Source organism: Klebsiella sp. 2019SCSN059 (assembly GCF_021739525.1).
Taxonomy (GTDB): domain Bacteria; phylum Pseudomonadota; class Gammaproteobacteria; order Enterobacterales; family Enterobacteriaceae; genus Klebsiella; species Klebsiella quasipneumoniae.
In genome coordinates, this window is sequence record NZ_JAKKOM010000009.1 from 110926 (window position 1) to 159454 (window position 48529).

Below are 48529 nucleotides of genomic sequence, written 5' to 3' on the forward strand. Positions count from 1 at the left end.
GAAGGCGGCTATGAACCCTGGAATCTGACGCTTCCCGGCGGGAAGCTCAGCGGTTTCGAGCCCGAGCTTATGGCGAATTTATGCCAGCGGATGCAGATCGAATGCAAACTGGTGGTGCAGAACTGGGATGGCATGATTGCCGGACTTAACGCCGGAAAATATGACGTGATCATGGATGCTATCGTCGTCACCCCAGAGCGCTCGAAGGTCGTGGCGTTTACCCAGGCATACGCAGCCACGCCGGCCTCTTTCATTGCGGTAAAAGGGTCGCTGCTACCGCCTTCGCCGGCGGTCAAGCTTCATGATAATGAGAAAGAGATTCAGGCGGCGATTGCGCCGCTGCGCGCGGCGTTGAAAGGGAAAACCATCGGCATCGCGTCCGGCACCGTGTACACCCCGTTTATTGATAAGTATTTCAAGGATATCGCTGACGTCCGGGAATATAACAACTCAGCGGATGCGATCCTCGACCTGCAGGCTGAGCGCATCGACGCGGTGTTTGATGATATTACCTTTGCCAACACCACCCTGTCGCGCCCGGAGAATAGCAATCTGGCATTGAGCGGTCCGCTGATGAGCGGCCCAATCTGGGGAGGCGGTGAGGCGATGGGCGTGCGCCTCGCCGATACCGAACTCAAAGCGAAACTGGATAGCGCCATTCAGGCGGCGCTGGCCGATGGGACGGTAAAAAAACTGAGTGAGAAATGGTTTAAAAGCGACGTGACTCCCTGAGCGAGGCAACCATGTTAAATCTTCTGAGTTTGGGTGAAAACGGGTGGGGGACGCTGATCCTCAGCGCAACGCTGACTACGTTGCTGCTGTCGCTCGCGGCGCTGGCCGTCGGTGCGGGGGTGGGCGGCGTTATCGCCGCCGCGAAGCTGTCCCGCCACGCGCCAGCGCGCTGGTTCGGCGCCGCCTGGTCGGTGGTATTCCGCGGTATCCCTGAATTACTGGTGATCTATCTGTTTTATTTTGGCGGCTCAGGGATGATTTCATGGCTGGGGCGCCTGTTTGGCGCAGACGGCTTTATTGAGGTTCCGCCATTTCTGATTGGCGCTCTGGCGATTGGCTTGATCTCCTCCTCGTATCAGGCGGAAGTCTACCGTGCTGCTCGTCTGGCGCTGATGCCCGGTGAAGTGGAGGCGGCTTCCGCCATTGGCATGCCGCGCTGGCGGATCCTGCAGCGCATCCTGTTGCCGCAGATTGTCCGTTATTCGCTGCCGGGTTTGTCCAACGTCTGGCAAATGAGCCTCAAAGACTCGGCGCTGGTATCGGTGACCGGGATGGTTGAACTGATGCGCGCCAGCCAGATTGCCGCTGGCTCTACCCGCGATTATTTCCTGTTCTATCTCATCGGCGGCGGCTGCTATTTGATCCTGACGCTGCTCTCTAACCGCGCGTTTACCCGGGCGGAGAGCCGTCTGAACCGCGCCTGGCTGCGTCGCAGCGCCGCGCAGGCGTAAGGAGCCCATATGATTATCGATTTTGCCTTTCTCGGTGAGACGTTGTTGAAGCTCGGCGCGGCGCTGCCGGTGACGCTGGGACTCTTTATCTGCTCTTTTTTGCTCGGCGGCGTGTTGGCTCTTGGCGTTCTGGCGCTGCGAATGAGCCGCTGGCCGCTGGCAAGCGGTTTCGCCAAAGGCTATATCCTGATCTTTCGCGGTTCGCCATTGCTGATCCAGTTGTTTCTCATTTATTACGGGCTGGGTCAGTTTGGGGTGATCCGCCACAGTTTCCTGTGGCCGCTGCTGCGCGAACCCTTTATCTGCGCCGTTCTGGCGCTGGCGCTCTGTACGGCGGCCTATACCGCGGAAATTCTGCGCGGCGGGTTGCTGGCGATACCGCCGGGCCAGATTGAAGCCGGCCAGGCTTGCGGTATGTCGCGCTGGCTGCTGCTGCGGCGGATCATTGCCCCGGTGATGCTGCGCTATGCGCTGCCAGCCTACTCCACGGAGGCCATTTTATTGGTCAAGTCGACGGCGCTGGCAAGCCTGGTGACCGTCTGGGACGTCACGGGGGTGGCCCAACAGATTATTCAGCGTACCTACCGGACGATGGAGGTATTCCTCTGCGCGGCGGCCATCTACCTGCTGCTCAATTTCATCATTGTGCAGCTGTACGCCCTGCTTGAACGGCGTTTAACCCCGCATACCCGGCAAAATCCGGCGACCGTGTCGCTCAAGCCGATAACCAAAGGAGAGTAAGATGCTCGATTCACGTCCGGTGACCTTATCGGTCAGCGATATTCATAAGTCCTTTGGCTCCCTGGATGTCCTGAAGGGGATCACCATCCAGGCGCAGCAGGGCGATGTCATTTCGATCCTCGGCGCCAGCGGCTCCGGTAAAAGTACGCTGCTGCGCTGCATTAACCTGCTGGAAACGCCCGATGCCGGAGTGGTCAGCGTCGGCGGCGAGACGATTGAAATGAAGCATCATGCCCGTGGGCATCGGCTGGCGGCGAACCCCCGGCAGATAGAGCGCCTGCGCTCGCGGCTGGGGATGGTCTTCCAAAGTTTTAACCTCTGGTCGCATATGACGGTTCTGCAGAATGTCATTGAGGGGCCGCATTATGTGCTCAAGCGGGACAAACGGACCTGCATTGAACAGGCTGAGCAGTTGCTGGAGCGAGTGGGGATGTTGAACCGAAAGGATTTCTATCCTGCGCAGCTCTCCGGCGGCCAGCAGCAGCGCGTGGCGATAGCCCGCGCGCTGGCCATGGAGCCGGACGTCATGCTCTTTGATGAACCTACCTCAGCGCTGGATCCCGAACTGGTCGGCGAGGTGCTAAAGGTGATGCGCAGCCTGGCGGAGGAGGGACGGACGATGCTGGTGGTCACCCACGAGCTGGGATTCGCCCGCCATGTTTCCAACCGGGTGGTCTTTATGCACCAGGGGACGATTGACTGCGACGGTGCGCCAGAGGCGCTGTTTGGCAGCCAGGGGTCCGCGCGCTTCAAGCAATTTATCTCCAGCCACCAACAGCCAGGACAGGTCGTATGAAAATGATCCAGTGGGGCGATGCGCCGATACGCTGGCAGGAGGTGGCTTGCGTTGCGCGGGGCGAGGCGACCTTGAGCCTCAGCGACAGCGCCTGGTCGCGTATCGCGCAAGGGCGGGCGATTGTCCAGCATATCGTTAAAGCCGGCCAGGTAGCCTATGGGATCAACACCGGGCTGGGGGCGCTGTGCAATATTACGCTGCCGGAAGCGCAGCTTCACCAGCTGTCGCGCAATACGTTGCTCAGCCACGCCTGCGGGGTGGGACCGTTGCTGGAGGTCGCCCCAACCCGGGCAATTATGTGCGCCGCGGTGGCCAATTTCAGCCACGGTAAATCCGGGATCTCCGCCGGGATAGTGCAGCAGCTGTTGGCGTTTTTGCAGCATGGCGTCACCCCTCAGGTGCCCTCCCAGGGGTCAGTTGGCTATTTAACGCATATGGCGCACATTGGCCTGGCCCTGATGGGGGTTGGCGATGTGCTCTGGCAGGGGCGAACGTGGTCAGCGGCAGAGGTCCTGTCGCAGCTAGATCTGCAGCCCATCGCGCCGGGAGCGAAAGAGGGGCTGAGCCTGGTCAACGGTACGCCGTGCATGACCGGTCTGGCCTGTCTGGCGTTAGACGACGCCGAGCGCTTAATGAACTGGGCCGATGTAACCGGCGCGATGAGCTTTGAAGCGCTTCGCGGCCAGCTTGTTGCATTCGATGTCGAGATCCTGGCGCTGAAAGCCAGCCCCGGGATCCAGACCAGCGGCCAGCGGCTGCGTGAGCTACTGGCGGACAGCCGTCTGCTGGCCGAAAGTGAAGGACTTCGCACCCAGGATGCGCTAAGCCTTCGCTCGATGCCTCAGGTGCATGGCGCCTGCCGCGATCAGTTTAGCCACGCGCAGACGCAGATAAATATCGAACTCAACGCCTGTACTGATAATCCGCTGATCCTGGGAACCGTTGAGCAGTGGCGGGTGGTCTCCCAGGCGCATCCGCACGGCGAATCGGTGGCGATGGCCTGCGATTTGCTGGCCATTGCTATGGCTGAGCTGGGCGCCATCGCTGAACGACGCCTTGACCGGCTGGTGAATCCTCTGGTGAGCGGGTTGCCGGCGTTCCTGGTCGCCCGACCGGGCGTGAATTCAGGCATGATGATTGCCCAGTACGTCGCCGCGTCGTTGTGCGCGGAAAACAAGCAGCTGGCGCAGCCGGCGGTGCTGGATAATTTTGTTACCTCGGGTCTGCAGGAGGATCATTTAAGCCTGGGCACCGGCGCAGCGCTGAAACTGCAGCGCCTGCTGGGCAACCTCTATCAGATCCTGGGCATCGAATATTTACTCGCCGCCCAGGGGCTCGATTTTCACGATCCGCAGAAGCTGGCGGCGGGCACGCGCCGGGCGCGAGACCTGCTGCGCGAAAGCGTGCCTGGCTGGGAGGACGATCGCTGGCTGGCGCCGGACATCGCCAGCGCGGTGGCCATCCTTAAGCGAACCGCTGGCCACGCGCCGGCGTGAGGTCAGCGGGCGAGGTGAATGAGACGGCGCTATTTGCCGTCTTTGCGCCAGGCGTCGGCGGTGAGAGCCTCACCGAAGTGGCCGGCGATCAGGCGTCGGGTCAGGTCATGCAGCGGTGAGGCCAGCACATCGGCGGTGCTGCCGCGCTCAACCACTTCCCCGTTATGCATCACCAGCACCTGATCGCTGATGTGCTTCATCATTCCCAGGTGCTGGGTGACATAGATGTAAGAGATGCCCTGTTTCTCCTGCAGCTCCAGCATCAGGTTGATGAGCTGGGAACGCATCGACATATCCAGCGAGGCCAGCGCCTCATCGCAGACGATGACCTTCGGGCGCAGGATCAGCGCCCGGGCGAGGCCAAGACGCTGCTTCTGACCCGGGGCCAGCATATGGGGATAGTAGCTGACGTGGTCCGGCAGCAGGCCGACCATGCGCAGGGTGTCGATGATCTGTTTCTGCCGCGCTTCGGCGTCGAGGTCGGTATTCAGCCGCAGCGGAAAATCGAGGATCTGCGAGATGCGCTGGCGCGGGTTTAGCGACGTCGACGGATCCTGAAAGATCATGCGAATCTTCTGGCTGCGGTAGGAGTAATCCCCGAAGGTCAGCGGATGGTCATCGATCAGCACCTCGCCGCTGGTGGGCTCCACCATGCCGGCCAGCATCTTCGCGAGGGTGGATTTTCCGGAGCCATTCTCGCCGATAATCGCCAGCGTCTGCCGTTCGCGCAGGGTAAAACTCAGCGGCTTAACCGCCTCCACCGTCTGGCGGTGAAACCAGCCGGTGCGATAGCGAAAGGTCTTACTGAGTTGGCGCACTTCCAGCAATGTTTCGACCATTTCACTCTTTCTCCATGTTCAGCGGGAAATGACAGGCGTACAGGTGATTGCGCGCCCCGGTAAGACGCGGGGTTTCAATACACTCGCGCTGGGCGTACGGGCAGCGCGGCCCCAGCCGACAGCCGATGGGCAGCTGCTCCAGCAGCGGTATCGCCCCCGGCAGGGTGTTGAGACGGCTTTTATGCGGCATGGCGCTGCCAAAATCCGGGATCGCGCGGATTAACGCCTGGGTGTAGGGGTGATGCGGCAGGGTGATCAGCTCTTCGCTGGGCCCGCTCTCCACCGTCTGCCCGCAGTACATGACGTTGATTTTATCCGCCCATTTGCTGAGCATCTGCAGATCGTGGCTGATCAGCAAAATGGTGGTGTTGTTGTTCTGGTTGAGCCGCGTCAGCAGGCGGATAATCTGCGCCTGCGTCGTGGGCTCCATAGCGTTAGTCGGTTCATCGGCGATCAGCAGGCGCGGCTGGTTGGCCAGGGCGATGGCAATCATCACCTTCTGGCATTCGCCTTCGGTCAGCTGATAGGGGAAGCTGCGCATGGCGTCTTTGTGATCTTTAATCCCGACGCGGTGCAACAGCTCGATGGCCCGACGTTTACGCCAGCCCAGCCGCTGCCACCAGCGGCCCTTGTAGGTCCAGCCAGGGATACTCTGGATCAGCTGCTGGCCGATGCGCTCAGAGGGGTCGAGGCACGACTGGGGCTCCTGGAATATCATCGACACGTTGTGGCCGATCAGTTTCCGGCGCTCGCGGTTCGACAGCCGCAGCAGATCGATGTCGTCGAAACGCATGCGGTCGGCCGTGACCCGCCAGTTGTCTTTTGTCACGCCGCAGATAGCTTTGGCGATCAGGCTCTTCCCGGAGCCGGATTCCCCCACCAGGCCACGGATTTCGCCTTCGGTCAGGGTCAGGCTGACGCGGTCGACGGCTTTTACCCAGCCTTCGTTGGTTTTAAATTCGATGGTTAAGTGACGAATATCGAGTAACGGCATTATTCTACCCCGGCAATGATCGCCCGGCGAATACCGTCGCCCAGCAGGTTGACCAGCAGTACGCTGAGCATAATCGCGGCCCCGGGCAGCATCACGGTCCACGGCGCAACATAGATAAGCTCCAGCGCATCGCCCAGCATCGCTCCCCATTCCGGCGAAGGCAACTGAGCGCCGAGGTCAAGAAAGCCCAGCGCGGCGATATCCAGAATAGCCATCGACAGGGCGCGGGTGATCTCGGTCACCAGGCCGGAGGCGATATTGGGCAGGATGGCGAACAGCAGAATATTCAGCGTCGACGCGCCGTCGAGGCGGGCGGCGATGATGTACTCTTTCTCCAGCTCATCGTGGACCATGCTGTAGACGGAGCGCACCATGCGCGGCAGCAGCGCCAGCCAGACGGCAAACATCGCATGGCTGAGGTGTGGCCCGGCAAAGGCGACGACGATGATCGCCAGCAGCAGCGAGGGGATGGAGAGCAGGGTATCGAGGATATGGTTCATCACCGCCGAGCGCAGGCCGTGGGTCGATCCGGCAATGACGCCCAGCACCAGGCCAAACAGCGTGGCGCCGAGGGTGACGACAAAAGCGCCGCCGACGGTCGGCGCCGCGCCGCTCAGCAGTCGGCTGAGCACATCGCGCCCCAGGTCATCGGTTCCGAGGAAGAAAGAGACTTCCCCATAGCGCGACCACGATGGCGGCAGCAGCTGGTAGCCGAGGAACTGCTGGTCGATGCCGTAGGGGGCGAACCAGCCGCCGAAGACGCAAAGCAGCAGCAGCCCCGCGCAGCCGTACAGGCCGATCATCGCCGTGGTGTCGCCATAGAATTTACGCCATACGGTGCGCAGCGCGCCGGGCGGACGCTTTTCCAGATAAACGCTATCGTAGGGCATACCATTCCTTATGTTTCAGTGGGTTAGCCATGGCACCGAGAATATCGGAAATCACGTTGACAATAATCACCAGCGCGCCAATCACCATCACTCCCGCGGAGATCGCCGCGTAGTCCTGCTGACGAATGGCGTTGATAAGCCACCGGCCCAGCCCTGGCCAGCTGAACACCATCTCCGTGATCATCGCCAGGGTGAGCATGGTGGAAAACTGCAGGCCGAGGCGCGGGATTACCGGCGGCAGGGCGTTGTGCAGCACGTGGCGCAGTAAAATTTTGCGTCGCGAGACGCCGCGGGTGGCGGCCGCCTTGACGTAGTTGGTGTCATAGACCTCGCTGGTGCTAATGCGCATCAGGCGGATCGCTTCGGTAGTGGGGGCTACCGCCAGGGTCAGCACCGGCAGCACCATATGCCGGGCGGCGCTGACGATCATCTCATGGCGCCACGGCGAGTCCGAAAGCCAGGCGTCAATCAGCGCGAAACCGGTGACGTTTTTCACCTCATACAGCAGGTCGAAGCGGCCGGAGACCGGAAGCCAGCCGAGGGTCAGGGAGAAGAAGAGGGTCAGGAGCAGCGCCAGCCAGAAGACCGGGATCGAGAAACCGACCAGCGCGACGGCGCTGATCAGGGTATCGGGCCATTTGTTGCGCATCACGCCGGCGATCATCCCCACCGGAATGCCAATCAGCAGGGCAAAGCCGAAGGCGAGGATGCACAGCTCCATGGTCGCCGGGAACACCTCGCGCAGCTGCTCGGAAATCAGCTGGCCGTTAATGCTGGAGACGCCAAAATCCCAGTGCAGCACCCCTTCAAACCAGAACAGCCACGCATTCCACAGGGTCGCGCCCTGCAGCGGGGCATGGGGAGTGAAGTAGCTCAGGCTGAAGCCGACAAAGGTCAGAAAAAAGAGGGTGACCAGCAACAGCAGCAGACGGCGCAGGGTAAAAATAATCATGGTTTTTTCACCTCTTCGGTTTTCTCCCGCGATACGCCAGCGAACGAAGCGTTACCGAAGGGGCTAAGCACCAGGCCTTTCATATCATAGCGATAGGCCTGCAACCGCAGCGATGAGGCCAGCGGCAGGACCGGCAGTTCACGAGCGAGGATGCGCTGGGCCTCTTTGTAAGCGTCCATCCGCGAGGAGAGCTGCTGCGAGAGCAGCGCTTTTTGCAGCACGTCATCAAATTCCCGGTTACACCAGTGGGCAAAGTTGGTTTGCGAGGCGATCGCCGCGCAGCTCAGCAGCGGCCGGAAGAAGCTGTCCGGATCGTTACTGTCCGTCGCCCAGCCGGAGAGCGTCAGGTCATGGTTCATGTCCATCAGCCGCGCCTCCTGGAAGCGCCCCTCCACCGGCATGATGATCACCTTGACGCCAATCTGCGCCATATCCGCCTGGATGAGCTCTGCTGTTTTCAACGGGCTGGGGTTCCACGCCTGCGAGCTGGTGGGAACCCACAGTTTGAGGGTCAGATTTTCCAGCCCCAGGGCCTTCAGGCGGGTGCGGGCCTCCTGGGGATTATATTCGGTAATCTTAGCGTCGTTATCGTAGGCCCACGAGGCGCGCGGCAGCATCGACGCCGCCGTCTCCGCGGTGCCATAGTAGATAGACTGCATCAGGCGCTGGTTGTTAATGGCCAGCGCCAGCGCGTGGCGCACCTCCGGGTTGTCCAGCGGCGGCTTGGCGGTGTTGAAGGCCAGCCAGGCAATGTTCATCCCCGGACGCAGCGTCAGGCGCAGGCGCGGGTCGTCACGCAGGATCGTCAACTGGCTGGCGGCCGGCCAGGCCAGCACGTCGCATTCGCCGGTCAGCAGTTTCGACAGGCGGCCGGTTCCACCGGAGCCGAGGTCAACCACCACCTGCGGCATCAACGGCTTGCCGCGCCAGTAGCCGGGGTGGCGCTGCAGGCGAACATACTGCCCGGAGCGGTACTCAGACAGCTGGAACGGGCCGGTGCCCACCGGCTGGCGATCGAGCTGTTCCTGACGATCGTCCTGCGTTAAGCGGGCGGCATATTCGGCGGAGGTAATCGACGCATAGTGGGTGGCCAGATGCCAGAGGAATGATGCATCCGGCCGCTTGAGGCGAAACTCCACGGTCTGATTATCGAGCTTGCGGACGCTCTCCACGCTGTCAGCAAACTGCAGGCTGTCGAAGTAGGGGAAGCTGCTGCCGTTGACGTTGTGCCAGGGGTGATCGCGGTTAAAAATGCGGCCAAAGGTGAAAATCACGTCATCGGCGTTGAAATCCCGCGTCGGGGAGAACCATGCCGTGCGTTGAAACGGGACGTGGCGGCGCAGGTGAAAGCGGTAGGTGGCGCCGTTATCGAGGACTTCCCAGCTCTCCGCCAGCTCGGGGACCAGCCGATAGGTATAAGGGTCGACGTCAAGCAGGCGATCGTAGATCTGCGCGGCCAGCGTATCGACGATCAGTCCGCTGCTCACTTTCTGCGGATTAAAGGTATTAACCTGGCCGCTGACGCAATAGACGAAACCGCTGTCGCGAATATCGGCGCGGTCGGGGAGCGCAGGGGCGGCAAAAGCCTGCCCACACAGCAGGGAAACCGCTGCCAGGAGAGATGACAATTTCAGGCGCATATTTTCTGTTTGATTATAGAGTTGAACTCTATCTTATTAAGATTCATAGACATTCACCACCGCCTTCAACAAGCCTGAGGGATAATGCGGTTACCGGGTGCGTATAGTATTCAGTCAATTGATTAAAATAGTCGCGGAACCGAGTCTGTATAATGAAACATGGTAACTTTTTATCGCCGATATCGCCAGTCAGCTCTGTTTGGCCGCGGTTGACCGGACGGTGGAAGCGACGCTAACGCCGGGGATAAATTCAGTATAGCGGGGAGAAAGCAGAGGGTCTGACGGGCGGGTAACCCTACCCGTCGGATGTCATACAGGGGGGGACGTTTTTGTTTATCGTGACAACGTCACTTTTTGATAATCCATATCCCGCAAGTCCTCCAGCAGCCCGGGGCCGACCGGCTGCCACTGCAATCGCTCGCGAGTCCATGCCGAGCTGGCGCGCAGGTCAAGGGCGGTAAAGGGGGCAAACCAGCCGAACCAGGCGTCAGCCTGCTCCTCATCCAGCTGGGTCAGCGGCAGATTTAAGCCCCGGGCGATGACTGCGGCAATCTCCCGTAATGCGATCCCCTCTTCAGCCACCGCATGGTAGCGCTCGCCCGCAGCGCCCTGCAGCAGTGCGCTGACGTACAGGCGCGCGACGTCATCGACATGGGCGGCGGACCAGCGGTGGTTCCCCTCGCCGCGCAAGGCCACCGCGCCGCTGGCGACCGCGCGTTCGATATAGCTGGTCAGCAGCCCCTGGCGCACGGTGTCATGCACCTGCGGCAGGCGAACGACCCGGACGTCCACTCCCGCCTCCAGCAGCTGCTGGCCGGCAAGTTCTGAGGCGGTCCGCGGGCTGGGGTGCGCGGCGTTAAAGCACGACTCGCGGGCCGGGGCGCCGCTCCCGTCGTCGCCCATCAGCGTGCCGGAGGTGATGACCAGCGGCCGCGCGCTGCCCCGCAGCGCCTGGCCGATGGTGAGGATCGCCTGGCGGTCTTTCTCGCAGTTGGCGGCAAAGCGGCTGAAGTCGTGGTCGAAAGCGGTATGGATCACCGCGTCGGCGCTCTCGACGCCCGCCAGCAGCGAATCGGGGGCGTCCAGCGTGCCGCGGCGCACCTCGATCCCTGCCGCTTCCAGGGCCTGCGCCGTGGCGTCGCTGCGCGCGAGGCCGATAACCTGATGGCCCGACGCCTGCAGCGCCGGAAGAATACGCGAGCCGATAAATCCGCTCGCGCCGGTAAGAAATATACGCATTATGAACCTCCTGAACGGGTTATCAGGCGTATCCTACCCGCGATGTCATACTATAAAAGTAGAGACATTATCGGGGTATAAATTCTAACAGGCAGACTTACAGGCAGATGATGAACACTTCTGACAATCATGCTTTAGGTGATTTTCTCCGCGCCAGGCGCCAGCGTCTCGACCCGGCAACGTTTGGCTTCCCGGCGGGACGCCGGCGCACGCCGGGCCTGCGCCGTGAAGAGGTCGCCCAGCTCGCCAGCATCAGCCCGACCTGGTATACCTGGCTTGAACAGGGGCGCGGCGGGGCGCCTTCCCGCGAGGTGCTGGAGCGGATCGCCCGCGGTCTTCGGCTGACCACCCCGGAGCGCGAACATCTGTTTATACTCGCCTTCGGCCATCCGCCGCAGACCCGTTTGACGATCACGGATGATATGACGCCGCGGCTACAGCGGGTGCTTGATGCCTTCGCCATTCCGGCGATTATCCGTACCGCCAGCTGGGACGTGATCGCCTGGAACGCGGCGGCGGCCAGGGTGCTGACCGACTACGGCCAGCTGCCGCTGGCGGAGCGCAACGTGCTGCGGCGCCTGTTTACCCGGCCTGAGGCCCGCTGCACCCTGGAGGACTGGCAGACGGTGGGGCAGCTTATCGTTAATGCCTTTCGCGCCGACGTCACGCGGATGGGCGCCACGAGGGAAACTGACCAGCTGATCGCGGAGCTCAGCCAGCAGAGCGTCGAGTTCGCCCGTTTCTGGCAAAGCCACGACGTCGCCGGCCACGGCGAGGGCTATAAGCGCATTCACCACCCGCAGATGGGCCCGCTCGATCTGGAGTTCACCTCTTTTGCCGTGGAGGGCCGCCCCGATCTGTCGCTACTGGTTTTCAACCCGGCGACGACGGAGAGCCAGCGCAAAATTCACGGTTTGCTTCAGGCGTCGGGATCCTCATCGGGGGAGTACTGAGGGGTAAATTCGTACAGGGCCAGGGCGTTGCTCTCCAGCGAGTCGACCCGCAGCCAGTGGCCGTCAAGTCGGGCTTCCTCCACGCTGAGCGCCGGACGGGCCTGATGCATCAGCCACTGATAATCTTCGGCGTCGGGGCCGCTGCGGCTGCGAAAGGCGTCCACCAGCGGGAACAGCGCGCCGTGGTGCTGATCGAAGAGGTGCTGTTTGATGCGCCAGCGGCCCTTGAGCCCCTGCAGCCGCACACTGTACGGCTGGCTGAAGCGTTGAATAAAAGCCGCTTCGCTGGAGAGCCAGGGGTTGTAGACCACCGTATTGCGCAGCAGCAGCTGGTAGTGCCCCTGGTGATGGAACAGCAGCAGGTTTTTGTCGTGAAACAGGATCTCGCCGCGCAGCCGTCGCCAGAGCCACAGCACCCAGTAAACCGGGCGTGGCAGCCCGTGCAGATAGTGCAGCGCCAGGCTGGAGGTATCCAGCTTGCCGTTGGCGCGGGCTTCGCCCTGGAGGCCGGAGTTTAACCAGAAGCCCGCCAGCCAGACCTGGTCCGCGACCCCCAGCAGATTATCCATCAACAGCGCGCCGCGAAAAAAGCGCCCGTTGGTGTCCCGCGTATCGCCGGTCAGCGTATTCCACGAGAGCAGCCATAGCGGCAGGTTAAGCTGCCGTTGACGCAGGGCGCTGTGGATCTGTCGCAGCTTATGCGCCGGATAGTGCTCGCTGGAGGCCAGACTGCTGCTGTCCGCCTGAGCCAGATCCAGCCGTTCGTTGGCATCCGCCTGGCAGGCGAGAAAATCGGCTTCCGCCAGCAGCGGCGAGTGGAACAGCGGATCGTCCCCGGGCGCGCTGGCGGCAAAGCGGTGCCAGATCCCCAGCTGCGGCTGCGGCAGCAGACGGTGAAGAACCTCGCGCTGCTGCCGCCAGGCCGCCTGGCGGGCCGCTTCGCTGGCCTGCGGCGACCAGTGCCAGACAAAGCGCCAGCTGCTGAGCGTCGTCGGTGGAAAATGGTTGGCGGCGAGTTGCAGGAAGCGCTGCAGCAGATCGCTGCGGGTGGTGACCCCGGTATGCAGGATCACCTGCCAGCCCATCGCCGCCAGCCAGCTGAAGATCTGCTGCAGGTTGTACCAGCAGGCGTAGCCAGCCATCTGCGGATCGTCCCAGCCGGTGCCGAACAGGCGGCTGCTGAGAAAGGCATCGTTGATATCAATGGCATACACCGGCAGGGCGCGGTGCAACTGCTCCAGTTCGCGGCGCACGTCCTCCCGCAGCAGATCGTCCAGCTCGCGCACGGTCACCACCATCCGGGTATGGCGCAGCACCGCGGCGCGCGCCGGTCGCTGGTGCAGGTTGATCTCCCGGGTTTGCGGCGGATTGATCAACAGCGGCTGACTCTCCCGGTCGCGTTGTTCCGGCTCATTAAGGCGGGCGTAGAGCCGGTCCACGGCCACCGGCTGCCAGCGATCGCCCTGCGGCGGGCGCGGTCGGCCCGGCTCCCGGGGGGACCGCTCGCGATACTGGCGCGGCGTCACCCGATGGTGGCGCTTAAACAGGTCGCTCATCATCCGCGTGCTGGCGAACCCCTGCTCGCGGGCAATTTGCTGAACGGGTTTGCGGGTGGTTAACAGCTGATCGGCGGCGTGGCGCAGGCGCAGCGCGGTGAGGTACTGAACAAAACTGACGCCAACCTCCTTGTGAAACAGGCGTGACAGCCAGGCCTCGGAGACAAACTCGGCGGCCGCCACCTCCTGTAAAGAGAGACGGCGCTGATAGTTGGCGTCGATCCGCGCCACTACGCTGGCTATCCTCCGGCTCCATTTTTCAGCATCGCGCCGTGGCGTGAAGGCAATGGGCTGGCTGAAGCGCGTGGCCAGCAGCAGCGCTATCTCACTCAGCCAACGGTTGGCCTCCAGCCGGTAATGGCCGGGATGATTGACCAGGCCGCTCACCAGCAGCTGGCGCATCAGGCGGCGCAGGCCGTCATCGGCATCGCGGGTGCGCGGCGATATCTGGTAGTCGACGGCAAAAAAGGCGTTGTCGAGGCGGGCCAGCCAGCTGGCGGAGAGGGTGAGGATCATCACCGCGTTGCCCCCGGCGCTGCGCAGGCTCCAGCGACGGTTGCGGTTAACGATCGCCAGCCCGTCGACGGCAAGCTGCTGCGGCGCACCTTCCGCCTCCGCCAGATTTACGCTCCCCTCCAGCACCCACAGCAGCGTCAGCAGATCGCTCTCCGGCTGGCTTAGCTGACGCACATCGCGCACGGTGACGCTAAAGTCGCCTGAATGCTGCTCCACATGGTTCTCCTCTGTAGACAAAAAGCAACCGGTTGTTTTTTGTCATAACCGATATGTATGAAAAACACTCATTCATTTCTCGTCAATATAAAACAAAAAAGCGCGCCTGAAAGCTGTTTCACCCGCATAAACTCGAAAGTGTCGTGCAAACACAACACAGGAATAACAAAAATGACACATCCGTTGCTTGAAGCCTTGCAGGTCAACGAGGCGCAATTTATTGCCTTACGTCGCCAGTTCCACCAGCAGCCGGAGATCGGCTTTGAAGAGCATCAGACCAGCAGCGAGGTCGCCCGACTGCTTGGCGAATGGGGATACGAGGTTCATCGCGGCCTGGCGGGCACCGGGGTGGTGGGTACGCTGCGCGTCGGCCACGGGGAAAAACGCCTCGGTCTGCGGGCGGATATGGATGCCCTGCCGATGCAGGAGCGGAGCGGGAAGCCGTGGGCAAGCCAGGTTGACGGGCGCTTTCACGGCTGCGGCCATGACGGGCACACCACCACGCTGCTCTACGCGGCTGAATATCTGGCGCGCACCCGCCAGTTTAACGGGACGCTGCAGCTGATTTTCCAGCCCGCGGAAGAGTTGCTGTACGGCGGGCGGGTGATGGTCGAGGACGGTCTGTTTGACCAGTTCCCCTGCGACGCCATCTTCGGCCTGCACAATATGCCGGGTCAGCCGCTGGGTAAAATCGGTCTGCGCGACGGGGCGATGATGGCCTCCTCCGATACGCTGCATATTGAAGTGAAGGGCGTTGGCGGCCACGGCGCGGTACCGGAGCATACGGTGGATGCCACGCTGGTGGCCTGCCATATTACCCTCGCGCTGCAGTCCATCGTCTCGCGCAATATCACCCCGTTTGAGCCAGCGGTCGTGACCGTCGGCAGCATCCAGGCCGGACATGCGCCCAATATCATTAACGATCATGTGTTGATGAAGCTCACGGTGCGCACCCTCAATGAGCAGGTACGCGAGACCGTGCTGCAGCGGATCCATGATATTGCCGTGGCTCAGGCGGAGAGCTTTAACGCCACGGCTACGCTGACCCACGTCAACGGCAGCCCGGTATTACGTAACGATCCGGCGGCCAACGCCATGGTGCGGGAGGTGGCCACAGCACTGTTTGGCGCAGAGCAGGTGGGCGAGGTGAAGCCGTTTATGGGCAGTGAAGATTTCGCCTTCATGCTGGAGCAGCACCCCCACGGCAGTTATTTCACTATCGGCGCTGGCGACGAGCCGGATCGCTGCATGGTGCATAACCCGGGCTATGACTTCAACGACGCGCTGTTGCTTAGCGGCGCGGCGCTGTGGTGCGGCCTGACGGAACACTATCTGCGTTAATCACCGGAAACGGGAGGGCCATGCAATGAGCACTGTCACCGTAAGCGACACCCCCTATGTCGGCAGCGATCGTCTGCTGGTGGGGATTGTGCTGAGCGTTTTAACCTTCTGGCTGTTTGCCCAGTCGGTGATCAACGTCGTGCCGGCGATGAAAAGCAGTCTTGATATTTCTCTTGAGACCTTAACCCTGGCCGTCAGCCTCAGCGCGCTGTTCAGCGGCTGTTTCGTGGTGGCCAGCGGCGGCCTGGCGGACAAGTTTGGCCGCATGCGAATGACCACCCTCGGGCTGGGGCTGAGCATCGCCGGCAGCGCCATGCTGGTACTGGCCCAGGGGCCGGGGCTGTTCCTCGCCGGCCGGGTGCTGCAGGGGCTGTCAGCGGCGTGCATTATGCCGGCGACGCTGGCGCTGATTAAGACCTGGTACCAGGGGCGCGCGCGTCAGCGGGCGGTCAGCTTCTGGGTCATCGGCTCGTGGGGCGGCAGCGGCCTGTGCTCCTTCGTCGGCGGAGCTATCGCCACCGGCCTGGGCTGGCGCTGGATCTTTGTCTTTTCCATCGCCGTTGCCCTGGCGGCGCTGGCGTTACTGCGCGGCACGCCGGAGAGCCGCAGCGCCAGCGCCAGCCAGCAGAAGCTGGACGTTGGCGGCCTGCTGAGCCTTATCGCCGGGCTGGTGCTGGTGAATCTGTTTATCAGCAAAGGCCACGGCTGGGGCTGGAGCAGTCCGCTGTCGTTGAGCATGCTGGCGGGGGCGCTGATCGCTGGCGCGGTGTTTATTCGCAGCGGGCTGCGCAAAGGCGAGGCGGCGCTGATCGATTTTGCGCTGTTTCGCAACCGGGCGTACGGCGCGGCGGTGCTGTCTAACTTTCTGCTCAACGGGGCGATTGGCACCATGATGATCGCCAGCATCTGGCTGCAGCAGGGGCACCACCTGACGCCGCTGGAGAGTGGAATGATGACCCTCGGCTATCTGGTCACCGTCCTGGCGATGATCCGGGTCGGCGAGAAGCTGCTGCAGCGCTACGGCGCCCGGCTGCCGATGATGGCCGGCCCGGTGCTGACCGCCATCGCCATCGGCCTGATATCCTGCACCTTTCTCGATAAGGCGCTTTATATCGGCGTGGTGTTCGGCAGCAATGTGCTGTTCGGCCTTGGGCTGGGCTGCTACGCCACGCCGTCAACGGATACGGCGGTGGCCAACGCGCCGGAGAACAAAATTGGCGTCGCCTCGGGTATCTACAAGATGGGCAGCTCGCTGGGCGGGGCGATGGGGATTGCCGTGACGGCGTCACTTTTCGCGCTGTTTTTGCCGCTCGGTATGGCCCATGCCGCCCAATATGCCCTGTGGTTCAACGCCGCCTTATGCCTGGGGGCGATGGCGGTAAGCGCACTGCTGCTGCCGCGCGCCTCTCACAGCTGATGCTTTTTCAGCAGCGCGCGGAGCTGATGATAGGTTAAGCCTAACAGCTCCGCCGCCTGCTTCTGATGATACTTCGCCTGCTGCAGACTCCGCTGCAGCAGGCGTTTTTCCTGCTGTAGCTGAAAATCGCGGAGATCCAGCGGCAGGGCGGGCAGTTCGTCCCCGGACGCGGCCTCCGGCACGGAGGCCGCGGACTGACGGAAAGGGTTGAGGATAATGGCGTCCAGCTCGTGCTCGCTGTCGCCGTGGCGATAGACCGAGCGCTCGACGACGTTCTTCAGTTCACGAATATTTCCCGGCCAGCGGTAGCCGAGCAGCGTGGCGGTGGCTCGTTCGCTGAAGCCGGGAAACAGCGGCAGACCGAGCTCGCGGCACATCTGAATGGCAAACTGGTTGGCTAGCAGCATGATGTCGCTCTGCCGTTCGCGCAGCGGCGGGAGCTGCACCACGTCGAAGGCCAGACGGTCGAGCAGGTCGGCGCGGAAATGGCCTTCCTCCACCATCCGCGGCAGGTCGGCGTTGGTGGCGCACACCAGCCGGACGTTGACCTGCAGCGGCTGGCTGCCGCCCACGCGCTCCAGCTCGCCATATTCAATCACTCTTAACAGCTTCTCCTGCACCAGCATCGGGGCCGTCGCCAGCTCATCGAGAAACAGCGTCCCGCCGTCGGCGCGCTCGAAGCGTCCGGGATGGCGCTTGCTGGCGCCGGTGAAGGCCCCGGCTTCGTGGCCAAACAGCTCCGAATCGAGCAGGTTATCATTCAGCGCCGCGCAGTTCAGCGAGATAAACGGCCCCTGCCAGCGGGCGGAGAGGTAGTGCAGACGGTTGGCGATAAGCTCTTTCCCGGTACCGCGCTCGCCGATGACCAGCACCGGTTTGTCCAGCGGAGCCAGCCGGGAAACTTGTTCCAGCACCTCGAGAAAGCTGTTGGCCTCGCCCAGCAAATTATCCTTGTACTGCGCCATGATGAATTTCGCCATTAAGTAGTGTGATTAACCAGGTGACTGTAGCAATGCCCTGCATAATTCGCAACCACTCTGTTTAAAATCAATAAGATAAAAAGTTGGCACGCCATTTGTATTAGCTAAGCCACAGGTGAATGCCTGCAACCAGAACTATGAGGACTGAAATTATGGGTATTTTTTCTCGTTTTGCCGACATCGTGAACGCCAACATCAACTCCCTGCTGGAGAAAGCCGAGGACCCGCAAAAGCTGGTGCGTCTGATGATCCAGGAGATGGAAGACACGCTGGTTGAGGTACGTTCCACGTCGGCCCGCGCGCTGGCGGAAAAGAAACAGCTGACCCGTCGTATTGAGCAGGCGGTCGCCCAGCAGGCGGAATGGCAGGAAAAGGCCGAGCTGGCCCTGCGCAAAGAGAAAGAGGATCTGGCCCGGGCGGCGCTGATCGAAAAACAGAAGCTGACCGACCTTATTGCTCAGCTGGACCACGAAGTGCAGCTGGTGGATGAAACGCTGGCGCGCATGAAGAAAGAGATTGGCGAGCTGGAGAACAAACTCAGCGAAACCCGCGCCCGTCAGCAGGCGCTGGCGCTGCGTCATCAGGCGGCGAGTTCGTCCCGCGATGTGCGTCGCCAGCTGGACAGCGGTAAACTGGATGAGGCGATGGCGCGCTTTGAATCCTTTGAACGTCGCATCGATCAGATGGAAGCGGAAGCGGAAAGTCACCGCTTTGGCAAGCAGCAGACGCTGGATCAGCAGTTTGCCGAACTGAAAGCGGACGATGAAATCAGCGAGCAGCTGGCGGCGTTGAAAGCCAAAATGAATCAGTCCAACCAGTAAGTAGATTGCGCGGCGCGGCGTTGCGCCGCGGCTCACCCCCTGTAAGGAGTACACATGAGCATGCTTTTTCTCGCCATTCCGTTGACGCTGTTTGTGCTGTTTGTTCTGCCGGTCTGGCTGTGGCTGCACTACAACAATCGCGGCGCCAACGGGACGCTGACGCAAAATGAGCAGCAACGGCTGCTGCAGTTGACCGATGACGCGAAGCGGATGCGCGAGCGCATTCAGGCGCTGGAAGCGATCCTGGATGCCGAACATCCGAACTGGAGAGACAAATAATGGCTGGACTGGATCTGAATAAAAAACTGTGGCGTATCCCGCAGCGCGGGATGGTCAAGGGCGTCTGCGCGGGTATTGCTCAACATCTTGATGTCCCGGTGAAGCTGGTGCGCCTGATTACCGTGCTGGCGATGATTTTTGGCCTCTTTTTCTTCGTCCTGGTGGCCTACATCATTCTGACCTTCGCCCTGGACCCGATGCCGGACAGTGAGCTTTACGGCCACAAAGCGCCGAGCAATGGCGATCTGCTGGCCGCCGTGGATGCCGAACTGGCCTCCGGCGAACAGCGTCTGCGTGAGATGGAACGGTACGTCACCTCCGACACCTTCACGCTGCGCAGCCGCTTTCGTCAGCTGTAAATCCTGTTGTTAACGAGTGAGGCAACGCATGAATAGCAAATGGCAACGCGCCGGGCAGCAGGTTAAGCCCGGCCTGAAAATCGTCGGTAAGCTGGCGCTGCTGACCGCGCTGCGTTATGGCCCGGCGGGCGTTGCCGGCTGGGCGGTCAAATCGGTCGCGCGACGGCCGCTGAAAATGCTGCTGGCGGTGGCGCTGGAGCCGCTGCTCAGCCGGCTGGCCAACCGCGTCACGCGCGGGATGAAATAACGCCGCCGTGGGGAAGGCGCAAAAGGATTAACGTTCTCCTGCTTATCCCCGGCAGATAGCTTATGATGACGAGACACACCTTCAGGGCATAACGGACTGGCGATGAAGCGACTGAAAACTGAATTGAATGCGCTGGTCAACCGCGGGGTTGACCGGCATTTACGGCTGGCGGTGACCGGCCTGAGCCGCAGTGGCAAAACGGCGTTTATCACTGCGCTGGTCAACCAACTGCTGAATATTCACACCGGCGCCCGCCTGCCGCTGCTGAGCGCTGCGCGCGAAGAGCGACTGCTCGGCGTCAAGCGCGTACCGCAGCGGGACTTCGGCATTCCGCGATTCACCTACGATGAAGGGCTGGCCCAGCTGTACGGCCAGCCCCCCATGTGGCCAACCCCGACGCGCGGCGTTAGCGAGATCCGTCTCGCGCTGCGCTACCGTTCCAACGACTCCCTGCTGCGCCATTTTAAAGACACCTCCACGCTGTATCTGGAGATCGTCGACTACCCGGGCGAGTGGCTGCTCGATCTGCCGATGCTGGCGCAGGATTATCTGAGCTGGTCGCGGCAGATGACCGGACTCCTGCAGGGACAGCGTGCGGAGTGGTCGACCCGCTGGCGGCAGTTGTGCGCCGGGCTGGATCCGCTGGCCCCTGCCGACGAGGCCCGGCTGGCCGAGATCGCCGCCGCCTGGACGGATTATCTGCACGCCTGTAAGCGTGAAGGGCTGCACTTTATCCAGCCCGGACGCTTTGTCCTGCCCGGCGAAATGGCCGGCGCGCCGGCGCTACAGTTTTTCCCATGGCCTGACGTCGATGCCGTCGGCGAAGCCAAGCTGGCGCAGGCCGATAAACACAGCAACGCCGGCATGCTGCGCGAACGCTACAAGTACTACTGCGAAAAGGTGGTGAAGGGGTTCTACAAAGAGCACTTCCTGCGCTTCGACCGACAGATTGTGCTGGTGGACTGCCTGCAGCCGCTGAACAGCGGGCCGCAGGCGTTTAACGATATGCGCCTGGCGCTGACCCAGCTGATGCAAAGCTTCCATTACGGGCAGCGCACCCTGTTCCGCCGGCTGTTTTCGCCGGTCATCGACAAGCTGCTGTTCGCCGCCACCAAAGCCGACCACGTCACGGTAGATCAGCACAGCAATATGGTGTCGCTCCTGCAGCAGCTGATCCAGGACGCGTGGCAGAATGCCGCCTTCGAGGGGATCAGTATGGATTGCCTGGGGCTGGCGTCCATTCAGGCGACCCAGAGCGGGCTGATTGAGCTGAACGGCGAGAAAATCCCCGCCCTGCGCGGCAATCGGCTGAGCGACGGCCAGCCGTTGACCATCTATCCCGGCGAGGTGCCGGCGCGCCTGCCGGGGCAGGCCTTCTGGCAGCAGCAGGGATTTCAGTTTGAAAACTTTCGTCCGCAGGTCATGGATGTCGATCGGCCCTTGCCGCACATTCGCCTCGACGCGGCGCTGGAATTTTTGATTGGAGATAAACTGCGATGAGCGAACCGTTAAAACCGCGGATTGATTTTGATGGCCCGCTGCAGGCGGAAAAAACGCCGCCGCTGAAAAGCGCCCGCGCCTTCGACCGACGGGAAGCCGACAACTTCGCGCCGGCGCTTCTGGTGACCGGCGAAGAGGAAGAGGGGGCGGCAGAGGCGGTGGTGGAGTCGGTGCTGCGGCCGAAACGCAGTCTGTGGCGGCGGATGGTCAGCGCTGGCCTGGCGATCTTCGGCGTCAGCGTCGTGGCGCAAGGAGTGCAGTGGACCGCCAACGCCTGGCAGACGCAGGACTGGATTGCGCTGGGCGGCTGCGCTGCCGGGGCGCTGATCGTCGGCGCCGGCGTCGGATCGGTGGCCACCGAGTGGCGCCGCCTGTGGCGACTGCGCCAGCGCGCCCACGAACGCGATGAAGCCCGCGATATGCTGCACAGTCACGCGGTCGGCAAAGCGAAATCCTTCTGTGAGAAGCTGGCGCAGCAGGCGGGTCTGGATCAGTCGCATCCGGCGCTGCAGCGCTGGTATGCCGCCATCCACGAAACGCAAAGCGACCGGGAAGTGGTCAGCCTCTATGCCCAGCTGGTGCAGCCGGTGCTCGATGCCCAGGCGCGGCGGGAAATCAGCCGTTCGGCGGCGGAGTCGACGCTGATGATCGCCGTCAGTCCGCTGGCGCTGGTGGATATGGCGTTTATCGCCTGGCGCAATCTGCGGCTGATCAACCGAATTGCCACCCTGTACGGCATTGAGCTGGGGTATTACAGCCGCCTGCGTCTGTTTCGCCTGGTGCTGCTGAATATCGCTTTCGCCGGCGCCAGCGAACTGGTGCGCGAGGTGGGCATGGACTGGATGTCGCAGGATCTGGCGGCCCGGCTGTCGGCGCGCGCCGCGCAGGGCATCGGCGCCGGTCTGCTTACCGCCCGCCTTGGTATCAAGGCGATGGAGCTGTGCCGCCCGCTGCCGTGGATCGCCGATGATAAACCGCGGCTCGGCGATTTTCGTCGCGAGCTGATTGGGCAGCTGAAAGAGACCCTGCAGAAAAGCAAAACCAGTCCGGAGAAGTAACCTCCGCTCAGAGACATCGCCGGGCGGCGGTTTCGCCTTGCCCGGCCTGCGAGGTCGAGTCCAGGCTTGCGCACCTGCCGCGCCGCGGGCAATGTCCGGTCATACGCATTCCGCCGCCAGCCACTCGCTGAAGGCGCGAAAGCGCGGGCGCGAGCGGTTCTCCTGCGGACAAATCAGATCATAGCCAAAGGGAGATTCCGCCTCGTCTTCGGACAAGGCTACCAGTCTCCCGGTGGCGAGCAGCGGCTGGATCAGCGTTTTACGCCCCATCACGACCCCGAGTCCATTCAGCGCCATCTCAATGGCCAGCGAGTGGTTGTTCACCGCGTAATACCGGCCGTCAAAGGGTAACGCCTGTCCGCTTTGCTGGCACCACAGGCGCCATTCGGCAAACTGATCCTGCACGTCGGTGGATTCGCAGGCATGGATCCAGACGATCGCCGCCGCGTCACCGCCGCTCAGCGGGCGATACTGCCGGCGATACTCTGGAGAGCAGACCGGCAGCAAACTTTCCGCCATCAACCGTTGTTGATAAAGATCGGGATAGCGCGTGGCGCCGTAATAAATCGCGAGGTCCACCCGCTCCTCGTTAAAATCCATCACCCCGGCGCGGACGCGAAACTGTAGATTTAGTCCCGGCCACTGGGCCTGGAAGCGGGGCAGGCGGGGCATCAGCCAAAGATGGGCCAGGGTCGGCGCAATACCAATATGCAGCGTGCCGCGCAGATCCTGTTCGCGAATATCCTCAATTTCATCGTTAATCGCCCGCAGCGAATGGCTCAACGTCGTCAGCAGGCGTTTGCCTTCCTCCGTCAGCGCCAGTTTACGCGTCATGCGAATAAACAGGCGAAACCCGATATGCATCTCCAGCTTGCGGATCCGATGGCTGACCGCCCCCTGGGTCAGGTTCATTTCATGCGCGGCGAGGGTAAAACTCAAATGGCGGGCGGTCACCTCAAAGGTCTGCAGCAGCGCAAGGATGCTTTGTTGTTCAAGCACAGGTTGTCTCCCTTATGCATTAATTTGCTTCATGCATAGGCCGATTTAATTCGTTTGTTACGCCAGTTTGGCCGGTTTTAAATAGTTATATCGTAACTAAACCGAGGTATACCATGTCAGGACTCAAAATTGTGGTGATTGGCGGCGGCTCCAGCTACACCCCGGAACTGATTGAAGGTTTGCTTAACCGCTATCACGAGATGCCGGTCGCTTCGCTATGGTTGGTGGACATTGAAGAGGGCAGAGAGAAAGTCGAGATCATCGCCGGACTGGCGCGGCGAATGATCGCCAAAGCCGGGCTGATCATCGAGGTGGTGGCTACCCTGGATCGGGAGAGCGCCCTGCGCGATGCCGATTTCGTCTGCTCGCAGTTTCGCGCCGGCTGCCTTGACGCCCGCATCAGCGATGAACGTATTTCCCTCAAGTATGGCCTGATCGGCCAGGAGACCAACGGCCTTGGGGGCTTCGCCAATGCCTGCCGTACCATTCCCATCGCCCTGGCGATTGCTGCCGATATGGAACGACTCTGCCCTGACGCCTGGCTGCTGAACTTTACCAACCCGTCGGGGATGGTGACCGAAGCGATCCTGCGCCACAGTCGCATCAAAGCCGTCGGCCTGTGTAATGTGCCGGTGATTATGCAAAAAGGGGTGACCACCCTGCTGCAATGCGCTGACGAAAAAGAGGTAGTGATGCAGGTCGCCGGCCTGAACCACTTTATCTTCGTGCGCCAGGTCCTGCACAAAGGAAAAGAGTGGCTGCCGGAGGTCATCGCCGAGATCAATGCCGGTCGGGATCCGCTGGTGCCGCGCAACATTCCGCCGTTCCGTTGGCCGTCGCATCTCCTGCAAGGCTTAGGCATGATCCCCTGCGCCTATCTGCGTTATTACTACATGAAGGACGATCTGCTGCGTCAGGAGCTGGCGGAGGCGGGCGGCGAAGGGACCCGTGGCGAAGTGGTTAAGCAACTGGAAAAAACCTTGTTTGAACAGTACAGCGACCCGCACCTCGCGGTTAAACCGAAGGCGCTGGAGGGCCGTGGCGGTCAGTACTATTCCGAGGCGGCCTGCGAGCTGATGAATGCCATCTATAATGACAAGCGCATTATCATGCACGTCAACACGCGCAACAACGGCGCCATCAATGGCCTGCCGGATGACTGTGCGGTAGAGGTCAGCTCGCTGATCACCGCTTCCGGTCCGCTGCCCCTCAACGTGGCGCCGTTCCCTGACGATACCCTGCGTTTGCTGCAGCTGATGAAATCTTTCGAACAGCTGACCATCGAGGCCGCCATCACCGGCAACCGCCATACGGCGTGGCGCGCGCTGGTGCTGAATCCGCTGATTGTCAGCGGCGAGAAGCTCGAACAAGCGTTGGATGACGTGATCGCCCATAACCGCCAGTGGCTGCCTGCCTTCCATGCTTAACCCCCAATTAACCGGCCGGATGGCCGGTTAATTGACCACTGACCGCCTGACTTTACGGCGCAACGCCCATTTTTCCGCCATGCTGTCAATAATTGTTGACAGTTAGCTTCCCGAAAGTCCATTCCTGGCCTATTATTCTCCGGTCATTGGCACTTTTAGGGTGAACACTCCCATGCGTCTTGAAGTCTTTTGTGAAGACCGCCTCGGTCTGACTCGTGAATTGCTCGATTTGCTGGTGCTGCGCGGCATTGATCTGCGTGGTATCGATATTGACCCTATTGGCCGTATCTACCTCAATTTTGCCGAACTGGAGTTCGCCACCTTCAGCAGCCTGATGGCGGAGATCCGCCGTATCGCCGGCGTGACAGACGTGCGCACCGTGCCGTGGATGCCATCCGAGCGTGAACATCTGGCGCTGAGCGCGCTGCTGGTGGCGATGCCGGAGCCGGTGCTGTCGCTGGATACCAAAGGCAGGGTCGAACTGGCCAACCCCGCCAGCTGCCTGCTGTTTGGCCAAAGCCAGGCGAAGCTGCGCAACCATCCGGTGGCGCAACTGATCGACGATTTTAACGTCCAGCGCTGGCTGGAAAGCAGCCCGCAGGAGACGCTGGCGGAGCATGTGGTGGTGAATGGGCAGAACTACCTGCTGGAAGTGACCCCGGTTTATCTGGAAGGGGAGCATAACGAGCGAGTGCTGACCGGCGCGGTGGCGATGCTGCGCTCAACCGTGCGCATGGGACGCCAGCTGCAGACCATGACCAGCCAGGACACCAGCGCCTTCAGCCAGATCCTCGCGGTGGGGCCGAAAATGCGCCACGTGGTGGATCAAGCGCGTAAGCTGGCGATGCTCAGCGCGCCGCTGCTGATTGTCGGCGACACCGGCACGGGTAAAGATCTGCTGGCGCATGCCTGCCATCTGGCCAGTCCGCGGGCGGGCAAACCCTATCTGGCGCTCAACTGCGGCTCCATTCCCGAGGACGCCGTTGAGAGCGAGCTGTTCGGTGACGCGCTGCAGGGCAAAAAAGGCTTCTTTGAGCAAGCTAACGGCGGCTCGGTGCTGCTGGATGAAATTGGCGAGATGTCGCCGCGAATGCAGACCAAGCTGCTGCGCTTCCTCAACGACGGCACCTTCCGCCGCGTCGGCGAGGATCATGAAGTGCACGTCGATGTGCGGGTGATCTGCGCGACGCAGAAAAACCTGGTCGAGCTGGTGCAGAAAGGGCTGTTCCGGGAAGATCTTTACTATCGCCTCAATGTCCTGACGCTGTATCTGCCGCCGCTGCGCGACTGCCCGCAGGACATTATGCCGCTGACCGAGCTGTTCGTGGCGCGCTTTGCCGATGAGCAGGGGATCCCCCGACCGAAGCTCTCCGCCGATCTCAGTACGGTACTCACCCGCTACAGCTGGCCCGGCAACGTCCGCCAGCTGAAGAATGCCGTTTATCGCGCGCTAACCCAGCTGGAAGGATTCGAGCTGCGTCCGCAGGATATTTTGCTGCCGGACCACGACATCGCCTCGCTGCCGGTGGGCGAGGAGGCCATGGAAGGATCGCTGGACGACATTACCCGCCGCTTTGAGCGCTCGGTATTGACCCAGCTCTATCGCAGCTACCCCAGCACCCGTAAGCTGGCGAAGCGGCTGGGGGTGTCGCATACCGCCATCGCCAATAAGCTGCGCGAATATGGTTTGAGTCAGAAAAAGGGCGACGAATAATCGCTGAACGCCGGCGACGCTCGTCGCCGGTATCCCGGCCTGCAAAGCGGGCTAAACCTGTATATACTGGTTTTTTAATCCTTTTTCCGGGGTGGTGCATATTGGCGTCGCGTCGCGCGATCGGGCAATGGCTGACATTGCTGCTGCTCTCAATTCTCTTTTCCTCGCTGCTGTTACGCATTCATCTGCCGGCAGCGCTGCTGCTGGGGCCGCTGATTGCCGGTCTGATTTTGAGCCTGCGCGGGGTGAAGCTGAGGATCCCCCGCGCCTGTTATCTGGCGGCGCAGGCTATCGTCGGCTGTATGATCGCCCGCGCCATTAACCCCTCCGTTTTTGGCGTGCTGTTCAACAACTGGGCGCTGGTGCTGGCGATCCTGTTAACGACCCTGGCGATCAGCGGCCTCACCGGCTGGCTGCTGGTCCGCTACAGCGCGCTGCCGGGCGCCACCGGCGCCTGGGGAAGCTCTCCCGGCGGGGCGTCGGCAATGGTAGTGATGGCTCAGGAGTACGGGGCTGATGTACGCCTGGTGGCGCTGATGCAGTATCTGCGAGTGCTGTTTGTCGTCGGCGCGGCGGCGCTGGTGGTGCGCTATGCCCTGGGCAACGAGGCGCAAACAATGAGCCAGGCTATCGTCTGGTTTCCACCGTTGACCCTTCATTTCCCTTTAACGCTGCTGCTGACAGCGGCGGGCTGCTGGCTGGGCGTGCGGCTGCGCATTCCTTCCGGCGCCATGCTGCTGCCGATGCTGCTCGGCGCGCTGGCCCAGGGGGGCGGCTGGGTGATGCTGGAGCTGCCGGAGTGGCTGCTGGCGATGGCCTACGCGGTGCTGGGCTGGACGGTGGGACTGCAGTTTAACAAGGCGGTGTTTCTGTTGGCCCTGAAGACGCTGCCGCAGATTATCGCCTCCATTGTTGGGCTGATCCTGATGTGCGCCCTGATGGCCCTCGGCCTGACCCATATTCTGCAGATGGATTTCATGACCGCCTATCTGGCCACCAGCCCTGGCGGACTCGACACGGTGGCGATTATCGCCGCCGGCACCCGGGCGGATATGTCGTTTATTATGGCGCTTCAGACGCTGCGGCTGTTTACCATCCTGCTGACCGGCCCGGCGATGGCGCGGGCTATTTCCCGCTATGCGCCGCGGCAATAAAAAGCCCCCGCAGAGCGAGGGCTGAGTACATAGCATGTCCGCAGGCGCGATGCCCCCGGGCAGTCTGTTATCAGGCTTTCAGGGCGGCCAGCGCGGCGTCGTAGTCCGGCTCTTCGGTGATTTCGTTCACCAGCTGGCTGAAGACAACCTGATCGTTTTCATCGATAACGACCACCGCGCGAGCGGCCAGGCCCGCCAGCGGACCGGCGGCGATGGCGACGCCGTAGTCAGCGAGGAACGAGGCGCCGCGCAGCGTGGAAAGGGTCACCACGTTGCTCAGGCCTTCCGCGCCGCAGAAGCGGGACTGGGCGAACGGCAGGTCAGCGGAAATGCACAGCACCACGGTGTTGTCCAGTTCAGCGGCCAGCTGGTTGAATTTACGCACTGATGCGGCGCACACGCCGGTATCAATGCTCGGGAAAATATTCAGTACTTTACGTTTGCCGGCGTACTGGCTCAGCGCGACGTCAGAGAGATCTTTGGCGACCAGCGTAAACGGCTGCGCTTTAGCGCCTGCCTGCGGAATGGTGCCCTGAACAGAAACGGGGTTGCCCTGGAAATGCACGGTTTGTGACATGGTTATCTTCCTGTTTACATATAGTTAACGTCGCGAGTAGTGTATGACATCCGCCAGCTACACGGCAAACCCTATTTAACATTTACCAGAGAGGACAAGGGAATGCGCAACGTGCGAGTGTATGAGGAAGCCTGGCCGCTCCACACCCCCTTTGTGATCGCCCGCGGCAGCCGCAGCGAGGCAAAAGTGGTGGTGGTGGAACTGGAAGAGGACGGTGTGAAAGGGGTGGGGGAATGCACCCCGTATCCCCGCTATGGCGAGAGCATCGCTTCGGTCATGGCCCAGGTGATGGCGATCGGCGAACAGCTGGAGGCGGGACTTACCCGCGAACAGCTGCAGCGGCTGCTGCCGGCAGGCGCCGCGCGCAATGCCATTGACTGCGCCCTGTGGGATCTGCAGGCGCGGCGCGAAGGCAAAACCTTGCCCCAGCTACTGGGGGTGACGTTGCCAAACCGGGTGATCACCGCCCAGACGGTGGTCATTGGCACGGCGGATCAGATGGCGGCCAGCGCCGCGGCGCTGTGGCAGAAGGGCGCTCAGCTGTTGAAGGTGAAGCTCGACGACCGGCTGATCAGCGAGCGGTTAATCGCTATCCGTCAGGCGGCGCCGGAGGCTACGCTGATTGTCGACGCCAATGAATCCTGGCACAGCGAGGGGCTGGCGGCGCGCTGCCAGCTGCTGGCGGACCTCGGCGTGGCGATGCTTGAGCAGCCGCTCCCTGCCGACGCCGATGCGGCGCTGGAAAATTTCGTCCATCCGCTGCCAATTTGCGCCGACGAGAGCTGCCATACCCGGGAGAGCCTGCCCAGGCTGCGCGGACGCTATGAGATGGTCAATATCAAACTGGACAAAACGGGCGGCCTGACCGAAGCGCTGGCCCTCGCCGAGGAGGCAGAACGACAGGGCTTTGGACGGATGCTGGGCTGTATGCTCTGCACCTCGCGCGGGATCGCCGCCGCGCTACCCCTGGCGCCGCTGGCGCGCTTCGCCGACCTCGACGGCCCGACATGGCTGGCGGTGGACGTCGAGCCGGCGCTGCGGTTCAGCACCGGCGTGCTTCATCTTTAAGCCTGCCAGCGCAGCAGGTCGGTCATCGCCGGCAGGTAACGCTCGGTTGCCTCGTCGGCGGAGACCGGCGGGAACTCAGCGGTGATGCTGGGGAGTCCGATATCAGCGCACCAGCTGCCAAAGGAACCTGGGGTGTCGTAGCCCACGCTGCCGACCAGCGGTAGTGAGAAGGCGTCGGCCAGCCAGTGTCCCAGCGGGCTGTGTCCCGGGTCTTCGATGCAGGCCAGCGGATCGTGAAAGGAGACCACCCACGCCGGATGGATCTGATGGATCAACTGACACAGGGCCTGGGTCTCTCGCTCCGAGCCCGGCTGTTCGCCGGTCAATAACACCACGTCTCGTTCCGTCGCCGCGCTGTTCCAGCGGTACACCGTTTCCCCTTGTCTCCAGTTAGCGGCCGGAAAGTTACGGTTGAGGTCAACACCGCGGGCGTTGGCGCGCAGCCCGAGCTGACAGCCGTCAGGATTGACCGTCAGCACCACGTGGTGGCGGCGCAGCTCCGGCTTCAGGGTGCGCAGGGCGCAGGAGAGGGTCACAATCGACGAATTCTCATCGCCGTGGGTGCCGGCAATAATCAGGCCGCTGCGGCTGTCGGCCATCGGCGCAGGAAACCACAGCAGCGGCGCGCCCAGTTCCGAGCTGCCGTACTGCCGGGTCCCCGGCGGAAAGTCGCCGCGCTGCGGGCGAGGACGTGAAATAGACATAGGGCTTCCTGTGTGTCGTTATTATGTAGTGTTGGCGAAAAGCGTGTTGGAATCAAACCCATTCCCTGAGGTGTGAAATCCGACGGCACATCAATTTTCTATCATATGTTGTTTGCAATTTCAGGTGATGAAACAAATAATTATCGCTCTGTTGGCGGTGTTTTTTTCTCATTTTAAAGGGGATCTTATGAAGTATCCTGTCGCTTTGACATGCGGCGCGCTGTGGTTAGCCAGCGTATCTTCTCTGGCCTGGGCGGCGGACGTACCGCCGGGCACGGTACTGGCGGAAAACCAGCTGTTAGTGCGCCATATCAAAGATGAACCCGCCTCGTTAGATCCCGCAAAAGCGGTGGGCCTGCCGGAAATCCAGGTGATCCGCGATCTGTTTGAAGGTTTAGTCAATCAGGATGCGAAAGGCAACCTGATCCCGGGCGTGGCGACCCGCTGGCAGAGCAACGATAACCGCGTCTGGACCTTTACCCTGCGCGATAACGCCCGCTGGTCCGACGGCACGCCGGTCACCGCTGAGGACTTCGTCTATAGCTGGCGGCGTCTGGTGGACCCGAAAACCACCTCGCCGTTCGCCTGGTTTGCCGCGCTGGCGGGGATCGCCAACGCGCAGAACATCATTGATGGCAAAGCCGCGCCGGAGACCCTGGGGGTCACCGCCGTCGACGCCCACACCCTGCGGGTGCAGCTGGATAAGCCGCTGCCGTGGTTCAGCAACCTGACCGCCAGCTTTGCCTTCTACCCGGTACAAAAGGCGAACGTCGACAGCGGGGCAAACTGGACGCGGCCCGGCAGCCTGGTGGGCAATGGCGCCTATGTTCTGAAAGATCGCGTCGTGAATGAAAAGCTGGTAGTGGTGCCCAACACCCACTACTGGGATAACGCCAAAACGGTGATCCAGCAGGTCACCTTTGTGCCGATCAACCAGGAGTCCGCCGCCACCAAACGCTATCTGGCCGGCGATATCGATATCACCGAATCTTTCCCGAAAAATATGTATCAGAAGCTGCTGAAGGATATTCCGGGGCAGGTGTATACCCCGCCGCAGCTGGGCACCTACTATTACGCCTTTAATACCCAAAAAGGGCCGACGGCGGACGAGCGGGTGCGACTGGCGCTGAGTATGACCATCGATCGCCGGGTGATGGCGGAGAAGGTGCTGGGGACCGGGGAAAAACCGGCCTGGCGCTTTACCCCGGACGTAACGGCGGGCTTCACGCCGCAGCCGTCGCAGTTTGAGAGCATGAGTCAGGCCGAGCTTAACGCTCAGGCGAAAGCCCTGCTGGCTGCCGCTGGCTATGGCCCGAATCGCCCGCTGAAGCTGACGCTGCTGTATAACACCTCTGAGAACCACCAGAAGATTGCCATCGCGGTGGCGTCGATGTGGAAGAAGAACCTCGGCGTGGAAGTGAAGCTGCAGAATCAGGAGTGGAAAACCTATATCGACAGCCGCAACACCGGCAATTTCGATGTGATCCGCGCCTCGTGGGTAGGGGATTACAACGAGCCGTCCACCTTCCTGTCGCTGCTGACCTCCACCCACAGCGGAAATATCTCCCGCTTTAACGATCCGGCATACGACAAAATCCTCGCCCAGGCGGCGGTGGAAAATTCAGCCAAAGCGCGTAACGACGATTACAACGCGGCGGAGAAGATCATTATGGTCAAAGCGCCGATTGCGCCGATCTATCAGTACACCAACGGTCGGCTGATTAAGCCGTGGCTAAAAGGCTACCCGATCACCAACCCGGAAGATGTGGCCTATAGCCGTACCATGTATATCGTTAAACACTGATGCGTACTGGCCTCCTGCTCAGGGCAGGTTGCCATTGCTGAAGCCGGAGCTGGCGCGGATTACGGCGCCAGTTTCTCCTGCTCACCTTCTCCCGCCACAGTAGAAAGCATCACTTTTCTGGTAGTATGGCCGACTGAAACCAGGTCTAACCCTCTGAAAGCGAAGCATCAGAAGATCTCATCCGCTGGGTTTTTGTCATGATGCTCAACGTATTCGGCAATCATACCATCCGGATGCTGAACCAGCATGTTCCAGCCGGTTGGCACGATCTTCACCGGGTTGATAATCGTTGCTCCGGTGGAAGGCAAATGTTTCTCCCAGGCGGAAATGTCGTTGACCAGGAAAGTGGTCTCGGTAGCGCGAAAAGGCGCCAGGCTTTTCTCGGTTCCGCCGATTAACAGCACCGAACCCACCTGCGCCAGTTTGAGATCGTATTCAGGATAGTCGAAACGCAACCTCGCCTTCTGCGCGATGAGGTTTTCATAGAACGAAACGGTTTCTTCATAACAGCTCAGCAGCACGCATCGCCGGATCAGAATATTGAGGACTTTCATTACGCCTCCTTTGCCATTGACGTAGAGATAGCCTGGCAGTCCTGAGGTGGAATGCAATGCTTAAGCGTTTAAGAGGTATTTCAAGAACAGGCGTGGGTAGGCGAAGAAAAAGGGTTTGCGCAGCAGGGAAATATGCGTTGTTTAACTTGTTACGAAGCGGTGCTGTATTATAACTTTATAATCAAATAGGCGAGTCGCAAAATTGATACTGATATAAGATCATTTCCGCCTTGCATGACAATTTGCATAGTTCGGAATTAAGCGAAAGCTCTGAGCTCAGCCCCTCCACCAACTGATACCTGCTGCCCGCAGGCATCCTCTGCTACATTCGCAATGTATCAATAACCGCTCTCAGCGCGGGCGACACATTGCGGTGCGGGTAATAGAGAAATGAACCTTCCAGACGCTGGCTATAACGTTGGAGCACCCGGATAAGCGTGCCCTGCGCTAGATCGTCGGTAATCAGTTCTTCCGGGACATAGGCCAGCCCCAGACCGAGCCTGGCCGCTTTGGCTTCCATATAGCTATCGGCGAAAGCCCACTGTCCCTGCGGCGGATGAGTGATTTTTTTGCCCTCCACGTTAAGTTCCCAGGCGTAAAGGCTGCCGTCGCCAAACTGATAAGCGATGCACGGGTGGACGACTAAATCGGCGGGCGTTTGTGGAAAGCCGTAGCGTCGAAAATGTTCCGGTGTACCCACCACCGCCATCTCCATATCGGGCGAAATGCGTACCGCAATCATGCCACTTCCGACTTCCGGGCCCAGACGTACGCCCGCATCGAATCGCTCCGCAATAATATCGACAAACCGGCTTTCGCTGATCAGTTCCAGTCTGATATCGGGATAGCGTTGTTTAAATACTGCCAGCTTCGGCAGCAGGACTTTATCAATGGCATGCTGGCTGGCATTGATGCGTACCGTACCGGAGGGCGTTTGACGATAGTGGGCCAGCGTTGCGAGTCCCATATCTAAGGCGTCGAAACCGGATTCGACATTGTGATAGAGCTGCTCACCCGCCTGAGTGAGCGACAAACGGCGGGTGGTGCGCACCAGAAGCTGAACGCCCAGGCGCTCTTCAAGTTCACGAACCGCACGGCTGATCCCGGACTGCGCCAGGCCGAGTCGTTGCGCTGCGGCGGTAAAACTGCCTTCCCGCACCACCTGCATAAACAGATAAAGGTCATTATAGTTTTCCCGTTTCGCCATTCTCCCGCCTCGTGATCCGCATGCCATTTAGAACAACATGGTATTAATCTTAGCATTTTTTACCCACTAATCAGCACTATTACTGCTGACTACACTAAGCCCACGACAACAAAGCGCAGCAGCGTTGTCTACTGGAGATTTGCATTGATCACGTTTATTTAGGGGACTTTGATGACGGTTTTCACCAAAAAACTGACAGCCGCGATACCTGCCATGCTGCTTTGCGCCTCAATAAGTGGAGTTACAACGATGAGTTATGCTGATACGACTAACCCGAATACGCCTGTCTCTTTGATTGAAAAATGGGACAAAACATTTCCTGAGAGCGCGAAAGTGGATCATCGTAAGGTGACCTTCCACAACCGCTACGGGATTACCTTAGCAGGAGACCTCTACCTGCCGAAGGATCGCGGCGACCGCAAACTGGCCGCCATTGCCGTTAGCGGTCCTTTCGGCGCGGTAAAAGAGCAATCCAGCGGCCTGTATGCCCAGACGTTGGCCGAGCAGGGGTTTGTCACACTGGCGTTTGACCCATCCTATACGGGTGAAAGCGGTGGCTACCCACGTAACGTGGCTTCGCCGGACATCAATACCGAGGATTTCAGTGCCGCGGTGGACTTTCTGGGCCTGCAAAAAGAGGTGGATCGCCACCGTATCGGTTTGCTCGGCATTTGCGGCTGGGGCGGTATGGCCTTAAACGACGCGGCGATGGATACGCGCGTCAAAGCGGTGGCGACCAGCGTCATGTATGACATGAGCCGCGCGATGGGGCATGGAGTCGGCGATGGCAAAGACCGCTACACGACAGCCGACCGCCGAGCGGTACTGCAGTACCTGAACGCGCAGCGCTGGAAGGATGCGGCAAACGGCACTTTCGCCCCCGGCGGGCATGACATTTATGTTGATGATAAAGGCAACGTCAGCGCTGCCGATCGTATTTTGCCGGAAACCTTGCCCGCCAATCCCAACCCGGTCCTGAAAGAGTTCTTCGATTATTACCGTATGCCGCGTGGTTTCCATCCTCGTTCGGTTAATTCAACCGGGGCATGGAATGCGACGATGCCGCTGTCGTTTATGAATATGCCGCTGCTGAATTATGCCGGCGAAGTGACTATTCCGACGCTTATCGTGACGGGCGAAAAAGCCCATTCTCGCTATTTTGCCGAAGCTGCCTATAAGGCTATTGGCAGCAACGAGAAAGAACTGGTGATTGTCCCTGGCGCAAACCATGTCGATCTTTATGACAACGCCGCAGGCAAAATTCCCTTTAGTCAGTTTGAGCAGTTCTTTAAAACCAACCTGAAATAGATCTCCGGTGCCGGAGACATCCCCAAAGCCGCCACGCGCCTGCGGGCGGCTTTGTATTGTCGGAGATAAACAATGTCTGCATTAAGTAACACCCGGGCACACTGGAGCGGCGTCCTGGCGATGACGCTCTGCGTATTTGTACTCATTGCCTCAGAATTTATGCCGGTCAGCCTGTTAACGCCCATCGCTGGCGATTTAGGCGTCACCGAAGGATTAGCCGGTCAGGGCATTGCCATTTCAGGCGCGCTGGCGGTGCTGACCAGCCTGACCATTTCTCGCCTTGCGGGAGCACGGGATCGAAAATACCTTCTGTTAGCGCTCACGGCGCTGATGGCGGTCTCGGGAATGATGATTGCCCTGGCGTCCAGCTATCCAGTTTATATGCTGGGCAGGGCGCTCATTGGGATCGTCATCGGCGGCTTCTGGTCTATGTCGGCCGCAACGGCCATTCGCCTGGTGCCGCAACGCCAGGTCCCCCGCGCATTGGCCATCTTTAACGGCGGCAACGCGCTGGCCACCGTTGTGGCAGCGCCGCTGGGCAGCTACCTGGGGGCCACCGTCGGCTGGCGCGGCGCCTTTTTATGTCTCGTCCCGCTGGCGATGGTGGCTTTCGTCTGGCAATGCGTTAGTCTGCCGTCGATGAAAAGCCAGCGCGCACCACAGCCGCAGGGAACCGTGCTGGGTCTGTTCCGCCGCTCGACGGTATTCCTTGGATTGCTGGCCTGCGGGCTGTTTTTTATGGGGCAGTTTACCTTGTTTACCTATGTGCGACCGTTTCTGGAGACCGTGACCCGAGTCAGTTCCTCTGGTCTGTCCCTGATATTGCTGGCGATGGGTACCGCCGGTTTTGTCGGCACGCTGCTTATTTCGAGCGCGCTGAATGCCCGGTTTTATCCGACGCTGGTGGCTATCCCTTTGGCCATGGCCGCGATTGCCGGAACGCTTCTGCTGGCCGGACACCACCCGGGATCAGTCGCCGTACTGTTAAGCCTGTGGGGCCTGCTGGCGACGGCCGCGCCCACCGGCTGGTGGATGTGGATTGCGCGGACGCTGCCCGAGGATGCGGAGGCGGGCGGTGGTCTGATGGTCGCCGTGATCCAGCTATCGATTGCCCTCGGGTCAACGGCAGGCGGCCTGGTGTTTGATAGTCTGGGATGGCGCAGCAATTTTGCACTGAGCGGTCTGTTACTGCTGGCGGCGGCAGGGGCGACTTTTCTGCTCTCTGCCAAAATCAGCTCATCTCAGCGCACGCCAATTAATGAGCTGGATGCATAAGTCAAATCACAAATGACAGGGTAATCACGGCGACGTTTATGGCCTACCATGATGGTTAAACAAGATGAGGGATGACCATGGAATATTGTGTATTAAGTAACAACCGTAAAATGCCGATGCTGGGTTTTGGCGTTTTTAAGGTGACCGATAAAGCAGAGTGTAAGCGGTCGGTGCTGAACGCCATTCGCACCGGCTACCGCCTCATCGATACCGCCGCCGTCTACGATAATGAAGATGCGGTGGGGGAGGCCGTTCGCGAAGCCATCGCCGAAGGTCTGTGTACCCGCGAGGCGCTATTTATTACCTCCAAACTGTGGGTTCAGGACATGGCCAACGCCGGGATGGCGAAAGCAGGGATTGCCGCGTCCTTAAAAAAATCCGGGCTGGAATACTTCGATCTTTATCTGTTGCATCAGGCGATGGGCGATTATTTCAGCGCCTGGCGCGCGCTGGAGGAGGCTTATGAAGCCGGTACCCTCAAAGCGATCGGCGTGTCCAATTTCTACGCCCATGTGTTAGCTAACTTCTGCGAAACCGTCAGAATCAGGCCGATGGTGAATCAGGTCGAACTGCATCCTTATTTCGCCCAGCCGGCGGCGCTGGAAACCATGAAGCACTATCACGTTCAGCCGGAAGCCTGGGCGCCGTTAGGCGGTGGCAGACATAATCCGTATGAAGAGGCCATGCTGCAGGAGATTGCCGATGCCCACCAAAAAACCGTTGCTCAGGTGGTCCTGCGCTGGAACGTGCAGCGTGGCGTCACGGTCATTCCTAAATCCACCCGCCAGGAGCGTATTGAAGAGAACTTTGCCATCTGGGATTTCTCGCTCACCGCGCGCGAAATGGCGCAAATTAGCGATCTGGATTTAGGTTACGTTGGCGAAGCAGTGAAACACTTTAACCCTGAATTCGTTCGCGGCTGTCTGGGGGTGAAAATCCACGACTGATCGCGGCTCAGCGTGACGCCTGCTTCATTTAGCTGCCTGCGCCGCAGCGACGGGTTCGGTATGCTGGTTAGCGCCCACGCGTGTGCCGCGACGGTTGTCGATGCGGTAGTCGACCGTCACGGGCTGCGGGCCGGCAGGGGTGACGGTCAGCTCCCTGACCATCTGGCCGGCGTCCGGCGGTAGGGTCAGGGTGGTTTCCCCCTGAGCGAGCATCTGGCCATTTTGCCTGACCTGCCAGGTCAGGCGACAATCCTCGCAGGCCGTCCAGGTATCGTTAATCGCCCACAGGCGAACCGTCGCCGGGCTACCCTGACGCCAGCTGGCGGTCACCGGTTCGATGGATGGCAGGATCGGCTGATAGGCGCGCTGCAGGGCATAGTAACCCGCCTTCGGCTGGCGCAGATAATCCACCACCCCCCAGTTGATGGAGGGCCATGTCTCGACAAACATAAAGTGGAACAGGGCGGTCACCGGCTGATAACGTTGGCGGCGATAGCTCTCCGCTGCCAGCGCCACCAGCCTGGCCTGATACGCCTGGGTGTTTTCAATCATCTCCTGAATAGTGTTGCCTCGTGGAATACCGGCAAATTTAAAGGTCTGGAAAGGCTGAAAATTATGGTACTTCCATCGCACCCAGCCGGGGTCGTCGGCGGCGGTGGTTTTCGGCCACAGCAGACGGGCCGGGATAATGGTCTTCAGGGTGGAGAGGCGGGGCAGCGCCTGGGCGCCAAACTCGGAAATAATCCCGGTTTTCGCCGGGGAGAGCAGGTCGCGCAGGGTGCCGAAATACCAGCCCGCCCAGTAGTGCTCTTCAACAGCGGAAAAGCGATGCACGATGCGGGAGGTATCTTCCGCCAGCGCATCGCCCACCCGCTGCGTCAGGGTCTGGTTTAAGGTTTTACGCCAGTCGGGGAAGCGTTTCTCCATCCACGGCGAGTTCCACGGCGGCTCGTTGTGACCGCCCCAGACAATAATCGCCGGCGAATTACCGAACTGGTCCATCATCGCCCGGGTCTGGCGCACCGCGTTATCGGAAAAGGCGACGCTGTCATCATAACCCCACTGCAGCGGAACATCCTGCCAGATCATCAGCCCCATCTCATCGGCCACCTCATACAGCGCACGGCCCGCCACGTGGCCATGAACGCGGATGGCGTTGGCGTTCATGGCCGTGACTAGCCTGAAATCCCGGCGATATTTTTTCCGCGTCATGGTGCTCAGCCACGGCGAGCCAATATAGTTGCTGCCCTTGATGAACAGCCGTTTGTCATTGATGCGCCAGCCCTGATTGTCCGCCAGCGCTTCCACCTTACGTAATCCGGTGCGGGTGACGGCGGAATCCATGATCCCCCGGTTATCCGCGAGGGTGGCGCGCACCCGGTAGAGGTTAGGTTTGCCAGCACCCACGGGCCACCAGAGCTTTGCCGAGGGCATGGGCAGCGAGACGCGCAGGACGCCTGCGGTGTTCTCCAGGGTGACCGCGAAGGCCTGTTGAAAACGCGGGCCGGAAAAATTGTCCGGGGTGGCCGTCAGGCGCAGCGTGACGGGGCCGGGGGTCACGGCGCGATAGCGGATTTCGGCACGCAGAATGGGGTGCTCCAGCCCCTGTCGCCAGTCCGGACGCAGGATCACCTCGTCGAGGGTGACGCCGCGGCTCAGATGGAGCTTCACCGGCGCCCAGATCCCCCCGGAATTGGCATCCTGCCCCTGAACCGACCAGGCGCCGCCCGGGCGGGTATCGTGCTGGTTCAGGATCCCTTTCATCAGCGTTTTGTGCAGCGGCCAGATCGTTTGCGGGTCTTCATAGGGGCTGTCGACCCGCACGGCGAGCTGATTATGGCGGCGAACGACCCCGCTGATGTCCACCGGGAAGCGCTGAAAATACCCTTCGTGCCGGGCCAGCGTCTTGCCGTTGAGCGCCACCTCGGCAAAGTAATCGACGCCGTCAAACACCAGGGTGGCCATGGCGTCCGGCGTCAGGCCATGCAGGGTAAACTGATGGCGATACCACAGGGCGCCCTGATGATCGTATCCGGCGCTGTACCAGTTTGCCGGTACCCGCAGCGTGCGCCAGTCGCCATCCGAAGCCTGAGCGCCGTCGAAGGCGCTGTCGTTGGCGTCATGCACCCGCCATTGTCCGGCCAGTGACCAGGTCACCGGCGCTGAGCCGGCGTGCGCCAGCGGCAGGCAAACCACCAGCAGCAGAAGACGTCTAGCGATCACGGGGAGCCTCCTGCATTCTGCGCCGCAGCCACAGGTGGCAGCCCGCGATCGCCTCGGCCAGCGTGTCTTGCAGGTCGCCCGGCACGCTCTGGTCGGGCGAGGCTGCCTGGGTCTCCAGTTGCTGGAGCACCCCGGAAAGGCGCTGAAAGCCAAGGGTGGCCGCCTCGCCGCGCAGTTTGTGGGCGGCGCGACGCCACGTCTCCCGGTCATTAGCGTTAATGGCGTGGGTAAGGGCGGCGGCGGCAGCGTCAAGCCCAGCAGCGAAGAGCCCCAGTAGCTCCTCGACCAGCTCCGGATCGCCGGCGCACTGTTTCAGCAGGCGGGCCTCGTCCGGCAGGCCTTCCTCTACCTCCGGACCGCCATCTTCCGCCGCGCCGACGCGGGCGATGGCCTCCCGTAGCGCCTCCTGGCTCACCGGTTTGGCGATATAGCCGTCAAAGCCCATCGCCAGACAGCGCTCTCTATCGCCCTGCATCGCGTGGGCGGTCATAGCCATCGCGGGCTGGTGCTCCCGGCCGAGCGCCTGCGTCTCTTCACGCAGCAGGCGGATGGCGGTGTCACCGTCCATCTCCGGCATTTGCAGATCGATCAGCAGGAGATCCCAGCAGTCGGCGCGCCAGCGCGCCAGCGCCTCCCGGCCGTTGTTCACCACCTCGCAGCGGTGGCCAAGCTGTTCCAGCAGCCGTCTGGCGACTTTTTGATTAACCAGATTGTCCTCGGCCAGCAGGATATGCAGCCCGGCCTGCTCCCTGACCGGTTCCGCAACGGGGGCTGGCGCTGTCGCCACCACCGGCGTGGGAACCAGAATGCCGGCGATAACCTGATGCAGTTCGCGCTGCGCCACCGGTTTATGCAGATAGTGAGCAATGCCGATGCGCTTGAGCATATTGGCGTCAAAATGGCGGCTCATGGAGCTGAGCATAATAATCTGGCTTTGCCGGGCCTCGGGCAGGGCGGAAAGCTCCAGCGCCAGGGATACGCCGTCCATATCCGGCATCTGCGCGTCCAGCAGGATAAGCGGCCAGGGCGGCCCTTCGGCGGCCCGGCGTAGCGCCTCGCCGGCGTTGTCCACGCAGCTTGGCATCAGCCCCATCTGGCGAAGCATGGCGTCGAGCAGGCGCAGGTTGGTGCTGTTGTCGTCAACCACCAGCACCCGCTGGTGGTTAAAGTGGCCCAGCGGAACGCTGTCGGCGGCGGCGTGCAGCGCTGCCAGCGGCAGGGTGAAGGCAAATTCGCTGCCCGCCCCAGGCTGGCTCTCCACCGTCAGCTCGCCGCCCATCAGGCTGACCAGGCGGGCCGAAATGGTTAACCCCAGACCGGTGCCGCCGTAGCGGCGGGTGGTGGAGCTATCGGCCTGGCTGAAAGCCTCGAAGATCGCCTTTTGCTTCTCCGGGGCGATGCCGATGCCGGTATCGCGAATGCGAAAGCGCCAGCGGTTTTCGTCGCCGGCCGGCGCTATCGCCAGCAGAACCTCCCCCTGATGCGTGAACTTCAGCGCATTACCCAACAGGTTGGTCAGGATTTGCCGCAGCCGGGGGCCATCGACGATCAGCACCTCGGGCACCGCTGGGGAGATATCCACCAGCAGCTCAATGCCCTTTTCGCTGGCGGCAGGCATATGCGGGCGGATCAGCGACTGAACAAAGGGGCGGATCTCCAGCGGCTCTTCGTCCACCTGCATCTTGCCCGACTCAATGCGTGAGAAATCAAGAATGTCGTTAATAATGTGCAGCAGCGACTGGGCTGAGCTCATCACCAGCGAAAGGTACTCCCGCTGCTCCGCGGTCAGCGGCGTGTCGAGGCAGAGCTGCGTCATGCCGAGAATGCCGTTCATCGGGGTGCGGATTTCGTGGCTCATATTGGCGAGGAAGGCGCTTTTCGCTTCGTTCGCCTCGCGGGCTTCCTTCGCCGCCTCAATGGCCAGCAGCTCTGCGGCTTTGCGCCGGGTAATATCCTGCAAGGTGCCGATCACCCGCTCTGCCTGCTGCTGCATATTGAGGGTGACGATCTGCCCCGAGAGCAGCATCCAGCGCCAGCCCTGCGTGGGGTGCTGGACGCGAAGTTCACATTCAAAAACTGGCATATGCTCGTTTTGCGAGGCGATCATCGCCTGTTGCAGGGTGGCGCGATCCTCCTCGTGGACCAGATTGAGCATAAAACGCAGTGGAAAGCGCCACTGCGCCCGTGACTGGCCGACCATCGCCAGCAGGGTGTCATTGACCTGCAGGCTGTCGCCGGAGACCTGCCAGTCCCAGATGCCGATCTGGATCGACTCCGCGGTGAATAAAAAGTCGTCGTGAAGCTGGTGACGCGAGCGTCGGGCCTCGTCAAGCTCCGTGATGTCGGTATGCAGGCTGACAATCCCGCCATCCGCCAGCCGCTGATGCTGAACGTAAATCCGGCGGTTGCCCGACTGACGGACCTCGCAGTGGTTCGTCTGGCGGCAGTTGCGGATTATCGCCTCGCGCAGCGTCTGTTGCCGGCCTGGGTCGATGTTATATCCGGCATCGATAAACTTCTCCGCCAGGCTCTCAAGAGAGGCGCCGACGGCGAGCCAGGGCGCGATCGTTGGATAAAACAGCGCCACCTTATCATTCCAGGCCTGCAGTCGTTCGCGCTCATCGTAGATCATCACCGCCGAGGGCAGGAGGTTGAGGTCGGTACGGTTAGCGGCATGCATGATTACTGGTCAGCGGTTTGATAGTGCAGCTCCGCCTGGCGGCGCAGATACTCAAGCCCAGGGGCGATGGCCATTGCCCATGCGGTGAGGATCTCCTCATCGCACAGCGGATCGCTGGCGCGGACGGTTTTGAGCATCGCTTCCCGCCAGAGGGCAAAAAAACGCGGCGGCAGACGCAGGCCTTCCTCGCTCTGCGCCCGCGCCAGCCGTTCCAGGAAATCGGGTACAAAGAGGTCGCCGTTGACCGCCAGCATGGCGAAAAAGCTTTTAAAGATCATCTGCTGGCCCTCTTCGCCGGAGCGTTGTGAGAAGTGCTGCTCGGTTTCCGCAGACATATGGATAAAAGTAGTGTAGAAGGCTTCGAAGAAGCGCTGTTTGTCGTGCTCCGGTACGACGCGATTCAGGCTGGCTTCAAAGAGATCGCGATAAAACTTCATGGTGCGCTCCTCATGACCCGTTCGCCCGGCAGGCAGCGGCGGGGCGGGTTAGGATCCACAGGCGACACGCGCTGGCCATGCATGAGTTTTCCCCTTACAGGATTTCCTCGTTGCCATTCTGCGGTAAAGCGGGCCGCCGCTCACCCATCTTTATCCAGCATCAGCCACACGATACTTTTGCTGACCAGCCATTTATCACCGGTTTGTCGCTAAAGTCGATTGGCGTTGCCGTCAGGTTGGAGTATAGCCTGGTTGACAACCCCATTGCTGATGAGCAAGCAACCCACTACTGACTAAACTGATAGCGTACAGCGGCAAGTTTCGTGAAGGTACGATCAGCCTTATCTGGTTCTTGCCGATTTAGGAGGCGCGATGTCGGCACAGCACGTCCTGATTGTTGAAGATTCGCTGGTTTATCGTCGGCTGCTAAGCCGGATGTTGACGCAGTGGGGCTATATCGTCAGTGAGGCGGAAAACGGCGTCGCCGCGCTGGCGATCCTCGAAAACCAGCCCGTCAGCCTGGTGATAAGCGACTGGGAGATGCCAGAGATGAATGGCCTGACGCTGTGCCGGGAAGTTCGCCGTCGCCAGTTTGGTCACTACGTTTATCTGATATTGCTTACCGCCCGCGAAGACCCTGGCGATTTAACGCAGGGGTTTGAGGCCGGGGCCGATGATTTTCTCAGCAAACCGGTAGAGCAGAGCGAACTGCGGGCGCGGCTGCACGCCGGGTCGCGGATCCTCTCCCTTGAGGCTGACCTCGCCGCGCGCAATGCGCGGCTGAGCGAAGCGCTGCGACAGATTGAACAGGATCTGGAGCTGGCGGCGCGCATTCAGCAGTCGGTTCTCCCGGCTCATCAGCTGCGTCATCAGGGATTTTTCTCCGACTGGATTTTCCTGCCCTCGGCCTGGGTGTCGGGAGATATTTTTAACGTCTTCCCGTTGGGCGATCGGCTCGGATTTTACTGCGTGGATGTCTCCGGGCACGGTGTGGGGGCGGCGATGATGTCGCTCGCCGTCGCCCGCCAGTTTCTGCATGGCAGGGCCGTTGAGCGCTTTCTTTTTACGGCAGACAACCAGCCGGCGTCGCCTGCTGAAGTGGTGGCGATCCTTAATGGTCGTTTTTGCAGTGACGAAACAGAGATTGTCAGCTATTTCACCCTGATCTATGGCGTCATCGACCTGAAGACCGGCGCGGGCAAACTCTGTCAGGCCGGGCATCCCACGCCTTTTATCGTGAGCCCGGACGCAGCCGTCCGTCCGGTCGGCAGCGGCGGGGCGCCGGTGGGGTTGATAGACCATCTCTCTTGGGCAGATGTCAGTTTCTCACTGGCGCCGGGAGAGCGGCTGTGCCTGTTCAGCGACGGCATCACCGAATGTGAAAACCGGAGCGGTGAACAGTTTGGCGAGGCGCGTTTACAAGCGTGGCTGCAGGACAGCGTGACGCAGCCGCTGCCCGCGCTGCTGCCGCGGTTTGCCCGGCACCTGATCCGCTGGCGCAGTGGCGACGGGCAGGAGACTCAGGCGATGGCCGATGATGTTTCACTCTTGATTATTGAACGAACAGGGGACAGTGATGAAAATTGAAACCGAACGGCAGGCCTCGGTGACGATCCTGACTCCGGCGGTGCGTCGGCTGGATGCGTCCGTCGCGGTAGCCTTTAAAGCGGCAATCGCCCAAGAGATAGGCGAAGATCGCACCGATCTGATTGTTGATTTCAGTAAAATCGATTTTATCGACAGCAGCGGTTTGGGAACGCTGGTTTCGCTGATGAAAATGATGAATGGTAAAGGAGAAATGACACTGTGCGCGCTGAACCCCGGCATCCGCAATATGTTTACCCTGACCAGGATGGATCGTATTTTTCGTATTTGCGAGGATCGCACTTCAGCCCTTGCGCAGTTCAATCCGTGATGCGCCCGTGAATAACGTCATGCTGTTTCCTGCCCAACTCAGCTCGCTTTCACCGCTGGCGGCGTGGCTGACTCAACAATTGGCGCCGCTGCCCGTCGGGGAGGAGTGGCGCTTCGCGCTCGATCTTGCCGCCTGTGAGACGGCCGCCAATATCATTCGCTATGCGCTGCATGAGGATCGGCAACGCGTTTTTCGTGTCGAATTTATCGCGGCGGAGGACCGGGTGACGCTGCGCTTTATTGATGCAGGAGAGGGCTTTCCGGCCGAGCGCCTGGCGCTGGCGCGTAGCGATGAGCGCTTCGATGTCGATCCGTTAGCGGAAAGCGGCCGAGGTTTGCGGCTCATTCTGCGCGCGGTGGACTATTTTAATGTGGAAAGCCGCGCCGGGGAGAATGTGACGACCCTGATAAAAGCGTTGCCGGATGCCGGCCTTCGCCATTCCACCGACGGTGCGTCAGGTGAAGGACCAGAGGTTGCCCCCAGGTGAATCACCGGGGGGATTTTCCCGCCCGCGTTCACCAGTTTCATCGTCTTATGGCTGTGCCTGAGCGGTGGACAGCGCGCCCAGGTGATAAGGGCGAATAGTATCTAAGGTCATCATGGCCGATTTGCAGAAAATGCATTTCGCACCAAAGGGATTTTTTTCCGTCACGTCAAACTGGGACGTTCTGTACTGGGAGCCATGGCAGCATGGGCATCTAAAATGGATATGTTCAATCATAATGTAAACCTTGTATGGGTAATGTTCTGTTGAAAAGACAATGGTCGTTTTCAGGGAAATTAACGCGGCTGATTTTTGTTAGTGGTAAGCCGGGTATTGGGTCAGACGGAGGGCTTTTTTAACGAGCCAACAGGGATCTGACAAGGCCTGTTTACAGAAAAAGCAAAATACTAACGGGACTGCTCAAAGGAAGGTGGTATCAGGGATAACGCCTGGAGATGAGAACACGTGCTTCGATAATAATTTTTCGTCTGGTAAATCGACTTAATGATTAACGCACGAGCCGCAAATAATAGCAAACGTTATTTTAGCCTTCCGGATGCCTGCTGCGCCAGGGGCGCCTTCATCAGCGCCGTCACCCAGTCGATAAATACCTGTACCCGGGCAGAGAGCTGCCGGCTGCTGGGATAGAGCAGGGAGAGCGGCAGCGGCGCAGGGCGAAAATCAGCCAGCACCTCCGTTAACCCACCGGATGCCAGATCGGCCTCAAGGCGGGAGAAGGGTGCCTGATACAGGCCAAAGCCCAGCCTGGCCGCTTCGGCGCCGACGTCGGCATCGGAAGTCAGCAGCCGACAGGGCAAACTGACCTCGGTCTGGCGGCCATCCAGGGTAAAACTGAGCGGCAAGGTACGGTGCGTGCGCGATGAAACAAAACCGATCGTCACGTGTCCCGCCAGCTCGTCAATCGTATGCGGGGTACCGTACCGGGCGAGGTAGGCCGGGCTGGCGCAGGTGATCTCCTGCAGCATGGCGAGCGGCCGGCAAATCATCTCGCTATCGGGAAGATGGCCGCCGCGAATGACGCAATCTACCCCTTCGCGGACCAGATCGACGTCGCGCTCGCTTTCGCCAATCTGCAAGGTAATGGCCGGATAGCGGGCGAGAAACTGCGGTAGCGCGGGCAGCAGCAGGGTTCGCGCCAGATTGCCCGCCACGTCCACCCGAAGGGTGCCGGAGATGCTCCCTCCGGCGCTGCGGTTGGCCTCCTCCAGGGCCGCCAGGATGGAGACGCAGCGCTGATAATACAGCGACCCCTCCGCCGTCGGCTGCACGTGCCGGGTGGTGCGCTGCAGCAGGCGCGCCCCAAGGCTGGCCTCCAGCGCCTTAATGGCCGCGGTCGCCACCGGCCGGGAAAAACCCAGATCCGCGGCGGCAGCGCTGAACGAACCCCGTTCGACGATACGCACGAACAGGGTCAGGGTATCCAGTTTATCCATGACATTGTTCCAGCTGGCAAAACAATCCTGTCGCACCATGCGGTCTTATCGTCGGCATTCAGAGGCCTATAATCGCTCATGTTTTCAGCAGAGATAAAAGGGGAAAACATGAACAATAGCGCAAAAATCGCCCTGGTGACAGGCGGCAGCCGTGGCCTGGGCCGCGCGACCGTTGAAGCGCTGGCTCAGCGCGGCGTGAACGTGGTATTGACCTACAACGCGCATTTCGCCGAGGCGAACGATGTGGTCGCGTGGGTTGAAGCCCAGGGCTCGCGGGCGATCGCGCTGCCCTTCAGCGCCGGCGAAACCGACACCTTTGACGGGTTTGTCAGCACCTTTCAGGCGGCCCTGGCGGAGCTGGGGGCCGATCGGTTTCATTACCTGGTCAATAATGCCGGCAATGCCAGCGGCATGGGGTTTCTGAACGCTACCGAAGCGGAGCTCGATGCGCTTTATCGCATCCATGTGAAGGGTGTTTTTTTCCTCAGCCAAAAATTATTGCCACTGCTGGCCGATGGCGGGCGAATTGTGAATATCTCGTCCGGACTGACCCGTATCGTGATGGCGAATCGGGCGCCCTATGCAGTCATGAAGTCTGCGGTGGAAACCCTGACCCGTTATATGGCGTTTGAGCTGGGCGGCCGCGGGATCACGGTGAACTGCGTGGCGCCGGGCGCCATCGCCACGGATTTCAGCGGCGGGGTGGTGCGGGATAACCCGCAGGTCGCTCAGGCGGTGGCGAACATGACGGCGCTTGGCCGACCGGGGGTACCAGAGGATATCGGGCCGATGATCGCCTCGCTGTTATCCGATGATCATCGCTGGGTTAATGCCCAGCGCATTGAAGTTTCCGGGGGAATGCGCATCTGAGGCGAGGAGACAATCCGGCCAGCGTTTCGCTGAGCTGAATCAGGTTTGGCGGCAGCGGAAACGGCCGTTCGAAAACCGCCGGGCCGGTAACAAAGAGAGCGCCAGCGCGGCGATAGTCCGTTCACTTAGTCAGAGAAAATGCGTTACTCCGCCAGCAGGGCGGCGAATTTCGCCAGCCACTGCGGGTGTGCCGGCCAGGCGGGGGCGGTGACCAGATTGCCGTCAACATGCGCCTGATCGATACCGATATCGGCATAATGCCCGCCGCTCAGGCGCACCTCCGGGGCGCAGGCCGGATAGGCGCTGCAGGTACGCCCCTGCAGAATCCCGGCGGCGGCCAGCAGCTGTGGCCCGTGGCAGACGGCGGCGATAGGTTTACGCGCGGCGTCGAACGCCTGGACCAGTTTAATGACCTGTTCGTTCAGACGCAGATACTCTGGCGCGCGGCCGCCGGGGATCAGTAGCGCGTCGTAATCCTCAGCCTTCACCGCGGCAAAATCGGCGTTCAGAGTGAAGCGGTGCCCCGGCTTTTCGCTGTAGGTCTGGGCTCCGTCAAAATCATGGATCGCCGTCATCACATAGTCGCCGGCGGCTTTATCCGGGCAGACGGCATCGACCTGGTGGCCAATCATCTGCAGTGCCTGAAAAGGGACCATCGTTTCGTAATCTTCGGCGTAATCGCCGACCAGCATCAGGATCTTCTTGCTCATTATTTTTACTCGTTGTGGGAGAAAGGTGTCATAGATATAGCCTGGCGATCCGCAGAATGCGACCTCCTCAGGATGCCGATGACGGTGGCGTGCGCATCTTGTAACCGGGTTCATATTTTTTTGGTAACGACAACTTTTTTCGCCATCGCGCTGTGGTCAGTCGCCCAGAAAAATAGGCTCTTCAGCCACTGACGACTGTCTGCGGAGGAACATATCGCTGGGTCCGCGGTCATTCCTCGTCACGTTCGCTGACCGGTTAGTGCAAACCAGTTGCTGGGAAAAAGGTTGCTCTTGAATGTTTTGCCGCGCGGGTGACGATAAATTGCGTTGCGAGGGGATGATTTAATTCCAGGTGCTGTTATCGCTATGTTTATTCTTATATTTTTCTTTGGTGCGTAATTTATTTTGATTATTGTTTTAGGCTTTGTATTTATTTATTAAATATTTATCCTGGCGATAAGAAAAAATAAAATCATTCACCTTGTGAGTATATTCAATAAATCTTCTTGTTAAGTTGATCGATAATCTATTTCTGTTTTATTATCCTCAGGCTTTTACCGTCAACTCTTCAATAATTATTCCCTGAGGAAAGGAACTGCTATGGCTGATACGTTCCAGAATGAAGTGCCTAAGGCTCGCATTAATCTCAAATTATCTCTCCACACCGGCGGCGTGCAAAAAAAGGTTGAGCTGCCATTAAAGCTACTTACCATTGGTGATTTTAG

General features: G+C 60.6%; 46 protein-coding genes and 1 pseudogene (1 of these 47 cut by a window edge). 28 read left to right on the plus strand and 19 right to left on the minus strand.

Annotated elements, in window-relative coordinates; all coding sequences use genetic code 11:
* The 5 genes in view from L2I46_RS12575 to L2I46_RS12595 are tightly spaced (at most 11 nt apart) and all read left to right on the plus strand, a layout consistent with a single transcriptional unit that may run on beyond the window.
* On the plus strand, positions 1-732 hold the 3' portion of the coding sequence (locus L2I46_RS12575; RefSeq protein ID WP_023289345.1) for a transporter substrate-binding domain-containing protein. It extends 114 nt beyond the left edge of the window; 732 of the gene's 846 nt are visible here — the last part of the coding sequence; its start codon lies off the left edge, out of view; it ends in the stop codon at positions 730-732.
* 11 nt (positions 733-743) lie between these two features.
* Positions 744-1463, plus strand: coding sequence for an ABC transporter permease (locus tag L2I46_RS12580; protein WP_023289346.1), 720 nt, complete (start codon positions 744-746; stop codon positions 1461-1463).
* Positions 1464-1472: 9 nt separating this feature from the next.
* On the plus strand, positions 1473-2204 hold the full coding sequence (locus L2I46_RS12585; RefSeq protein ID WP_023289347.1) for an ABC transporter permease: 732 nt from the start codon (positions 1473-1475) through the stop codon (positions 2202-2204).
* A 1-nt stretch (position 2205) separates the two neighbouring features.
* Positions 2206-3000 carry an ABC transporter ATP-binding protein gene (locus L2I46_RS12590; protein WP_017900863.1) on the plus strand — a complete coding sequence of 265 codons (795 nt, stop codon included), beginning with the start codon at positions 2206-2208 and terminating at the stop codon, positions 2998-3000.
* Positions 2997-4496, plus strand: a complete 1500-nt coding sequence (locus tag L2I46_RS12595) for an HAL/PAL/TAL family ammonia-lyase (protein WP_236947903.1) — start codon at positions 2997-2999, stop codon at positions 4494-4496. Before L2I46_RS12590 ends, L2I46_RS12595 begins: the two co-directional genes overlap by 4 nt.
* Before the next feature lie 29 nt (positions 4497-4525).
* Here L2I46_RS12595 and sapF read toward each other — a convergent pair whose 3' ends face one another.
* The 6 genes from sapF to L2I46_RS12625 all read right to left on the minus strand — a co-directional run bounded on the left by sapF (position 4526) and on the right by L2I46_RS12625 (position 11053).
* Positions 4526-5335 (minus strand): putrescine export ABC transporter ATP-binding protein SapF, encoded by an 810-nt coding sequence (sapF, locus tag L2I46_RS12600; protein ID WP_004203898.1) that lies wholly within the window; start codon positions 5333-5335, stop codon positions 4526-4528.
* Between the two features lies 1 nt (position 5336).
* Positions 5337-6329 (minus strand): putrescine export ABC transporter ATP-binding protein SapD, encoded by a 993-nt coding sequence (gene sapD / locus L2I46_RS12605; protein WP_023289349.1) that lies wholly within the window; start codon positions 6327-6329, stop codon positions 5337-5339.
* The gene (sapC, locus tag L2I46_RS12610; protein WP_004151901.1) at positions 6329-7219 is read right to left on the minus strand and encodes a putrescine export ABC transporter permease SapC; all 891 of its coding nucleotides are present in this window, start codon (positions 7217-7219) and stop codon (positions 6329-6331) included. Before sapC ends, sapD begins: the two co-directional genes overlap by 1 nt.
* Positions 7206-8171: a putrescine export ABC transporter permease SapB gene (gene sapB / locus L2I46_RS12615; protein ID WP_236947904.1), complete on the minus strand. Its 966-nt coding sequence runs from the start codon at positions 8169-8171 to the stop codon at positions 7206-7208. The genes sapC and sapB overlap by 14 nt, the downstream gene beginning before the upstream one ends.
* Positions 8168-9811: an ABC transporter substrate-binding protein SapA gene (gene sapA / locus L2I46_RS12620; RefSeq protein ID WP_023289350.1), complete on the minus strand. Its 1644-nt coding sequence runs from the start codon at positions 9809-9811 to the stop codon at positions 8168-8170. The genes sapB and sapA overlap by 4 nt, the downstream gene beginning before the upstream one ends.
* A 333-nt stretch (positions 9812-10144) precedes the next feature.
* Positions 10145-11053, minus strand: a complete 909-nt coding sequence (locus L2I46_RS12625) for an SDR family oxidoreductase (protein WP_236947912.1) — start codon at positions 11051-11053, stop codon at positions 10145-10147.
* 107 nt (positions 11054-11160) lie between these two features.
* On the opposite strand from L2I46_RS12625, the gene L2I46_RS12630 reads away from it, so the two are divergent.
* Positions 11161-12003, plus strand: coding sequence for a helix-turn-helix transcriptional regulator (locus L2I46_RS12630; protein ID WP_065806153.1), 843 nt, complete (start codon positions 11161-11163; stop codon positions 12001-12003).
* On the opposite strand, the gene L2I46_RS12635 is transcribed toward L2I46_RS12630, so the two are convergent.
* Positions 11970-14291: a helix-turn-helix domain-containing protein gene (locus L2I46_RS12635; protein WP_236947905.1), complete on the minus strand. Its 2322-nt coding sequence runs from the start codon at positions 14289-14291 to the stop codon at positions 11970-11972. The genes L2I46_RS12630 and L2I46_RS12635 overlap by 34 nt on opposite strands.
* 171 nt (positions 14292-14462) lie before the next feature.
* On the opposite strand from L2I46_RS12635, the gene L2I46_RS12640 reads away from it, so the two are divergent.
* Positions 14463-15632 (plus strand): M20 aminoacylase family protein, encoded by a 1170-nt coding sequence (locus L2I46_RS12640; RefSeq protein WP_065883016.1) that lies wholly within the window; start codon positions 14463-14465, stop codon positions 15630-15632.
* Between the two features lie 25 nt (positions 15633-15657).
* On the plus strand, positions 15658-17049 hold the full coding sequence (locus L2I46_RS12645; RefSeq protein WP_050533916.1) for an MFS transporter: 1392 nt from the start codon (positions 15658-15660) through the stop codon (positions 17047-17049).
* Here L2I46_RS12645 and pspF read toward each other — a convergent pair.
* The gene (pspF, locus tag L2I46_RS12650; protein WP_072199080.1) at positions 17040-18029 is read right to left on the minus strand and encodes a phage shock protein operon transcriptional activator; all 990 of its coding nucleotides are present in this window, start codon (positions 18027-18029) and stop codon (positions 17040-17042) included. The genes L2I46_RS12645 and pspF overlap by 10 nt on opposite strands.
* Positions 18030-18181: 152 nt before the next feature.
* Here pspF and pspA point away from each other — a divergent pair, with 152 nt between their 5' ends.
* The 6 genes from pspA (at position 18182) to L2I46_RS12680 (ending at position 22293) form a co-directional block, all read left to right on the plus strand.
* Positions 18182-18850, plus strand: coding sequence for a phage shock protein PspA (gene pspA / locus L2I46_RS12655; RefSeq protein ID WP_004203910.1), 669 nt, complete (start codon positions 18182-18184; stop codon positions 18848-18850).
* Between the two features lie 54 nt (positions 18851-18904).
* Complete coding sequence (gene pspB, locus L2I46_RS12660; RefSeq protein ID WP_023289357.1) at positions 18905-19129, plus strand: envelope stress response membrane protein PspB; 225 nt, start codon at positions 18905-18907, stop codon at positions 19127-19129.
* Complete coding sequence (pspC, locus tag L2I46_RS12665; protein ID WP_004203911.1) at positions 19129-19488, plus strand: envelope stress response membrane protein PspC; 360 nt, start codon at positions 19129-19131, stop codon at positions 19486-19488. The genes pspB and pspC overlap by 1 nt, the downstream gene beginning before the upstream one ends.
* A 28-nt stretch (positions 19489-19516) precedes the next feature.
* Entirely contained in the window at positions 19517-19735 is a 219-nt protein-coding gene (gene pspD, locus L2I46_RS12670) for a phage shock protein PspD (RefSeq protein ID WP_002901915.1), read from the plus strand.
* A gap of 102 nt (positions 19736-19837) precedes the next feature.
* Positions 19838-21235: a YcjX family protein gene (locus tag L2I46_RS12675; RefSeq protein WP_032452561.1), complete on the plus strand. Its 1398-nt coding sequence runs from the start codon at positions 19838-19840 to the stop codon at positions 21233-21235.
* Positions 21232-22293, plus strand: a complete 1062-nt coding sequence (locus tag L2I46_RS12680) for a YcjF family protein (protein WP_023289359.1) — start codon at positions 21232-21234, stop codon at positions 22291-22293. The genes L2I46_RS12675 and L2I46_RS12680 overlap by 4 nt, the downstream gene beginning before the upstream one ends.
* Positions 22294-22392: 99 nt before the next feature.
* Here L2I46_RS12680 and L2I46_RS12685 read toward each other — a convergent pair whose 3' ends face one another.
* The gene (locus tag L2I46_RS12685) at positions 22393-23262 is read right to left on the minus strand and encodes a LysR substrate-binding domain-containing protein (RefSeq protein WP_223825673.1); all 870 of its coding nucleotides are present in this window, start codon (positions 23260-23262) and stop codon (positions 22393-22395) included.
* A gap of 143 nt (positions 23263-23405) precedes the next feature.
* On the opposite strand from L2I46_RS12685, the gene L2I46_RS12690 reads away from it, so the two are divergent.
* The 3 genes from L2I46_RS12690 (at position 23406) to L2I46_RS12700 (ending at position 27587) form a co-directional block, all read left to right on the plus strand.
* Positions 23406-24719 (plus strand): 6-phospho-beta-glucosidase, encoded by a 1314-nt coding sequence (locus tag L2I46_RS12690; protein WP_023289361.1) that lies wholly within the window; start codon positions 23406-23408, stop codon positions 24717-24719.
* Positions 24720-24891: 172 nt separating this feature from the next.
* Complete coding sequence (tyrR, locus tag L2I46_RS12695; RefSeq protein WP_085550754.1) at positions 24892-26433, plus strand: transcriptional regulator TyrR; 1542 nt, start codon at positions 24892-24894, stop codon at positions 26431-26433.
* 101 nt (positions 26434-26534) lie between these two features.
* Entirely contained in the window at positions 26535-27587 is a 1053-nt protein-coding gene (locus L2I46_RS12700) for an AbrB family transcriptional regulator (RefSeq protein WP_072420346.1), read from the plus strand.
* Between the two features lie 70 nt (positions 27588-27657).
* On the opposite strand, the gene tpx is transcribed toward L2I46_RS12700, so the two are convergent.
* The gene (tpx, locus tag L2I46_RS12705; protein ID WP_085550755.1) at positions 27658-28164 is read right to left on the minus strand and encodes a thiol peroxidase; all 507 of its coding nucleotides are present in this window, start codon (positions 28162-28164) and stop codon (positions 27658-27660) included.
* A 102-nt stretch (positions 28165-28266) separates the two neighbouring features.
* On the opposite strand from tpx, the gene ycjG reads away from it, so the two are divergent.
* Complete coding sequence (gene ycjG, locus L2I46_RS12710) at positions 28267-29232, plus strand: L-Ala-D/L-Glu epimerase (RefSeq protein ID WP_048297345.1); 966 nt, start codon at positions 28267-28269, stop codon at positions 29230-29232.
* Here the strand turns inward: ycjG and mpaA are convergent.
* A complete protein-coding gene (gene mpaA / locus L2I46_RS12715; protein ID WP_236947906.1) occupies positions 29229-29936 on the minus strand; it encodes a murein tripeptide amidase MpaA in 708 nt (235 codons plus the stop codon). The two genes, ycjG and mpaA, sit on opposite strands and share 4 nt — an antisense overlap.
* Positions 29937-30008: 72 nt before the next feature.
* Between mpaA and L2I46_RS12720 the strand changes: the two are divergent.
* A pseudogene (locus L2I46_RS12720) lies at positions 30009-30127 on the plus strand (hypothetical protein).
* Complete coding sequence (locus tag L2I46_RS12725) at positions 30124-31740, plus strand: peptide ABC transporter substrate-binding protein (protein WP_023289366.1); 1617 nt, start codon at positions 30124-30126, stop codon at positions 31738-31740. Before L2I46_RS12720 ends, L2I46_RS12725 begins: the two are co-directional and overlap by 4 nt.
* Positions 31741-31907: 167 nt before the next feature.
* Here the strand turns inward: L2I46_RS12725 and L2I46_RS12730 are convergent, their stop codons facing one another.
* Both L2I46_RS12730 and L2I46_RS12735 read right to left on the minus strand, forming a co-directional pair.
* Positions 31908-32294, minus strand: a complete 387-nt coding sequence (locus L2I46_RS12730; RefSeq protein ID WP_072420345.1) for a VOC family protein — start codon at positions 32292-32294, stop codon at positions 31908-31910.
* Between the two features lie 322 nt (positions 32295-32616).
* Positions 32617-33501: a LysR family transcriptional regulator gene (locus tag L2I46_RS12735; protein ID WP_065806146.1), complete on the minus strand. Its 885-nt coding sequence runs from the start codon at positions 33499-33501 to the stop codon at positions 32617-32619.
* A gap of 171 nt (positions 33502-33672) precedes the next feature.
* On the opposite strand from L2I46_RS12735, the gene L2I46_RS12740 reads away from it, so the two are divergent.
* From L2I46_RS12740 to L2I46_RS12750, 3 genes are all read left to right on the plus strand, one after another.
* The gene (locus L2I46_RS12740; RefSeq protein ID WP_085550757.1) at positions 33673-34809 is read left to right on the plus strand and encodes an alpha/beta hydrolase; all 1137 of its coding nucleotides are present in this window, start codon (positions 33673-33675) and stop codon (positions 34807-34809) included.
* A 72-nt stretch (positions 34810-34881) separates the two neighbouring features.
* Entirely contained in the window at positions 34882-36084 is a 1203-nt protein-coding gene (locus L2I46_RS12745) for an MFS transporter (protein WP_236947907.1), read from the plus strand.
* A gap of 77 nt (positions 36085-36161) precedes the next feature.
* On the plus strand, positions 36162-37031 hold the full coding sequence (locus L2I46_RS12750; RefSeq protein WP_023289371.1) for an aldo/keto reductase: 870 nt from the start codon (positions 36162-36164) through the stop codon (positions 37029-37031).
* Positions 37032-37055: 24 nt separating this feature from the next.
* Here L2I46_RS12750 and L2I46_RS12755 read toward each other — a convergent pair whose 3' ends face one another.
* The 3 genes from L2I46_RS12755 to L2I46_RS12765 are packed head-to-tail and all read right to left on the minus strand — an operon-like array spanning position 37056 to position 42371.
* Entirely contained in the window at positions 37056-39254 is a 2199-nt protein-coding gene (locus L2I46_RS12755) for a glycoside hydrolase family 2 protein (protein WP_236947908.1), read from the minus strand.
* Positions 39244-41934 carry a hybrid sensor histidine kinase/response regulator gene (locus tag L2I46_RS12760; RefSeq protein WP_236947909.1) on the minus strand — a complete coding sequence of 897 codons (2691 nt, stop codon included), beginning with the start codon at positions 41932-41934 and terminating at the stop codon, positions 39244-39246. Before L2I46_RS12760 ends, L2I46_RS12755 begins: the two co-directional genes overlap by 11 nt.
* A 2-nt stretch (positions 41935-41936) precedes the next feature.
* Positions 41937-42371, minus strand: coding sequence for a globin (locus tag L2I46_RS12765; protein WP_236947910.1), 435 nt, complete (start codon positions 42369-42371; stop codon positions 41937-41939).
* A gap of 372 nt (positions 42372-42743) precedes the next feature.
* Here L2I46_RS12765 and L2I46_RS12770 point away from each other — a divergent pair, with 372 nt between their 5' ends.
* The 3 genes from L2I46_RS12770 to L2I46_RS12780 are packed head-to-tail and all read left to right on the plus strand — an operon-like array spanning position 42744 to position 44773.
* Positions 42744-43958 carry a PP2C family protein-serine/threonine phosphatase gene (locus tag L2I46_RS12770; protein WP_085550763.1) on the plus strand — a complete coding sequence of 405 codons (1215 nt, stop codon included), beginning with the start codon at positions 42744-42746 and terminating at the stop codon, positions 43956-43958.
* Positions 43948-44286: an STAS domain-containing protein gene (locus L2I46_RS12775; RefSeq protein WP_023289382.1), complete on the plus strand. Its 339-nt coding sequence runs from the start codon at positions 43948-43950 to the stop codon at positions 44284-44286. Before L2I46_RS12770 ends, L2I46_RS12775 begins: the two co-directional genes overlap by 11 nt.
* 19 nt (positions 44287-44305) lie before the next feature.
* Positions 44306-44773, plus strand: coding sequence for an ATP-binding protein (locus tag L2I46_RS12780; RefSeq protein WP_072420334.1), 468 nt, complete (start codon positions 44306-44308; stop codon positions 44771-44773).
* Positions 44774-44818: 45 nt separating this feature from the next.
* On the opposite strand, the gene ymcF is transcribed toward L2I46_RS12780, so the two are convergent.
* Both ymcF and L2I46_RS12790 read right to left on the minus strand, forming a co-directional pair.
* Positions 44819-45007, minus strand: a complete 189-nt coding sequence (gene ymcF / locus L2I46_RS12785) for a cold shock small protein YmcF (protein WP_023289384.1) — start codon at positions 45005-45007, stop codon at positions 44819-44821.
* Between the two features lie 302 nt (positions 45008-45309).
* The gene (locus tag L2I46_RS12790) at positions 45310-46224 is read right to left on the minus strand and encodes a LysR family transcriptional regulator (protein ID WP_101976753.1); all 915 of its coding nucleotides are present in this window, start codon (positions 46222-46224) and stop codon (positions 45310-45312) included.
* A 108-nt stretch (positions 46225-46332) separates the two neighbouring features.
* Between L2I46_RS12790 and L2I46_RS12795 the strand changes: the two genes are divergently transcribed.
* Positions 46333-47094, plus strand: a complete 762-nt coding sequence (locus tag L2I46_RS12795; protein ID WP_048334819.1) for an SDR family NAD(P)-dependent oxidoreductase — start codon at positions 46333-46335, stop codon at positions 47092-47094.
* 143 nt (positions 47095-47237) lie between these two features.
* Here L2I46_RS12795 and L2I46_RS12800 read toward each other — a convergent pair whose 3' ends face one another.
* Positions 47238-47804, minus strand: a complete 567-nt coding sequence (locus tag L2I46_RS12800) for a DJ-1/PfpI family protein (RefSeq protein ID WP_023289387.1) — start codon at positions 47802-47804, stop codon at positions 47238-47240.
* Between the two features lie 600 nt (positions 47805-48404).
* On the opposite strand from L2I46_RS12800, the gene L2I46_RS12805 reads away from it, so the two are divergent.
* On the plus strand, positions 48405-48529 hold a 125-nt coding region (locus tag L2I46_RS12805; RefSeq protein WP_236947913.1), incomplete at its 3' end, for a type VI secretion system contractile sheath small subunit.

Bases quoted from the DNA above. Each gene is read 5' to 3' on its own strand.
- L2I46_RS12580 (WP_023289346.1), top strand. From the start codon at position 744: ATGTTAAATCTTCTGAGTTTGGGTGAAAACGGGTGGGGGACGCTGATC.
- L2I46_RS12585 (WP_023289347.1), top strand. From the start codon at position 1,473: ATGATTATCGATTTTGCCTTTCTCGGTGAGACGTTGTTGAAGCTCGGC.
- L2I46_RS12590 (WP_017900863.1), top strand. From the start codon at position 2,206: ATGCTCGATTCACGTCCGGTGACCTTATCGGTCAGCGATATTCATAAG.
- L2I46_RS12595 (WP_236947903.1), top strand. From the start codon at position 2,997: ATGAAAATGATCCAGTGGGGCGATGCGCCGATACGCTGGCAGGAGGTG.
- sapF (WP_004203898.1), bottom strand. From the start codon at position 5,335: ATGGTCGAAACATTGCTGGAAGTGCGCCAACTCAGTAAGACCTTTCGC.
- sapD (WP_023289349.1), bottom strand. From the start codon at position 6,329: ATGCCGTTACTCGATATTCGTCACTTAACCATCGAATTTAAAACCAAC.
- sapC (WP_004151901.1), bottom strand. From the start codon at position 7,219: ATGCCCTACGATAGCGTTTATCTGGAAAAGCGTCCGCCCGGCGCGCTG.
- sapB (WP_236947904.1), bottom strand. From the start codon at position 8,171: ATGATTATTTTTACCCTGCGCCGTCTGCTGCTGTTGCTGGTCACCCTC.
- sapA (WP_023289350.1), bottom strand. From the start codon at position 9,811: ATGCGCCTGAAATTGTCATCTCTCCTGGCAGCGGTTTCCCTGCTGTGT.
- L2I46_RS12630 (WP_065806153.1), top strand. From the start codon at position 11,161: ATGAACACTTCTGACAATCATGCTTTAGGTGATTTTCTCCGCGCCAGG.
- L2I46_RS12640 (WP_065883016.1), top strand. From the start codon at position 14,463: ATGACACATCCGTTGCTTGAAGCCTTGCAGGTCAACGAGGCGCAATTT.
- L2I46_RS12645 (WP_050533916.1), top strand. From the start codon at position 15,658: ATGAGCACTGTCACCGTAAGCGACACCCCCTATGTCGGCAGCGATCGT.
- pspF (WP_072199080.1), bottom strand. From the start codon at position 18,029: ATGGCGAAATTCATCATGGCGCAGTACAAGGATAATTTGCTGGGCGAG.
- pspA (WP_004203910.1), top strand. From the start codon at position 18,182: ATGGGTATTTTTTCTCGTTTTGCCGACATCGTGAACGCCAACATCAAC.
- pspB (WP_023289357.1), top strand. From the start codon at position 18,905: ATGAGCATGCTTTTTCTCGCCATTCCGTTGACGCTGTTTGTGCTGTTT.
- pspC (WP_004203911.1), top strand. From the start codon at position 19,129: ATGGCTGGACTGGATCTGAATAAAAAACTGTGGCGTATCCCGCAGCGC.
- pspD (WP_002901915.1), top strand. From the start codon at position 19,517: ATGAATAGCAAATGGCAACGCGCCGGGCAGCAGGTTAAGCCCGGCCTG.
- L2I46_RS12675 (WP_032452561.1), top strand. From the start codon at position 19,838: ATGAAGCGACTGAAAACTGAATTGAATGCGCTGGTCAACCGCGGGGTT.
- L2I46_RS12680 (WP_023289359.1), top strand. From the start codon at position 21,232: ATGAGCGAACCGTTAAAACCGCGGATTGATTTTGATGGCCCGCTGCAG.
- L2I46_RS12690 (WP_023289361.1), top strand. From the start codon at position 23,406: ATGTCAGGACTCAAAATTGTGGTGATTGGCGGCGGCTCCAGCTACACC.
- tyrR (WP_085550754.1), top strand. From the start codon at position 24,892: ATGCGTCTTGAAGTCTTTTGTGAAGACCGCCTCGGTCTGACTCGTGAA.
- tpx (WP_085550755.1), bottom strand. From the start codon at position 28,164: ATGTCACAAACCGTGCATTTCCAGGGCAACCCCGTTTCTGTTCAGGGC.
- ycjG (WP_048297345.1), top strand. From the start codon at position 28,267: ATGCGCAACGTGCGAGTGTATGAGGAAGCCTGGCCGCTCCACACCCCC.
- mpaA (WP_236947906.1), bottom strand. From the start codon at position 29,936: ATGTCTATTTCACGTCCTCGCCCGCAGCGCGGCGACTTTCCGCCGGGG.
- L2I46_RS12725 (WP_023289366.1), top strand. From the start codon at position 30,124: ATGAAGTATCCTGTCGCTTTGACATGCGGCGCGCTGTGGTTAGCCAGC.
- L2I46_RS12730 (WP_072420345.1), bottom strand. From the start codon at position 32,294: ATGAAAGTCCTCAATATTCTGATCCGGCGATGCGTGCTGCTGAGCTGT.
- L2I46_RS12735 (WP_065806146.1), bottom strand. From the start codon at position 33,501: ATGGCGAAACGGGAAAACTATAATGACCTTTATCTGTTTATGCAGGTG.
- L2I46_RS12740 (WP_085550757.1), top strand. From the start codon at position 33,673: ATGACGGTTTTCACCAAAAAACTGACAGCCGCGATACCTGCCATGCTG.
- L2I46_RS12745 (WP_236947907.1), top strand. From the start codon at position 34,882: ATGTCTGCATTAAGTAACACCCGGGCACACTGGAGCGGCGTCCTGGCG.
- L2I46_RS12750 (WP_023289371.1), top strand. From the start codon at position 36,162: ATGGAATATTGTGTATTAAGTAACAACCGTAAAATGCCGATGCTGGGT.
- L2I46_RS12760 (WP_236947909.1), bottom strand. From the start codon at position 41,934: ATGCATGCCGCTAACCGTACCGACCTCAACCTCCTGCCCTCGGCGGTG.
- L2I46_RS12765 (WP_236947910.1), bottom strand. From the start codon at position 42,371: ATGAAGTTTTATCGCGATCTCTTTGAAGCCAGCCTGAATCGCGTCGTA.
- L2I46_RS12770 (WP_085550763.1), top strand. From the start codon at position 42,744: ATGTCGGCACAGCACGTCCTGATTGTTGAAGATTCGCTGGTTTATCGT.
- L2I46_RS12775 (WP_023289382.1), top strand. From the start codon at position 43,948: ATGAAAATTGAAACCGAACGGCAGGCCTCGGTGACGATCCTGACTCCG.
- L2I46_RS12780 (WP_072420334.1), top strand. From the start codon at position 44,306: ATGCTGTTTCCTGCCCAACTCAGCTCGCTTTCACCGCTGGCGGCGTGG.
- ymcF (WP_023289384.1), bottom strand. From the start codon at position 45,007: ATGATTGAACATATCCATTTTAGATGCCCATGCTGCCATGGCTCCCAG.
- L2I46_RS12790 (WP_101976753.1), bottom strand. From the start codon at position 46,224: ATGGATAAACTGGATACCCTGACCCTGTTCGTGCGTATCGTCGAACGG.
- L2I46_RS12795 (WP_048334819.1), top strand. From the start codon at position 46,333: ATGAACAATAGCGCAAAAATCGCCCTGGTGACAGGCGGCAGCCGTGGC.
- L2I46_RS12800 (WP_023289387.1), bottom strand. From the start codon at position 47,804: ATGAGCAAGAAGATCCTGATGCTGGTCGGCGATTACGCCGAAGATTAC.